Here is a 57,671-nt window from a genome sequence, read left to right as displayed (position 1 = left end):
CAGTTCGACCGGCTTCGGGGGCGCCTTGCGGCCGAGCATGCCACCCGCGCTGCCCATGCCCGCCCGGAACCGTCGGGCGAAGAAGACCCACAGCACCACCAGGAGCACGATCGGGGCGAGGGAGAGCAGCAGGTTGGAGAGGAAGCTGCGCTGCTGGACCACTGGTGAGGCGGTCACCGCGACCTGGTGTTTCTCCAGGTTCTGCCAGAGCTTGTCGTCCGCGAAGGACGGGCGCTGGGTCTGGAACTTGGTGTACTTCCCGCCGCCCTCCGGGTTGTCCTGGGCCTTCTTGAGCTGGCCCTGGATCGCGTCGCCCTTGGAGTAGATCTTGGTGATGTTGCCGTTGTCGACCTGCTTGCTGAACTCCGTGTACGAGATCGTCGGCCCGTTGCCCTCGTTGAAGAAGGACAGCCCCAGGATGGCGATGACGAACACGACCAGGGCGGCGATGGTCAGGCCTATCCAACCGCCGGGCATCCTCCTTTTCCCGGAGGGCGACCCGGTCGGCTCCGGCGGTGTGCCCTCGGTACGCCACGGCTGGTCAGGTGCCTTGCGCGGCGGCACAGAGTTGCTCATATTCGGACGTTACGCCACTAAATGCGCACCAGCACCCGCACACAACAGACTGGGGGCACCCCTCGGACGAGGGGTGCCCCCAGTGACGTACCGGCACAGAGGCCCGTACGCGAAGAACCGTCAGCCCATGAACTTCTTGAACTCGTCCGGCAGCTCGAAGTCCTGGCCACCCTGCTGCGGCAGACCGAACGCGTTGCCGCCCTGGGCGCCCGCCTCGCGGCGCTGCGCCTCCTCCAGCTCCTGCTGCTTGCGCTTCATCGGGTTGCCGGAGCGCTGCTTGCCCTTGGCCTGCTTCGCCTTCTTCTTGGTGCGGCCGGGGCCGCCACCCATGCCCGGCATCCCGGGCATCCCGGGCATGCCGCCGCCCTGAGCCATCCGGGACATCATCTTGCGGGCTTCGAAGAAGCGCTCGACCAGGCCCTTGACGGCGCTGACCTCGACGCCGGAGCCCTTGGCGATACGGGCGCGGCGCGAGCCGTTGATGATCGTCGGCTCCTGGCGCTCGGCCGGGGTCATCGACTTGATGATCGCGGCCGTGCGGTCGACGTCGCGCTCGTCGAGGTTGTTGATCTGGTCCTTGATCTGGCCCATGCCGGGGAGCATGCCGAGCAGCTTGCTGATGCTGCCCATCTTCCGGACCTGCTCCATCTGGGCCAGGAAGTCGTCCAGGGTGAAGTCCTGGCCCTTCTTGGACGCCAGCTTGGAGGCCATCTTCTCGGCCTCTTCTTGGCTGAACGTCTTCTCCGCCTGCTCGATCAGGGTGAGCAGGTCACCCATGTCGAGGATGCGGGATGCCATCCGGTCCGGGTGGAAGGCGTCGAAGTCGTCGAGCTTCTCGCCGTTCGACGCGAACATGATCGGCTTGCCGGTGATCGACGCGATGGAGAGGGCCGCGCCGCCTCGGGCGTCACCGTCGAGCTTCGACAGGACCACGCCGTCGAAGCCGACGCCGTCGCGGAAGGCCTCGGCGGTGTTGACCGCGTCCTGACCGATCATCGCGTCGACGATGAAGAGGATCTCGTCCGGCGAGACCGCGTCACGGATGTCAGCGGCCTGCTGCATCATGTCCTGGTCGATGCCGAGGCGGCCCGCGGTGTCCACGATCACGATGTCGTGGACCTTGGTCTTCGCGAACTCCATGGAGTCCCTGGCGACCTTGACCGGGTCACCGACGCCGTTGCCCGGCTCGGGCGCGTAGACCGCGACGCCGGCGCGCTCGGCGACGACGCTGAGCTGATTCACGGCGTTCGGGCGCTGGAGGTCGGCGGCGACGAGCAGCGGCGAGTGGCCCTGGTCCTTGAGGTGCTTGCCGAGCTTGCCCGCGAGGGTCGTCTTACCGGCACCCTGCAGACCAGCGAGCATGATCACGGTGGGCGGGTTCTTGGCGAACCGGAGGCGGCGGGTCTCGCCGCCGAGGATCGTGACGAGCTCATCGTTCACGATCTTGAGAACCTGCTGGGCCGGGTTCAGCGCCTTGGAGACCTCGGCACCGAGCGCGCGCTCCTTGACGTTCTTGATGAAGGTCCGCACGACCGGCAGGGCCACATCGGCCTCGAGGAGCGCGATACGGATCTCGCGTGCGGTGGCGTCGATGTCAGCTTCGGACAGCCGGCCCTTGCCCCGCAGGTTCTTGAACGTCGCTGAGAGGCGATCGGAGAGAGTATCGAACACGGCGCTCGTCGGTCCTCAGGGGTCGGGGGCGAAGGGAATCGCCCTCCAGGGTATCTGGCCGCGTGCGGTGCGGTCTCCACCGCGTTCGTACGAGACCGGGGGCACCCCCCCCGATCCCGTACGGGACAGGCCCTAACCCCGCAGCGTCTCCTCCAGGGCGCGGGCGACCGAAGCCGCCTCCTCCCCCGGCAGGGGCGCGCCCTTCGGGCCGGTCACGTAGAAGGCGTCCACGGCGTTCGCGCCGAGCGTGGAGACATGCATGCTGCGCACCCGGATGTTCGCGTCCTCCAGGGCCCGCCCGATGCGGTGCAGCAGACCGGGGGCGTCATGGGCACGGACCTCGATGACCGTGGCGTGGCGAGAGGCCGCCGAGGCGACCGTCACACGGGGCGGCGGCGCGACCGTCCCCCGGCGGCGGGGGTAGGCGGCGTCCCGTTCGGCGAGCCGGGCCGTGATGTCGAGGGAACCGTCCAGGGCGCGTACGAGATCGGCGCGCAGGCGGGCGGCCTGCGGCAGGGACCCGTACTCGGCGGCGACCCGCCAGTTGAGCAGCAGTACCGAGCCCTGCACGCCGTCGGGCAGGTCCAGGGCGCGCAGCTCGGCGGTGCGGACGGTCAGCCGGTGCATGGCGAGGACGCCCGCGACCGCGGGGAGCACGCCGGGCTGGTCCGGCACGGCGATGAGGAGCTCCACGCCCAGCGGCTCCGGGTCGCCGGCGGTCTCCTCGGCCGGTGGCTCGGTCTGCGCGCGCAGCGCGAGTACGGGCCCGCCCGTACGGAACGCCTCGATCGCGAGCCGCTCCTGCTCGGCGGTGGGCGCCGCGTCCTCGGGCTCCTCGGGGTCGTCCCCGGCGAGTACGGCCGAAACCCGCTTGACCAGGTCGGCGACGAGGGAGCCGCGCCACGAGGACCAGGCGGCGGGGCCGGTGGCCAGGGCGTCCGCCTCGGTCAGGGCGTGCAGCAGTTCGAGGGTGCCCTGCGAGCCGACCGCCTCGGCGACCGAGCGGACCGTGGCCGGGTCCTCCAGGTCGCGCCGGGTCGCGGTGTCGACGAGCAGCAGATGGTGGCGTACGAGGGCGGCGAGCACCGCCACGTCCGCGCGGTCGAAGCCGATCCGGGCGGCGACGTCCCGCGCGATGATCTCGCCCGCCACGGAGTGGTCGCCGGGCCAGCCCTTGCCGATGTCGTGCAGCAGAGAGGCCACGAGCAGGAGGTCGGGGCGGCCCACGCGGCGGGTGAGCTCGGAGGCGCGGACGGCGGTCTCGATGAGGTGGCGGTCGACGGTCCAGATGTGCACGGCGTTGCGCTGCGGCCGGCAGCGGACCCGCTCCCAGTCGGGCAGGAGCCGGGTGATCAGTCCCTCCGCCTCCAGCGCCTCCCAGACCTCGACGGTCGGGCGGCCCGAGCCGAGGAGCGTGACGAGCTGTTCGCGGGCCTCGGCGGGCCAGGGCGTGGGCAGCGGGCGCGCCGCGGCGGCCATGCGACGTACTGCGTGCAGGGACAGCGGGAGCCCCGCCTGCGCCGCCGCAGCCGCGGCGCGGAGCGGAAGTACGAGATCGCGCTCGGGGCGTGCGGCTCGCGCGAGCACCACCTCGCCGTCCATCTCGACCACACCCTCGGCGAGCGGGGAACGCTCCGCGGCGGGCTTGGAGCCGCCCAGCATGGCGCGCAGGCGCGGACGAACGGCGCGTGAACGCAGCACGCGCCCTACCTCGCGCCAGGTGACGTCACTGGCGTACGAGACGACGCGCGCGGCCTCGTACACCTGGCGCAGCAGGGTGTCGGCGTCCAGCAGCCCCAGTTCCGCGGCGACCTGGTCCTGCTCCTGGAGCGAGAGGCGGTCGGTGGCGCGTCCGGTGGTGAGATGCAGCGCGTCACGTACGTCGAGGAGCCTGCGCCGGGCGTCGGAGAGGCCCTCGCGGGGCGCGTCCGCGAGCCAGGATGCGGCGACGGCGCGCAGGGCGGTGGCGTCGCGCAACCCGCCGCGCGCCTCCTTCAGGTCCGGTTCGAGGAGGTACTGCAGCTCTCCTTGGCGCTCGGCCCGTTCGACGCACAGCTCCTGGAGTTCGGGGAGACGTTTCGGCGCCTGATTGCGCCAGTCGGCGAGGACGGCCGTACGCAATCCGGCGGTGAGGCCGAGGTCGCCCGCGACATGCCGGGCGTCCAGCAGCCCCAGCTGCACCTTGAGGTCCTCGCCCGCGGTCTTGCGTGCCTCGACGGGCGTACGGACGGAGTGGTCGAGGGCGAGACCCAGGTCCCAGACCGGGTACCAGATGCGGTCGGCGAGGGCGGCGACCGCGCCGGAGTCGCTGCCGTCGTGCAGGAGCAGCAGATCGAGGTCGCTGCGGGGCGAGAGTTCGCCGCGTCCGTAGCCGCCGACGGCGACCAGCGACACCCCGCGCGCCCCCTCGGAGCCGGCGGTGAACAGGCCGGTCAGCCAGTCGTCGGTGAGTTCCGCGAGGGCAGCACGGCGCGGCGGCCCGGACCGCGCCTCCTCCTGGAGGAGGCGCAGCCGGGCCGCCGCGTAGCCGCTGGGTCCCGAGTCCTCTGCTTCCGTACGCATGTCCGTACTCGTCACCCAGCGACTCCTGTCTTTCTTCCTCTTCGAGCGGGTCCGGTTAGAGCGCGTCCGGGCCGCGTTCGCCGGTCCGGACCCGGACGGCTGTCTCGACCGGGATGGACCAGACCTTGCCGTCACCGATCTTGCCGGTGCGGGCCGCCTTCACGACGACGTCGATGAGCTGTTCGGCGTCGTCGTCCTCGGCCAGCACCTCGATGCGGATCTTGGGGACCAGATCGACCGTGTACTCGGCGCCACGGTAGACCTCGGTGTGGCCCCTCTGCCGACCGTAGCCGCTGGCCTCGGTGACCGTCAGACCGTGTACCCCGAAGGCCTGCAGGGCCTCCTTGATCTCGTCGAGCCGGTGGGGCTTCACGACGGCGGTGATGAGCTTCATGCGTCCACCTTCTTGCTCTCCGTGCCCGCGAGGGCGGATACGGCGGCTCCGACGACGCCGCCACCCGCCCCGCTGAAGTCGTATGCGGTCTCGGCGTGCTCGGCCTGGTCGATACCGGCGATCTCCTCGTCCTCGGTGACCCGCATACCGATCGTCTTGTCGATCAGGAAGGCGAGGACCGCGGAGGCGATGAGGGAGTAGGCCAGGACGGCGAAGACACCGGCGCACTGCTTCCAGAACTGCGTCATGCCGCCGCCGTAGAAGAGACCCTCCACGGTGGACTGGCCCTTGCCGCTGGCGAAGAGACCGATCAGCAGGGAGCCGACGACACCGCCGACCAGGTGGACGCCGACGACGTCGAGCGAGTCGTCGTAGCCGAACTTGTACTTCAGGCCGACGGCCATGGCGCACAGCACACCGGCGATGACACCGACGGCGATCGCACCGAGCGGGGAGACCGCACCACCCGAGGGGGTGATGGCGACCAGACCGGCGACGGCGCCCGAGGCGGCACCCAGCGTGGTGAACGCGCCGTGGCGGATCTTCTCGTAGATGAGCCAGGCCAGCATGGCGGCGGCGGTGGCGATCTGCGTGTTGACGAACATCAGCGCGCCGACGCCGTCATCGTTGCCGAGCCACGAACCGGCGTTGAATCCGAACCAGCCGAACCACAGCAGACCGGCGCCGAGCATGACCAGCGGGAGGCTGTGCGGACGCATCGGGTCCTTCTTGAAGCCCACGCGCTTGCCGATGACCAGAATCACGCCGAGCGCCGCGGCACCCGCGTTGATGTGGACCGCCGTACCACCGGCGAAGTCGATCACGCCCAGGTCGAAGGCCCAGCCGCCGGCGCCCCAGACCCAGTGGGCGACCGGGAAGTACACGACCGTGGCCCACAGGGCGATGAACAGGGACCAGGCGGTGAACTTCACGCGATCCGCGAGCGCGCCGCTTATCAACGCCGGCGTAATGATCGCGAACATCAGCTGGAAGACCATGAAGACGAAGATCGGGATGGTGTAGCCGTCCCACAGCTGCGTCAGGCCGATGTTGCTGAGGCCGACCCAGTCGGAGGTCCAACCGATGAACGAGCCGTGGTCGGTACCGAAGGCGGCGGAGAAGCCGTACAGCACCCACAGGATGGTGATGATCCCCATGCTGATGAAGCTCATCATCAGCATGTTCAGGGTGCTCTTGACGCGGACCATGCCTCCGTAGAAGAAGGCCAGGCCGGGTGTCATGATCAGCACCAGGGCGGAACAGATGAGCATGAACCCTGTGTTGGCGGCAGACAGCTTGGGTGCTTCTGCGGCAAGGGTGATGGCTGGTGCCATCGGCGTCTCCTCGTCGTTGGTACGGCCCCGTGCGGGCGAAGCCTGAGTGGGCGTGAGGGGCGGGCCGGTTATGCGCCATGAGATTGACGCAGCGCCGTTTCCGTCGAAGCCCCTCGATGTTTCGCACCAGTGACGAAGAGGTCCTGTGTGTTACGCGTCCATGAACTGCCTGATGCCGGGCCGAGCGATCGTTATCGTGGCGCAACCTTCTTGGAAGGCGAAAAACCGGCCACGGACGGCCGTCCGATGACCTGGCATGGGGGGAGCCGAGTCGGGCAGTTCGGGACAGCCGGCCGTGGCCGGAGTACTGGGGCGGGGCCGCTCACGCGGTCCGTTCAGACCGCCTCGGCGGTCTCCGGCAGGTCGATGGCGAGCTGGTCGGTGAGATCGATGACCTCGGCGAGGTCCCCGAAGTCGCGGGCCGCCGTGTCGACCGTCTTTCGGATACGAGTGTTGACACGCTCCGAGCGCACCTTCTTGGCGACCGCCATCGCCTCCTTGGCCAGCACCGCGCTCCGCTCGGGCTCGCGCTGCAGGAGGTGCACGGTGGCCAGGCCGATGAGGTTGAGTGCGTACGAACGCTGGTGCTCCTGGTCCGTGCCGAAGCGGTCGACGGCCTGCTGCATCAGGGGCTCGGCCATGGACGCGTACGTGGGGCTGCGCCCGGCGACATAGGCGAGGTCACGGTAGGAGTGCGAGTTCTCGCCGTACAGCTCGGCCTTCGAGAAGAAGCGGATCCAGTCGGGGTCCGGGTCGTCCCACTCATGGACGTCGGCGAAGGTGTCCTCGGCCATCCGGACGGCCCGCTTGCACTTTCCGGGCTGGCCCATGTTCGCGTAGGCGCGGGCCTCCATCGCATACAGCATCGACTGGGTGCGCGGGCTCGCGCAGTCACGGCTTCCGTACTGCGCGAGATGGATGAGTTCGAGGGCGTCGTCGGGCCGGCCGAGGTGGATCATCTGGCGGCTCATGCTGGAGAGGATGTACGAGCCGAGCGGCTTGTCGCCCGCCTCCTTCGCGGCGTGCAGGGCGAGCACGAAGTACTTCTGCGCGGTCGGCTGGAGCCCCACGTCGTAGCTCATCCAGCCCGCCAGCTCGGCCAGCTCCGCGGCGACCTTGAACAGGCGTTTGTTGGTCGCGGCGGGCTGGGGCTCCTGCAGTAGGTCCGTCACCTCGTGCAGCTGGCCGACAACCGCCTTGCGGCGCAGGCCGCCGCCGCACTGGGCGTCCCACTGCCGGAACATGACGGTGGTGGACTCCAGGAGGTCCAGCTCGGGCTTGGAGAGCCGGCCACCGCGGCGGGTCGAGGCCGGGGGCTCGAACTCCTCGTGCGGCGGTGTGGGCGTGGGCACGAGCCAGCGCTGCATGGGCTCGATGAGCGCCGGGCCGGCGGAGAGCGCCAGCGAGCTGCCGAGGAAGCCGCGGCGCGCCAGCATCAGGTCGCTGCGCGAGTACTCGCCGATCAGCGCCACGGTCTGCGGGCCGGTCCAGGGCAGGTCGACTCCGGACACGGACGGTGACTGGTGGGCGGCGCGCAGACCGAGATCCTCGACGGCGACGACACAGCCGAAGCGCTCGGAGAACAGCTCGGACAGGATGCGCGGGATCGGCTCCCGCGGGTTCTCCCCGTCCAGCCAGCGGCGCACCCGCGAGGTGTCCGTGGAGATGTGATTGGCCCCCAACTGGCGGGCCCTGCGGTTCACTTGACGTGCGAGCTCGCCCTTCGACCAGCCGCTACGCACGAACCACGAGCCGAGCAGCTCATTGGGGCGCTTGTCAGCGTTCGTCCCGCTTCCGCCGTTGCCGCCCACTGGAACGCCCCCATCCCTGAGACCACTTGCACGCTGCGTGCGCCCAAGCCCTATCAGAATGCCGGTAAATACGGCCGCGCGTCCGGCAGTTCTCACCCTTCGAACGGGAAGCCGACTTGCCCTTGGCATACCCACGAGTGCATACGTCCCCAGGACTCGTGCACTCAAAGTAATCCTACGATCACCCGTCCAGCCATGGCGATCCCGGAAACGCCACCATTCGCCACCCCTTCGAATGAACTCTGGGTCGCCAGTGCGCGATTCACTTGACATAGGACGACTGAAAGTGGGCGGAGCGGTGTGCGCTGGGGCGCACGGCGCCGAGCACACCACCCGGGGCACCACAAAGCGCCGCCTGGACCGCGCGGCACGGGGAAGTTGCGAACAGAGGGTTACGTTCCGCTTCCCTGACGTAACCACCGGTGCGTCGAACCCGTTGGAGGGGGCATGGGCTTCACGATCGGCAGCAGTCGGGGGATGCGCGAAATCCGGCCCGGCTCGCGGCGCCGCGGCCGCTCGTCGGAGTGCACCGCCGTGGCCGAGTTCACCGGGCTGTGGGGCTGGGACGTGGTTCCTGGCGCCCGGGCCGCCGCCGGGGCGTGCTCGTGCGGCAAGGCCGACTGCCCCGCACCGGGCGCGCATCCGCTGGACTTCGCGCCGACCATCCCGGTCGGCGCCACCCTCGACGAGGCGACCGAGGCCTGGGCCGAGTTCCCGGGGGCCGCGGTGATGCTGCCGGTCGGCGGCGCCTTCGACGTGATCGAGGTCGCCGAACCCGCCGGGCGCCGCGCGCTCGCCCGCCTCGAACGCATGGGGCTCCCGCTCGGACCGGTCACGGCCACCCCGGACGGCCGCGCCCACTTCTTCGTCGCCCCCGGCGCGGCTGCCGAACTCCCCGAGCTGCTCTACCGGATGGGCTGGGACGACGCTTCCCTCGACCTGCACGGTCTGGGCCCCGGCACATATGTCACAGCCCCGCCCTCCGACCGAGGCGGCCTCGGCCCGGTCCGGTGGCTGCGCTCCCCCGCCCTGGACTCGGCGACGAAGCCACCGCAGGCACGGCTGCTGCTCGGCACGTTGGCGTACGTGGCGCATCGGTCGCGCGTGTAGCTCCCGGCAGACAGGTCGCGCGCCCGATGCCCGCCGGGCGACAACAGCGAAGGGCCCCGCCTCATCTGCACCATGCGGCGGGGCCCTTCTTCTTCGCGTAAGCCGGGATTACTCGCCAATGAGCGCGTCCACGAAGGCCTCCGGCTCGAACGGCGCCAAGTCGTCGGCGCCCTCGCCCAGACCCACCAGCTTGACCGGCACGCCCAGCTCGCGCTGCACCGCGATGACGATGCCGCCCTTGGCGGTGCCGTCCAGCTTGGTCAGCACGATGCCGGTGATGTCGACGACCTCGGCGAAGACGCGGGCCTGCACGAGACCGTTCTGCCCGGTCGTGGCGTCGAGCACCAGCAGCACCTCGTCCAGCGGCGCGTGCTTCTCGACGACGCGCTTGACCTTGCCGAGCTCGTCCATGAGGCCGGTCTTGGTGTGGAGCCGGCCCGCGGTGTCGATGAGCACGACGTCGTAGCCCATCTCCTTGCCTTCCTTGACCGCGTCGAAGGCGACGGAAGCGGGGTCGCCGCCGTCGGGCCCACGCACGGTGAAGGCGCCGACCCGGTCACCCCAGGTCTGCAGCTGCTCGGTGGCGGCGGCACGGAAGGTGTCGGCGGCACCCAGGACGACGGTGCGGCCGTCGGCCACCAGGACACGGGCGAGCTTGCCTGTGGTGGTGGTCTTGCCGGTGCCGTTGACGCCGACGACCATCACGATGCCGGGCTTGCTGGCCTCGGGCTCGGTCTTGACGGTGCGGTCGAAGTCGGTGCCGAGCAGATTGAGCAGCTCCTCGCGCAGCAGGCCGCGCAGCTCGTCCGGAGTACGCGTGCCGAGCACCTTGACGCGCTCGCGCAGCCGCTCGACCAGCTCCTGGGTGGGCTGCACTCCGACGTCGGCGGTGAGCAGCGTGTCCTCGATCTCCTCCCAGGTGTCCTCGTCGAGGTGCTCGCGCGAGAGCAGCGTGAGCAGCCCCTTGCCGAGCGCGTTCTGCGAACGGGAGAGACGGGCGCGCAGACGTACGAGACGTCCGGCGGTCGGCTCCGGGATCTCGATCGCGGGAGCTTCGACAAGGGACGGGGGTTCCTCGACGGCGACCGGCGCGCCCGCCGAGCCCTCGGGAAGATCCACCTCCTCGATCGTGCGGCGCGGTTCTTCGCGCGGCGTCTCGGCCTCGTCGCCGACGTGCGGTTCGGCCGGAGGGGCGGTGATGTCGGGGGCGGCGGGGGGCGGCGGGGGCAGCTGCTTCCGCTTGCGGCTGCCGACGATGAGCCCGCCGAGCGCGCCGATCACCACCAGGGCGATGACTACAACAAGGATGACGGTTTCCATAACGTCCCCCAGTATCGGCCATCCCTTCCGCGGGAGGCGGATTCCCTGCTCCGGACGAGATTCCGTAGTTTCCTCCGAAGGGCATAGGTCACAAGTGGACATACGCCGCAAGAAGGAGGCACTCATTGCAAAGTATGATGATTCGCCATGAGCACCACCGTGCCCTCCGATGGCGCCCTTGAGACTCCTGCCCTCGAAACCCGAGGCATAGAGCCCGTCCCCCACTCCGAACGCACCGCGAGAACCCGCGACCTGTTCCCCACCTGGGTTGCCGCCAACATCAGCGTCCTGCTGCTGACCATGGGCGCGACCCTGGCCGCCACATACGGACTCAACTTCTGGCAGGCCCTGGTCGTCGGCGTCGCGGCGCCGATCGTGTCGTACGGCCTGGTCGGACTGATCGGCATCGCGGGCAGACGTGGCGGCGCTCCCGGCATGGCCCTCTCACGCGCGGTCTTCGGTCAGCGCGGGAATCTCCTGCCCGGTTCGCTGATCTGGATCGCCCGCTGGGGCTGGGAGACGATCAACGCGGTGACCGGCGCCTACGCGCTGCTCACCGTCCTCGACATTCTCTTCGGCATCAAGAGCAACACGTTCCTGATCATCGTGACGCTGCTGCTCTTCGTCATCACGACGTTCGCGATCTCGGGCCTCGGCATCAACGCCGTCCAGAAATGCAACAAGTGGGCGACGTACCTCTTCGGCGGCTTCTCGGTGCTCGTCCTCGGCTATCTGATCGTGGACACGGACTGGAGCAAGGTCTTCGGACAGGCGGCGGGCCAGACGTCCCTGATGATCACGGGCGTCGGCCTCATCGCCGCGGGCGGCATCAGCTGGGTGCCCTCCTCCCCCGACTTCACGCGCTATCTGCCGCCTACGGCGTCGTCCGCGGCGATCGTGCGCAACTCCGTCGGCGGCGCCGGCATCGTCGTCCTGCCCTTGGTCCTGATGGGCGCCGTCATGGCGGTCTCCACGCCGGATCTGGCCTCGGCCGCCGATCCGGTCTCCTTCCTCGGCGCGATCCTGCCGCTGTGGATCGTGGTGCCGTATCTGCTGATCGCCCTCGTCGGCATGCTGCTGATCAACGCGATGTCGATGTACTCGGCGGGATTCACCGCGCAGACGCTCGGCTTCAAGGTGCCGCGGCACTGGGCGGTCTCGGTCAACGCCGTGATCTCGCTGGTCTTCGGCGGCATCCTGATGCTGGTCGCGACCAGCTTCATGGGCTCGTTCATCGCGTTCCTGTCACTGCTGGCCATCGCCTTCTCGGCATGGGTGGGCGTGTTCGGAGCGGACATGCTGCGCCGCAAGGAGTACGACGCCGGGGCCCTGCTCGACACCACGCGAACCAGCGCGTACTGGTACCGGGGCGGCTTCAGTCCCGCCGCGGTCGCCGCGTGGGCGGTGGGCCTGGGGAGCGGACTGCTGTTCACGGCGTCCGACTGGTTCACGGGCCCGCTGGCCTCGAACAACCCCATCGGCGAGTACGGCCTCGGCTGGGTGGCGACGATCGTGGTCTCCTTCCTCCTGTACGTCGTCCTGCCGAAGCCCGCGGTGGTCGCGCCCGAGGCCGAGCCCGTCAAAGAGCCCGCCGCTATGGCTGTCTGACGCACCGTCAGCTACTGTCCCCCTTCACACCCGAAGGGGGACTCCCCATGCCCGTAACCGTCGTACGCTTCAACCTCGTTGACCCCGACGCCGCACCCGCGTCGCTCAGTGCCCGCTACAAGGCGGCGGTCGAGATGGCCGCGTACGCCGACGACCGCGGGATCACCACCGTGCAGACCGAGGAACACCACGGCGTCGCCAACAACTGGCTGCCCTCGCCGTTCGCGTTCGCCGGCGCGGTCTTCGGCGCGACCCGGCACATCGCGGTCACCGTCTCCGCAATCATCGGTCCGCTGCACGACCCGCTGCGCCTCGCCGAGGACATCGCCGTACTCGATCTGCTCAGCGGCGGACGGCTCGTCACGGTGGCCGGTATCGGCTACCGGCCCGAGGAGTACGCCCTCTTCGACGTCGACTGGAAGCGGCGCGGCGCACTCCAGGACGAGCTGCTGGAGACGGTACTGAAGGCGTGGACCGGGGAGGAGTTCGCGTACCGGGGCCGTACGGTTCGGGTCACTCCTCGCCCCTTCTCGGATCCGCACCCCCTGCTGCTGGTCGGCGGTTCGTCCAAGGCCGCGGCCCGGCGGGCCGCCCGGCTCGGGCTGCCGTTCTTCCCCAGCGCCCACCTTCCCGAGCTGGAGGCGTACTACAAGGAGCGGCTCATCGAGTACGGCACCGAGGGCTGGACCATGATGCCCGCCGCCGAGACCCCGCTGCTGCACATCGCCGAGGACCCGGACCGGGCATGGGCCGAGTACGGCGGGCACTTCCTGCACGAGGCGCGGACGTACGCCTCCTGGCAGTCCGGCGACATCCGCTCGGCCGTGAAATCGGCGGCCACGACGGTCGACGAGCTGCGTGCCGAGGGCGTCTACCGGATCCTCACGCCCGACGCCTGCGTGGAACAGGGCCTGGACAACTTCGTGCTGCATCCGCTGTCCGGCGGGATGCCGATCGACGAGGGCTGGCGCAGTCTGCACCTGTTCTGCGAAAACGTACTGCCCCGGCTCAAGGACCTCTGAGGAATCGAGGGCGGAGCCGGGGCGGTACGTCTCTTACGAGTACGAGGAGAGGGGCAGCGGGGACTTGGCCCTTCTCCCCGAGCTTCGGGGAGCCTTTCTCAGGAGGCTCAGCCCATCTCCTCCAGGGCCTTGCCCTTCGTCTCCTTCACGAACTTGAGCACGAAGGGGATGGAGAGCGCGGCGAAGATCGTGTAGATCACGTAGGTCGCGGAGAGGTTCCAGTCGGCCAGCGACGGGAAGCTCGCGGTGATGGCCCAGTTGGCGATCCACTGTGCGGAGGCGGCGACGCCGAGCGCGGCGGCGCGGATCCGGTTCGGGAACATCTCGCCGAGGAAGACCCAGACCACGACACCCCAGGAGAGGGCGAAGAAGAGGACGAAGACGTGTGCGGCGATCAGGGCGGTCCAGCCCTGGGCGGCCGGCAGCTTGCCGTCGACGAGGTCGAAGGAGAAGGCCCAGGCCTCGAGTCCGAGGCCGATGACCATGCCCACGGAACCGATGAGCGCGAGCGGCTTACGGCCGATCCGGTCGACGAAGATCATGGCGATCACGGTGCCGACGATGTTGATGATCGACGTCGTGAACGAGTAGAAGAAGGAGTCGGCCGGGTCGACGCCGACCGACTGCCACAGCGTCGAGGAGTAGTAGAACGCGACGTTGATGCCGACGAACTGCTGGAAGACCGAGAGGCCGATGCCGACCCAGACGATCGGCTTGAAGAAGAAGGTGCCGCCCAGCAGGTCCTTGAAGGTCGACTTGTGCTCGCTCTTCATGGCGTGCTCGATCTCCAGCACACGGGCGCCCAGGTCGACGTCCTTGCCCTCGACCTCCTGCAGCACCTCACGGGCGCGGGCGTCGCGACCGACGGAGATCAGGAAGCGCGGCGACTCGGGGATCGCGAAGGAGAGCAGACCGTAGAGGACGGCCGGGACGACCATGACGCCGAGCATGACCTGCCAGGCCTCGACGCCGAGAAGCTCGCCGCGCTGGTCGCCGCCGGCGGCGTTCAGGATGCCCCAGTTGACCAGCTGCGAGATGGCGATGCCGATGACGATCGCGGCCTGCTGGAAGGAGCCGAGACGTCCGCGGTACGCGGCCGGGGCGACCTCGGCGATGTAGGCGGGGCCGATGACGGAGGCCATACCGATGGCGAAACCGCCGATGATGCGCCAGAAGGCGAGGTCCCACAGCGCGAACGGCAGCGCGGAACCGACGGCGCTGACCGTGAACAGGACGGCGGAGATCTGCATGCAGCGGATGCGGCCGATGCGGTCGGCTATGCGGCCCGCGGTCGCGGCGCCGATGGCACAGCCGATCAGCGCGATGGCGATGACCTCTGCAAGCGCCGCGGAGCCGATGTCGTAGCGGCTTCGGATGGCCTCGACGGCGCCGTTGATCACAGCACTGTCGTAGCCGAACAGGAAGCCGCCCATAGCGGCCGCCGCCGCGATGAAGATGACGTGCCCGAGATGTTCGGGGTGAGCCGTCCTGGCTCCTGATGGGGGTGCCTGCGAAGTGCTGGTCACGTGAAACTCCTCGGGCCACCGGCCTCGCTGCCGGGGGGTGGGGGCAAGCCCTCCAGGGATGGTTCCGGTGGCGCACAACGTCGCACCGCCCACCCCCTGAAGGTAAAAGCAACGTTGCAGAGACTATGCCTTCAAGTTTCGAAGTCAACAGTTCTCTTCCTGTGAATTTTGGGCACAGGAGCCTGAGGGTTGCGTTCAACACTTGAACTTACAGGGAAGCCCAGGTCATGACCCGTGCGGCCTACACGTATCTAGCGGAGCCGCTGGCTGATGACCTTCGACACACCGTCGCCCTGCATGGAGACGCCGTACAGCGCGTCGGCGACCTCCATGGTGCGCTTCTGGTGCGTGATCACGATCAGCTGTGAGGCCTCCTGCAGCTCCTGCATGATGCGGATCAGCCGCTGCAGGTTGGTGTCGTCGAGCGCCGCCTCGACCTCGTCCATCACGTAGAACGGACTGGGCCGCGCCTTGAAGATCGACACGAGCATCGCGACGGCGGTCAGCGACCGCTCACCGCCGGAGAGCAGGGACAGCCGCTTGACCTTCTTGCCCGGGGGCCGCGCCTCGACGTCCACCCCTGTGGTGAGCATGTTGTCGGGGTCGGTCAGGATCAGCCGTCCCTCCCCTCCCGGGAACAGCCGGCTGAAGACCCCCTCGAACTCCCGGGCCGTGTCCCGGTACGCCTCGGTGAAGACCTGTTCGACGCGCTCGTCGACCTCCTTCACCACCTGAAGCAGATCGGCACGCGTCTTCTTGAGGTCCTCGAGCTGCTCGCTGAGGAACTTGTGGCGTTCCTCCAGCGCGGCGAACTCCTCCAGAGCGAGCGGGTTGACCTTGCCCAGCTGCTGGTACGCCCGTTCGGCCGACTTGAGCCGCCGCTCCTGCTCGGCACGGTGGAACCGCCGGGGCTGGTTGCGCGGATGCTCCGGGTCCTCGGGCAGTTCCTCGCCCTCGGCGGGGAGCGAGGGCGGCACGAGCTGGTCGGGACCGTAGTCCGCGACCAGTCCCGCCGGTTCGACACCGAGCTCCTCCAGCGCCTTCGACTCCAGCTGCTCTATGCGCAGCCGCTTCTCGGCGCCGAGTACCTCGCCGCGGTGAACCGAATCCGTGAGCTTGTCGAGCTCCGCCTTGAGGTCGCGGCCCTCGTTGCGGGCGACGCCGAGCGCCCGCTCCCTGTACGTCTTGGCGTTCTCCGCGGCGGTCCGCTCCTCCTCGGCCCTGGTGAGCGAGACCTCCACGTGCGCGAGCAGCTGGCGCGCGCCGGAGGCGACGGCCTCGGCGACCGCCGCCTCGTGCCGCAGCCGGGCCCGCCGCTGTTCGGCACGCGCGCGTGCCTCGCGTTCGGCGCGCGCGGCCCGGTCGAGTCCGTCGGCCCGCCCGGCGAGCCCCTTGACCCGCTCCTCGTGCGTACGCACCTGGAGCCGCGCCTCCATCTCGGTCTGCCGCGCGTTGGCTCCGTCGGCGGCGAGCCGGTCGCGCACGGAGGTGTCGGGCTCCTCCTCGACAGGCATCTCCTCGGCCACGGCAAGTCGTTCGGCCAGCTCCTCGGCCTCCTCCACGGCCCGGTCGAGCGCCTCCTGCGCCCGTGCGGCGGCGGCCGTACTCCGCTCGGCCTCCCCGGCAGCTCCCCGCGCCTGTCCGGCCAGCCGCCCGAGCTGCTGCGCCACGGACGACTTCTCCCGCTCGGCGGCCCGCCGACGCTCGCCCAACTCCTCGACGAGCGCTGCCCGTTCTCTCCTCTGCTCGGTGGCGAGGTGCTGGGACTCGGTCAACTCCTCGCAGCGGACGCCGAGTTCTTCGAGCTCGGCCGCCGCCTCGTCGACCGATGCCTGCACTTCGAGCAGGCTGGGCGCCCCGGCGGAGCCGCCGTGCGCGAAGTGCGCCCCGAGCAGGTCGCCCTCCGCGGTGACGGCGGTGAGTTCGGGCCGCGCGTAGACGAGATCCTCGGCGTCCTCGAGGGTGCCCACGACAACGATCCCCCGCAGCAGTCGCCGTACGGCGGGCATGAGTTCGGCGGGGCCCCGGACGAGATCGGCGGCGTACGGGGGCCCGTCGGTCCGGTGATCGGGACGGGACACGCCATCGGGGGTGCCGTACGCATCGTCGCGCCGCTCCGTATCACGCGCGACACCCGGCGCCCGGTGCTCATTGGTCTCGGCCCTGGGCCCCGCACCGCTCCCGGCCCCGTGATGTACGTCATCGGTGACGCCGTGGGCCGCCGGCGGGACCGCGGGCCGCGCTGCCGCGGAAGCGTGCGAACCGTCTGCGGCATGCCCTGCCAGGCCGGCCGCCGCCTGCCCTGCCCCAGGAGAGCCCGGTTCCGCCGGAACGTCCCTGCGTACGCTCCCGGCCGGGCCGGAGCCGTCGCGCCACGCCGCGCCCGTTCCGGGCTCCTCCGGTGCGCCCGCCAGCAGCAACGCCGCCCGCCCGGCGTCCTGCTTGCGCAGCAGGCGGATGGCCTCCGCGGCGGAGGCGGGGGTGGTGACCGCGATCGCGTCCGCAGCCGCGCCGAAGGCCGCTGCCAGAGGAACTTCGAAGCCGGGGGTCACCGACAGCAGCTCGGCCGCGGGCCCGAGCAGGCCCATCAGACGGTCCTTCGCCCCGAGCAGTACTCCCGTGCCGTCCTTGCGGCGCAGCCCGAGGGCGAGGGCCTCGTGGCGGGCCTGGGTGGCGGCGCGCCTGCGCTCCGCCGCCGTGGCCGCCTCGCGAGCCGCCGTCAGCGCGGCCTCCGCCTCAACGAGGGCCCGCTTGGCCGCCTCGTGCCGCTCCGTCAGCTCCGCGTCGCCCGCGTCGAGGCCGTCGACCTCGGCCTTCAGCTGCTCGTACTCCTCCTGGGCCGCGACCGCGCGCTCCTGGGCCTCGTCGCGGGCGGAGGCGAGCCGGTCGATCTCGGCCTGCGCGGAGGCGGCGCGTGAACGGGCGGCGTTGACTTGGCCGTTGAGTCGGGCTAGGCCCTCGCGGCGGTCGGCGATGGCACGAGCCACGTCCTTGAGGCGGCGCTCCTCGACCGCGAGCTCGCGCTCCAGTTCGGCGCGGTGCGCGACGGTGTCCTCCAGGGCACGCTCGGCCGCCTCCAGAGCCGCTTCGAGCTCGGCCTCCTGCTCGCGGATCCGCGCGGCCTCGCGCTCCATGTCCTCGGGGTCACGGCCGCGCCGCTCCTCGGCGGGCACCGACGTGGCACTCTTCACGCGCGCGTCGGCCAGCGAGATCGTGCCGCGCACCCGCTCGGCGAGTTGCGAGAGTTCGTACCAGGTCTGCTGGGCGCGCTGGAGGCGCGGCGTGAGCTGCCGTACCTCGTCCTCCAGGAGAGCCTCGCGCTGGAGCGCCTTCTTCAGTTCCGCCTCGGCGGCTTCCTTGCGTTCCTTGAGCGCGGCCTCGTCGGCGATCTCGGTCTGCAGCGCCTGGCGGAGTCGTACGAGATCGTCGGCCAGCAGGCGCAGGCGCGCGTCCCGGAGGTCGGCCTGAATGACGGCGGCGCGGCGGGCGACGGCCGCCTGGCGGCCGAGCGGCTTCAACTGCCGCCGCAGTTCGTCCGTCAGGTCCTGCACGCGCGCGAGGTTCGCCTGCATCGCGTCCAGCTTCCGCAGCGCCTTCTCCTTGCGCTTGCGGTGCTTGAGGACGCCCGCCGCCTCCTCGATGAAGGCGCGGCGGCCCATCGGGTCGGCGTGCAGGACGGAGTCGAGCTGGCCCTGGCCGACGATGACGTGCATCTCGCGCCCGATGCCGGAGTCGGACAACAGCTCCTGAATGTCCAGCAATCGGCAGGTGTCACCGTTGATCTGGTACTCGCTGCCGCCGTTGCGGAACATGATCCGCGTGATGGTGACCTCGGCGTACTCGATGGGCAGCGCCCCGTCGGAGTTGTCGATGGTCAGCGACACCTCCGCGCGGCCGAGCGGTGGACGGCCGGTGGTGCCGGCGAAGATGACGTCCTCCATCTTGCCGCCGCGCAGCGACTTGGCCCCCTGCTCGCCCATGACCCAGCTCAGGGCGTCCACGACATTGGACTTGCCCGAACCGTTGGGCCCCACGACACAGGTGATACCCGGCTCGAACCGCAGCGTGGTCGCCGAGGCGAACGATTTGAACCCGCGCAGGGTCAGGGCCTTGAGGTGCACGCCGCCGGACTCTACCTTTCGTGCCGGTCTCACTCCATGAACGCGCGGTTTCACCCATGAACGTGCAGGGCACACCAGACGTTAAAGACAGTGGAACTATGCGCGGGGGAAAGAAAGAAGGGACGCCGCAGGGCGTCCCTTGCAAATCTGACAACTTAGCGGTTGATAGGGGCTGCCCAACCACTGCTGTCGTAGTGCGGTGCAGTGATCAGGTGAGCGCAGGCTCCGCCTGGGGTACGTCGATGCTCTCGAGAAGCGAATCGTGAGAAGCGGCAGCCGCGAGCGCGTCGTTCTCGGCCTGGATCCGTACGAGCTCGGATTCGAGGTCCTGTACGCGCTGCTGGAGCCGTCGCATCTCGGCAATGAGTCGCGGGTCGGAACCGCCGACGTAACCGAGAAGCGCCTTTGCCATGATGGATGGTCCTCCACACTGAGTGACCGACCGAAGCGGTGTGGGTCGTGAGGGAATCGCACCCGCGATGCTTGACACTGCTGATGTCCTGCTGCCGTTCCACATGCCAAACAGCTAAGGTGCGCGGGGCTTTCAGCGTCTCACCAAAAAGTTTGACGGTCAACACGATCACGCCCCGTATTGGCGGGCAACCCGCTGTCGCGCGGCCCTTGAACGGCTGCGCTGCGACTCCTGCGGGGCCCTCAGGGCGTGGAGATCATCCTTAACTGCGGAGCCTGCCACGACAAGCCGTTCTTGGCAACCACCAGGTCATTTCTGCTTCTGGCAGGTGCCGGTGGCATGCCATACCGCTTCCTCCTGGGCCGTTGCACCGGTCACCGTCAGCGGATCGCGAAGTCGTCATAGGTCCCCCGGGGCGTGTCCCAGATCTCAGTGACTCCGTCTACCCGCCCGGGCGTGTCGTCGCCCTGGAGCCAGTCGAGCAGACTCTGGCATCCGTCCCGGGAGCCCTCCGCGACCACCTGGACCCGTCCGTCGTCCAAATTGAGAGCAAAACCACGCAGCCCGCCGATCTCCAGCGCCTTGGCGCGCGTGAACCAGCGGAAACCCACGCCCTGGACCCTGCCGCGCACCCAGACGACCACCCGTGCAACCTCGTTCATGGGTGCACGCTAACCGGACAATGTCTCTCGGAGCACTTCCTCCCCTCGCGGCATGCGGTACCGTCCCGACCCAATGAGTCTCATGTGAAACTCACTCTTTCGAGTGAGGTTCGACTGAGGACCGCTGACCGCAAGACGAGGAAGGCCCAGGAGATGGGACGCCACCGACGCTCCGCCGCCGGCCGCGCCGCCACTGGCCGCGCCACCGGGGTCACGGAAACCAACGGGACGCACACGGAAAGCTACGGTCCGGAGAATCTGTACGGCTACGCCGCAGTCGCCGACCTCCCGCACACCGCCGCTGCCCGCTCGCACCGCAAGAGGAAGGCCGCGACCCCCGTCCGCACGGGTCTGCTCGGCGTCTCGGCGGCCGTGGCGCTGGGCACCGTCGCCGTCGCGACCGGTGTACTGCCCGGCAGCGACAACTACTCGCTCGGCGGCGGCAGCAACAACTCCGACAACGTGCAGGCCGCGAGCTCCCCGTCCAGTCTGGAGACCCAGCAGGGGGGCACGTCCGGCAGCGCCGACTCCCGCGAGGGCACATCGACGAGCCGTGACGCGGACCGCTCCGCTTCGCCCTCGGGCTCGGCCGCTCCCGCGACGTCGTCCGTCGCTCCGACGACGACGCCTTCGAAGAAGCCCACCGCCAAGCCCAGCAAGACGAAGACCCCGAAGCCCGCGAAGCCCACCAAGCACGCCACGAAGGCGCCGAGGACCAACGCCCCGGTGACGGTCTCCGCCGAGGCCGCGGCCGAGGCCCAGGTGCTCAAGCTCGTCAATGAGGAGCGGGCCAAGGTGGGCTGCAGCGCGGTGTCGGCGAACAGCGCCCTCACCGACCTGGCCCAGACCTTCAGCGAGGACATGGCCGCCCGCGACTTCTTCGACCACACCGACCCGGGCGGGCTCAGCCCCTGGGACCGGGCGGCCAAGGCCGGGATAACCAGCCTGGGCGGCGAGAACATAGCCCGCGGCCAGGCCACCGCCGCGGCGGTGATGGAGGCCTGGATGAACAGCCCCGGCCACCGCGCCAACATCCTCAACTGCGACTTCAAGACCCTCGGCGTCGGAGCCCACTTCGGCTCGGGCGGCCCGTGGTGGACGCAGGACTTCGGCTACTGAGATAACCGCAGGTCAGAGGCTCAAGAGCCTTCCTGGGCCGTCTCGGGGCCGTCACCCGCACCATCGTCGTCCTTGAACACCATCGTCGTCCTTGAACACGCGATCAACGGCGGCCCGGATACGGGGCTCGACGCGCCGGAAGCTTACGGGGCCGTGATCACTCGCGCCGAAGCAGCGCCACCCCAAAGCCGATCCACCGACCTCAGCTGTCAGTGGCAGTCGAAGCGCCAGTCCCATGGGAGGCCGGGGCACTGGCGACAATGGAAGAAGTAGACGCCACCGCAGTCGCCCAACTGAATGTCGCCGGTGATGGTCAGAAGGTGCTCCATGCGGTGTCCGCTCTCGCAGTTCGGCCAGTCGGCAGGCTGCGTCCAGGCGGGCCAGCCGCCGACCTTCGTCCCGATGACGTTGGAGTCGGGTGGCCACATGGAACCGCCCGTCGGCAACCGGAGACGAGGTTCCCAGGTCTCCCAGATGTCCTTGGGCAGATCGAGCCACCTCGGATAGTCCTCCGCGGTCATCGGGGACAACGTGGACGGTTCCGGCATGTGGTCCTCGTCGTACTCCCCCTCGCTCACCCCGGGGATCTCGGACAGCAGCCCTCCAGCCACGACCTCCGCCTCGCTGCGCCAGTACAGCTGCGGCATCACCGGCCCGGAATCCTGCTCATGTATCAGCGCGCACCAGACCAGCTGCAGCAGATCCTTCCCCTCCGGGAACTCCAGCCCCGGCACATCCCGGGCGAACAGCTGGAGAATCGGCACCATCGGCACCGCCCCCGGGACAATCTCGGTGCGGTTGCGCCAGTCGGACCCGAACGTCCAGTGGCCTTCCTGCGCGCAGTACGGCCACGGCTCGTCCGCGGGCCACAGCAACTCGCCCCCCAGCGAACTCTCCCGCGCGCCGGGGTCGCCGGGCTCCGGGTTGAGGAGGGTGGCTTCCCGGGCAAGGCCCGCGTACTCAGGTATCAGGGTGCGCAGGTCCTTCGCGGGCAACTCGGGTGTGCCTCCGGGCATCATGGCTCCTCGCACGTACAAAGATCGACGGGACGGTGCGGGCACGTTAGTACTTGCCACTGACAACCCCGTGCAGCAACGGCCGCCGCCTCATCACACCCCCCTTACTTCTTGCCGCACGGGACTCAGTTCTCGCCGCACGGGCCTCGCAGCATCACCACGGTGCTCTGGGCCGTCTGCAGGGCGTGAAAGGGAGCTCCCGTAGACCGACGCTGACAAGCGTCGACGGTCCGATCACAGGTCAGCACACGGGAGGATTGCAAAGCCCGAGGTCGACGCGACCGCTGGTCACTTCTTCGGCTACTGGGATAACCACAGGTCAGGGCAATTTCCGCGCCGGACCGCCCCAGGGCCGTCATCCGCGGGCTCAGCGTCCTCGAAGACTCGATCAACGAGGCTCGGGATCAGCCCCTCGTTCCGGTCAGCACGGCATGGGCAATGCCGGTGAGGTTGCCCTGCAGGACGAGGATCTCCCTCCGGTTCGATCCCTCGAGATCGGCCGCGTAGACGTTCCCGGCCAGGTCGGTCACGTACATGCGGCCGGTGTCCGGATCGAGGGCGATGCCGATGCCTTCCATCAGGTGGGTCAGCAGGATCTCGGGCGTCCGCTGCCCGCCCGAGGGGTCCATCGGCGAGCGGTTCACGCTGTTGCCCTGCGGCGGGTCCCCGCGATCCGTCCAGTACAGCATGCGCTCCACGAGGTCGAGTTCCAGGTCGATCGGCTCCGGCAGCCCCTCGAACAGCACCTCGATGTCGCCGCGTCCGGTTGCTGTCTCCCCGGCAGGCAGGCTGATTCCGGCCCGCAGGAGCTTCCCGAGTCCCGCGTCGCTCGGGCCCTTCTGTGTCCAGTAAAGGTGTCCGCCGACCGGGTCGACGGCGACTCCCACGCACCACCTGGTCTCGTCGCGGCGGTCGTCCTCTCCCTGGCCCGTCTGCACGAGGGTCTCGACGTTCGAGCCGTCGAGGTCGCAGCGCATCACACGCATACCTTCGCGATCACCCCAGTACAGCTTGCGGCCGACGGCCTCGAAGTGGAGCTGCTTCGGCGTGTGCGTGACGCCGCTGGGGACGATCGTCGTCCGGTTGCCTCCGTCCAGGTCCACGCGCTCGATCGAGCCGTCGTTCTCCGGCGGAACACCCATGTTCGTCCAGTAGATGTGCCCGGCCTCCGCGTCGACGGCGACCCCGTCGGGGATCCTGCACCCGGTGACGAGGACCTTCTTGTCGGAGCCGTCGGGATTCACGGAGAACAGGCGACCGCCGCTGCTGGCCTCGAGCACGAACAGTCTCTCCTGCCGCTGCGTCACGGTTCCTCCTTCGTCTCGGGACCGGTCGCGGCGCTCGGCGGGCCGGACGGGTCGTGCCGGGCGCGCACGGCCAGCAGGGCCGAGAGCATCGCGTCGCGCCGGGCGGCCAGATCGTTCACCGAGTGACTGCCCGCCTCCTCCAGGACGCCGTTGACGATCTGCTCCTTGAGCTCGGGCGTGAACCTCGGGGTGCCCAGTTCCTCCCAGGACGCCACCATCCGCGGCATGAGCGTGTCCATGAAGTGCTGGATGCCGCCCTCTCCTCCGCCGAGGTGCCACAGCAGATGGGGGCCCATGACGCCCCAGCGCAGCCCCGGCCCCCAGGACACCGCGTCGTCGGAGTCCGCCACGTCGAGCACCCCCTCCTGGACCAGGTACACGACCTCGCGGTACAGCGCGGCCTGGATCCGGTTGGCGACGTGCCCGGGAAGCTCTTTCTTGAGGTGAATCGGCTTCTTGCCGATCGCGGCGTAGAACGACATGACGTCCCGGATCGTCTCCGGAGCGGTCCTCGTCCCGCCGACGACCTCGACCAGCGGGACGACGTGCGGGGGGTTGAAGGGATGACCGATGACGGTCCGCTCCGGGCGCCGGCACTCGGCCTGGATGGCGCTCATCGTGATGCCCGACGAACTCGACGCGATGATCGCGTCCGGCGGTGTGGCGTCGTCGATGTCGGCGAACAGCTTGACCTTGAGCTCCGGGCGCTCAGGTGCGTTCTCCTGGACGAAATCGGCGTCCGCGACGGCCCGAGGCAGGTCCGCGGTAAAGCTCAGGCGATCGGGCGAGGCTCCGGGCGCGAGCCCGATCGAGGCAGCCGCGTCCCATGCCGCCTCCACGTACGACCGCAGGGCCGTCTCCGCGGTCGGGGAGGGGTCGGTCGCCGTCACGTCGAAGCCCCGGGCGAGATAGTGCGTCGCCCAGCTCGCACCGATCGTGCCGGTGCCGACGATCGCCACACGGTGGACGGGTGTGTGCGTATTCATGGCTGGTCAGCACTCCTGAAAGTCGGACACGGGCGGGGGGCAACGAAAACGGCCGGCATGGCCGGTATCAGCGGCCGTGCCAGACGGGGGCGCGCTTCTCGGCGAACGCCCGCGCGCCTTCCCCCGCGTCCTCGCTGGAGAACAGCCCGCTCGTGATCTCGTCCTGGCGTGTGAAGGCGTCACGCTCGTTCAGGCCCTGCGTCTCACGCAGGACTTCCTTGACGGCCGCCAGCGCCAGCGGTGCGTTCCGCGCGACGCGCTCCGCCAGCTCCTGGGCCCCGTCCAGCGCGGCACCCGGTGGGGTCAGCTCATTGACGAGCCCGTACTCCTTGCCTTCGGCGGCGGTCAGCGGCTCGCCCGTGAGCAGTACGCGCGCGGCGACGTGGTACGGAAGGCGGCGCGGCAGCCTGACCAGTCCGCCCGCCGCCGCCACGAGACCGCGCGTGACCTCGGGAAGCCCGAACCGGGCGTCTTCCGCGGCGACGATCAGGTCGCAGGCGAGCACCATCTCGAAGCCGCCGCCGAGGGCCCAGCCCTCGACCGCGGCGATCAACGGCTTGCGCACCGCCGTGTCGGTGAGCCCACCGAATCCCCGGCCGGGGATCACCGGCAGCTCGCCCTTGGCGAATGCCTTCAGGTCCATGCCGGCGCTGAACACCCCGCCCGCGCCCGTGAGTACGCCGACGGACAGCTCCGGGTCCGCGTCGAGCAGATCCACGGCCGCGGCGAGTTGTACCGCAGCCTCGTGGTCGACAGCGTTCTTCTGGGCCGGGCGGTTAATGGTGATGGTCAGCACGCTGCCGCGGCGCTCGTGGAGCACCATGCCGGACGCTTCGGACGCCGTGCTCATCGCGGCGCCTCCGCTTCCGTCGCGCCGGGGATCGCTCCCTTGGCGCGCAGCTCGGCGATCTCGGTGAGGCCGAATCCCAGCTCGGCGAGGATCTCGTCGTTGTGCTCGCCCAGATCGGGTGCTCGCTTCGCCGGCACCTTCGGCACCCCTCGGAGGTTGACCGGGCTGCTGATGGTTTCTTCCAGCCCGCTGACTCCTTCCAGCGGCACCACGATGTCGTTCGCGCGCAGCTGCGGATCCCGCGCGGCCTCCTCCGGCGTCTGAATGAGGCTGTAGGTGACGCGTTCCCGGGCCAGGGCGTCCTTCCAGTGGGCGAAAGGCTGCGAGCGGAACTCGGCGTCGAGCAGCTCGCTCAGCGCGGCGGAGTTCTTGACGAAGCCCTCGACGTCCGCGAAACGGGGATCCTCGAGCAGTTCGGGGTGCCCGATGGCCCGCGTCAGTCCCGGCCAGTGCGCGGGCGAGGCGACCAGCATGAACCACTCGTCGTCCGCGGTCCGGTAGGGGTTGATCAGCGGGTTCGCCGGAGCGTTGCGGTCGTGCAGCTCGAACGGCGTGCCGCCGGCGAGCGCGCCGGCCACGAGCGTCCCCGTGGCCCAGACGCCCGCGGCGAGCAGCGACGTCCCGACACTGGCTCCTTGTCCCGTGCGCTCACGGCGATAGAGGGCGGTCACGATCGCCGCGTAGATGGCGATCGCCGACATGTAGTCGCCGCTGCCCCATACCGGCACCGTCGGCGGGGCTCCCACGTCCCGGGTGGAGGCCAGCAGCCCACTGCGCGACCAGGCGGCGGTGAGGTCGAAGCCCGGCTGCCCGGCGTCGGGGCCGGTGTCCCCGAAGCCGGTGATGTCGGCGTAGACGACCCGCGGGTTCCAGGCCGCGACCTCGTCGTAGCCGAGGTGCAGCTTCTCGCGCGTGCCGTGCGGGAAGTTGGTGATCACCACGTCAGCCCACTCGACGAGGCGCTTGAGGACCTCGGTGGCCGCCGGTGACTTCAGGTCGATCACCATGCCGCGCTTGTTGCGGTTGGCGAGGTGCCAGCTGTAGTTGGCCTGCGCCCGGGGGCTGGGCGGCACGGAGCTCAGCCGCCGCTGGGGGTCTCCCTGTCCCGGCGGCTCGATCTTGATGACGTCCGCTCCGAAGTCGGAGAGCACGGTGGCTGCGGCCGGTGCGGCGATGAAGCTCGACGCGTCGAGGACCTTGAGGCCGGTGAAGACGGATTCGGTGGTCATCTTCGTCACCTCACGAAGGCGCTCAGGCCGTCGGTGACAGCGCGTCCGACGATGAGGGTCTGGATCTCGCGCGTGCCCTCGTACGAGTAGATGGCCTCGGCGTCGGCGACGAACCGGCCGACCTTGTAATCGAGGAGAATGCCGTTGCCGGCCAGCAGTTCCCGTGCCCACCCCACGTTCTCGCGCATCCGCGCGGTGCAGTAGCTCTTCGCCAGGGCGGACTGTTCGTCTCGGAATACCCCGGCGTCCTGCAACTGGGCCAAGCGCGTCATCATCCCGCACGAGGCCGTGGCGTTGCCGAGCATCTTCACGAGCAGGTCCTGCACGAGCTGGAAGCCCCCGATCGGGCGCCCGAACTGTTCCCGCTCCTTCGCATACTGCAGTGCGATCTCGTAGGCGGCGAACATCACGCCCACCGCCTGCCACGCCACGCCGCTGCGTGTCTGGCGAAGGATCTTGGCCGTGTCCTTGAACGAGTTCGCGTTCTGCAGCCGGTTGGCCTCCGGAACGCGGCAGCCGTCGAGCACGATGTCGGCGTTCTGCACGATCCGCAGCGCCATCTTGTTCTCGATCTTCGTCGCGGTGAACCCGGGGGTGTCCTTCTCCACGACGAAGCCCAGCACATGACGGGTCTCGACATCGCGGGCCCAGATGACGACCAGGTCGGCGAACGTCGCGTTGCCGATCCACCGCTTCGCGCCGTCAAGGATCCATGCGTCGCCGTCGCGGCGCGCGGTCGTCTGCAGACCGCCGGCCACGTCGGAGCCGCCGTGCGGCTCGGTCAACCCGAAGGCGCCGATCTTCTCGAAGCGGCTCATCGCCGGCAGCCACCGCCGCTTCTGTTCGTCGGAGCCGCAGGCGAGGATGGTGCCCATGGCCAGACCCGTGTGCACGCCGGTGAACGTGGCCACGGACGCGTCGACGTGCGCCAACTCCAGCGCGAGGAAGCCCGCGAGAAGGTTGCTCGGCCTGGATTCCGGGGAGTCCGGGTCGGCCCAGTCCATAAGACCGAGCTTCCCCATGCCCTCGACCAGCTGGAAGGGGAACTCGGCCCGGGCCCAGTAGTCGTCGACGATCGGTGCGACCTGCGTGCGGAGGAACTCACGGACGGACTCGAGCTGCTCCCGCTCCCTGTCCGACAGCAGTTCCTCGTAGGCGAAGAAGTCGGCGGGCAGCAGCCCTTTGTCCAGATAGGGACCAGACGGTGTCGGCAAGGTCGTTGCGCCGCTCATGGCAATCTCCCTCAAGAGCTGTGGGGCGTGGCTCGGAGATCCGCGCCCGTCAGCGGCTCTCCGCACCCGGCGTATCGGTTCCCCGGCGTGATTGAACGCAGACCCGGGGCCGGTCCCACGGACCCGCGCCGCGCAGGGGGTGCCGTGTCGCCGCAGACCACCCCAGTGGCCCTCGCCACCGGTGCGGGAGAGGTGAGGCGGGACTGTGAGGGCTGACAGCACGTCGTGTCAGGAGCGGTGATGGAGCAACCGGTGCCGGTGGACAGGAAGCAGGTATGCGAAGGCCGCGCCCACCTGGACATGGTGGGCGCGGCCTTCGCGCGGGCGTGCGAGCGCCGTACGCAAGCGTTTACGCAAACGCTCGCGCAAGCGATTGCGCAAACGCTTACGCACCATGCGCATCCATGGACACGTACGCGCCGTAAACGCTTACGCGGCCACTTCGGCCGCAGCCGCACGCCCCAGCGCGAACACCTGAGCCGCCTCCGTGATCCGACGCCCGAGGTGCTCGGCGGTGGCGAGGTCGGCCTTGTGCACGGCCTCGGGACCCTCGTCGACGTTGGTCTGGGCGGCGGCGCCGGCGAAGACGCCGAGGCGGTTGAGGTCGTGCTCGGAGGCGGAGCTGCTGTTCCAGCCGGGGTGCAGACCGAGGTTGATCCAGTTCATGCCGTGCTGTGCCGCCAGGACCTGGAAGAACTGCAGGGTGTGGAGCTTGTCGCCGCTCTTGGAGCCGGAGTTGGTGAAACCGGCGGCGAGCTTGTCCTTCCAGTCCTGCCCGAACCAGCGCTTCGAGGACGCCTCGGCGAAGACATGGAAGGCACCTGACGCGGTGCCCATGTAGGTCGGCGAGCCGAAGACGATCGCGTCGGAGGCATCGAGCAGCTCCCACTCCGCCTCGGTGATCTCGTCGACCTTGACCAGATGGACCTGGGCGCCGGCCTCGACGGCACCGGAGCGCACGGATTCGGCAAGGACGGCGGTGTGGCCGTAGCCGGAGTGGTAGGCGATGGAGACGACGGGGGTGCTCACGATGGGGACTCCTCTGATGGGGGTGGTGGCTAACGAAAGGAAAGCACTAACTTTTAGTTAGTGCAAGCTTCTGGTTAGCGCTGCGCCAGAGTATGGTGATCCCATGGAGCTCAGCGTGCGGACCGCCGAGAGCGGTGAATGTCAGGACCTCGCGTACAACGTGTTCGCAAGGAGCTGCCCCTCCCGGGGCACGCTGGAGCACGTCACCGGACGCTGGGGCGCGCTCACCCTCGGCGCGCTGCACGAGGGCTCTCTCCGCTTCAATGAGCTGCGCCGCCGTGTCGACGGTGTGAGCGAGAAGATGCTGTCGCAGACCCTGCACGCGCTGGAGCGCGACGGCCTCGTGCACCGTGACGCACAGCCGACGAACCCGCCCCGCGTGGACTACGAACTGACCCCGCTCGGGCGCGAGGTCGCCGAGCGTCTGATGACGCTCATCCAGTTCGTGGAAGGCCGCATGGACGACGTGCTCGAGGCGCGTGGGCGCTACGACGAGACGCGCGGCGCCCTCTGACACTTCGGGCAGAAGTAGCTGGAGCGGTTCATCCAGGCACGCCGCCGCATCAGCGTGCCGCACCGTCGGCAGGGCTCGCCCTCGCGCCCGTACGCGTCGAGCGAGCGGTCGAAGTAGCCCGACTCCCCGTTGACGTTGACGTACAGGCTGTCGAAGCTGGTGCCGCCGGCGGCCAGGGCGTCGTTCATGACGTCGCGGATGTGGCCGAGGAGTTCGGCGGTGCGCGGCCGGGTGAACGTGCCCGTGGGGCGTTCGTAGTGCAGCTTGGAACGCCAGAGCGCCTCGTCCGCGTAGATGTTGCCCACTCCGCTGATCAGCGACTGGTCGAGCAGGGCGCGCTTGATCGTGGTACGGCGCGCGCGCAGGGCCGCGTGGAACGCGGTGTCGTCGAAGAGGGGGTCGAGCGGGTCGCGGGCGATGTGCGCGATGACGTCCGGCAGGCCCTCCGGGGTGGTCTCGTGCAGGGAGAGCCCGCCGAAGGTGCGCTGGTCGACGAAGCGCAGCTCGGTGCCCTGGCCGTCCTCGAAGCGGATCCGGATGCGCAGATGCTTCTCGTCCGGGACGTCCTCCGGCTGCACCAGGAGCTGGCCGCTCATGCCGAGGTGCGCGAGCACGGAGTACGGGGAGTCGTCGAGGGGCAGCCACAGATACTTGCCACGTCGCATGGCCTCGCCCACGCGCTGCCCGGCGAGCGCCTTCGCGAAGCCCTCGGGCCCCGCCAGATGCCGCCGCACGGCCCGCGGATGCCGCACCTCGACCGTCTTCACGATCCGCCCGCTGACCCAGCGCTCCAGGCCCCGCCGCACGACTTCGACCTCGGGCAACTCGGGCACGGGACTCCTCCGGAGGGCACGGGACACAGGGCGATGCCCGCAGCGTACCTCGCGGTCAACAGGGGGCGGCCGGGCGGCCTTTGAAGGGGGGTGATGCCGTGGGTCTTGAGGGCGCGGGCCCCGGCTTGCTCTCCCTTGTCTTCAGGAGGTCGAGATGCCGCACGGTCTTCAGGAGGTCGAGAAGCCGCGGGCGGCGTCCGTTTCCCCCTGTCGATCAACGTGCGCACTCGCCCGCCCCGCCGTGCGCCTTGAGCAGCTCCGCGAGCCGGGGGCCCAGAACGACTGCCGCGGGGACCTTCTCCGTACACGAGCCCCGCCGCAGCGCGATTGCGCTGCGGCGGGGCTCGTGTACTGCGCTACTTCAGTTGTGAAGGAATCAGGCCGTGGCCGGGTCGCTCGTCGGGTCCGATGGGGTGTCGGCGGACCCCTCGGCGTCCTGGGCCGCCTGCTGAGCGGCCTGGGCCGCCTTCGCTGCGGCCTTGGCCGTCTTCGCGCGTTCGTCCGCGTCGGAGCGGATCGCACGCCACGCAGACTCCGCGGCCTGCTGCTCCGCCTCCTTCTTGCTGCGGCCGGTGCCGGTGCCGTACGAGACGCCTCCGACGCGGGCGGCAGCAGTAAAGGTCTTCTCGTGGTCCGGGCCGGTCTCCGAGACCAGGTACTCGGGCACGCCGAGCCCCTCGGTCGCGGTGAGTTCCTGGAGGCTGGTCTTCCAGTCCAGGCCCGCGCCCAGATTCGAGGACTTCTCGATCAGCGGGTCAAAGAGCCGGTGGACCAGCTCACCTGCCGCGTCCAGACCCTGGTCGAGATAGACCGCGCCGATCACCGCTTCAAGGGTGTCGGCGAGGATGGATGCCTTGTCCCGGCCTCCCGTGCCTTCCTCGCCCCGGCCGAGCCGGATGAAGGAGCCGAGTTCGAGGCCGCGGCCCACCTCCGCCAGCGCACGCGAGTTGACCACCGCGGCCCGCAGCTTGGCCAGCTGGCCTTCGGGCAGGTCGGGGTGGGTGCGGTACAGCGTGTCCGTGACGACCAGGCCGAGCACGGAGTCCCCGAGGAACTCCAGGCGCTCATTGGTCGGCAGACCGCCGTTCTCGTACGCGTAGGAACGGTGGGTCAGCGCACGCACCAGAAGGGCGGACTCGAGCTTGTAGCCGAGCCGCCCTTCCAGAAGCGTGTGGGACGAGGCTGTGTTTTCCGCCTTTTTCTTGGCGTTCGAGTCCGCCTTGGCGTCAGACATCAGACCTCTCACCAGCCGCTCAGACCTCGAGGACCTGGCGCTTGTTGTAGGTGCCGCAAGCGGGGCAGGCAATGTGCTGCTGCTTGGGCTCGTGGCAGCGCTCGCACGCAACCAGGGTGGGGACCGCAGCCTTCCACTGCGACCGGCGGTGGCGCGTGTTGCTGCGCGACATCTTCCGCTTCGGAACAGCCACGGCTACTTCTCCTGCTTCTCGTCGACGCCCGCTTCGGCGCCGCTCATCTCGTCCTTCTCGCCATCTTCGAGTGAACCGGCGAGTCCCTGCAGTGCCGCCCAACGGATGTCGACGGCGTCATGGTGGTGGTCCGGGTCGTCCGCGAGCCGGGCTCCGCACTCGGAGCACAGGCCGGGGCAGTCGTCCTGGCACACCGGCTGCATCGGCAGTGCGAGCACCACCGCATCACGCAGCACGGATTCGAGGTCGAACAGGCCGTCCTCGAGGAAGAGCCTGTCCTCGTCTTCCTCGGCGTCGTCGGCCGGTTCCGCTTTGGGGCGGCCCCGGTCATCGGCGTCAGGGTACGAGAACATCTCCTGGAAGTCCGCTTCGAGCTCCTGCTCGAGCGGCTCCAGACACCTTACGCACTCCCCCTTGGCCTGCGCACGGGCGGTGCCTGTGACAAGCACCCCCTCCATGACCGACTCAAGGCGGAGTTCGAGCTCCACCGGGGCGCCTTCCGGCACTCCGATGACTCCCTGGATCCCGAGATCCCTGGGGGCGTCGATCGTGCGGGTCAAGCGCTGCAGCGCGCCAGGACGCCGCCCCAGCTCGTGTGTGTCGAACACGAGAGGGTTGCGGTGGTCGAGGCGGGTGTTCAGAGCCATTCCTGCTTTCGATCTTCGAAGCTCTAGGGGATGCCACCCGTGGTGTTCCGTGGGCAGCGTTGATCGCGGACGTACGCGCGACCGAAGAGCCAGGATACTGGACCTTTCGCTCTCGGCCCAATCCGGTGGGCGCTCCCGGTCCCGTGCACCGGCCTGCGCCCCGGCCGAAGCCCGGCCGCGCCCCGTACTCAGGCCCGACGAGCCGCGCGCTCAAGGCCCGACGAGCCGCGCTCAGTGCCCGCCCGAGCCGCGCACTCAGTGGCCGCCGCGCCCCTGCTCGTACGCCCGCAACTGCTCGGCGCTGATCATGCTGGTGTCGAAGAGGCTGGTCTCGTCCAGGTCGTGCGCCTGAGAATCCTGCCCGTGCGTCTGCGGCTGGGCGTAGGCCTGCTGCCGGCTCTGGTCGTACGCCTGCTGCTGGTCGTAGCCCTGCTGCTGCGGGTAGGCAGCGTACGGATCGGCCTGCTGATACCCGTACGCGTCCTGCTGGGCGTACTGCTGTTGATAGCCGTACGGATCGGCCTGCTGCTGGTACGCGTAGGAGTCCTGCTGCCCGTAGGAGGGCTGAGCCGGTACCTCGGGCGTCTGGACGGGCTGCTCGGGGGCGTCGGAGAGCTCCGCGAGGCCGGCCAGGTAGTCGGCGTCGCTGGTGTGCTGGGCGGTCGCCCCGTCGTCCGTGAGCAGGCCCAGGTCGTCGCTGGCGATCCGGCCGTGCAGCTTCTGCCGACCGCGGCCGACGGCCTCCAAGGTCTTGGCCAGGACGGCCTCGAAGGCACCGAGCTTCACGTCGACGTACTCGTCGGCGTTGCGGCGCAGGGTCTCCGGGTCGTGGCTGCGCTCCGGGGCGTCCTCGTCCTCGTACCCCTGCTCGTCGACGCCGGGGCCTGTGCCGAGGAGCTTCTCGCGGCCGCGGCCCACGGAGCCGAGGGTCTTGGTGAGGACGACCTCGAAGTTGGCGAGCTTGGAGTCGACGTAGTCGTCGGCCTCCACGCGGATCTCCTCGGCCTCCTTGCGGGCCTCGGAGAGGATGCGGTCCGCCTCGTTCTGGGAGCGGCGGGCGACCTCGGTGTCGGAGATCAGGGAGCCGCGCTCGGCGTGCGCGGACTGGATGATCCGCTCGGCCTCCTGACGGGCCTGCTCCACCATTTCCTCGCGGCCGCCGATCAGTTCCTCGGCCTGGGCGAGGGAGCCGGGCAGGGCCTGGCGCACCTCTTCGAGCATCGAGAGCAGCTCGGCGCGGTTGACCACGCACGAGGCCGACATGGGCAGGGAACGGGCGCTGCCGACCGTCGACACGATCTCATCGAGCTTCTTCTGCACGTCCACCGTGTGCTCGCCACTCTCTACAGCTGTGATGGAGACGGACGGGTCGACTGTACGACCACTCCTGCCCCGCCCGACACCGGGTGACGGACTGTCAGGGTCTCAGCCCTTGCCGAGCCGCTCCTTGAGCGCCTCGAGGACCACCGGCGGCACCAGGTGGGAAATGTCGCCGCCCCAGGTCGCGACCTCCTTGACCAACGAGGACGAGAGGAAGCTGTAGGTGGGGCTGGTCGGGATGAACAGCGTTTCGACGCCCGAGAGGCCGTTGTTCATCTGGGCCATCTGGAGTTCGTAGTCGAAATCGCTGACCGCGCGCAGGCCCTTGACGATCGCGGGGATGTCGCGCTGCTTGCAGTAGTCGACGAGCAGGCCGTGGTAGGCCTCGACCTGGACATTGCCGTACTCGGCGGTGACCTGGCGGATCAGCTCGATCCGCTCGTCGACGGTGAACAGGCCCTGCTTCGCCTGATTGATCATCACCACGACGTGCACGACGTCGTACAGGCTGGAGGCGCGGGCGATGATGTCGAGGTGTCCATTGGTGATGGGGTCGAATGACCCCGGACAGACGGCGCGGCGCAACTGTGGTCCCTCGCTCTCCGGTCCGGTCATCGTGCGTCTTCGCACGTAGAGGCGGCGCGACCGTACCAAAACGTCCCCTCGCCGTAGCGACGGGCCCGGAGCCCTGCAAAGCCGTCCGGCCACCCGAATTCGCCACCTCTGGTGCTGCGCTCCACGGTGACGAGGGCTTCGGCCGCTAGCCAGCCCTGCGCCCGGAGTGTGAGCAGAATCTCGCGAAGATCGTCGTCCGTGACAGCGTACGGCGGGTCCAGAAAGACCAGGTCGTACGGGTCCGCCGGCGCCGACCCCTGGATGATCTGCTCCGCTTTGCCCGATCTGACCTCGGCGCCCGGAAGGCCCAGTGACTTCACGTTCTCGCGGATGACCTTGGCCGCGCGGGCGTCCGCCTCGACGAGCAGGGTGTGTCCGGCGCCGCGGCTGAGCGCCTCCAGGCCGACGGCACCGGAACCGGCGTACAGATCGAGCACGCGCTCCCCCTCCAGCGGGCCGCCGAGCAGGGACTGCCAGGTGGAGAAGAGGCCTTCGCGCGCCCTGTCGGAGGTGGGCCGGGTGCCGGTGCCCGGCGGGACGGCTAGGCGGCGTCCGCCGGCTGCGCCGGCGATCACGCGGGTCATCTCGGGTCCTTGTTCGACGGGATGGTTACGGATCCAGTCTGGCAGGCGGGGGTGGGGGACGCTTTACGTCGGGGGTGGCCGCGGGTTCGTTCCGGTTGCTCGTGCAGTTCCCCCGCCCCCTTCAGATTCAGAGGCGCTGTCATCAACCCTTGTCCAGGTACTGCTCCCTCTCCTCGTCCAGCAGAGCCTGGAGAGCCGTGCGCAGTCCCGGGAGCCGCTCGAGCTCCGGGTCGGCGGCCACCACCGCTGCGGCCTCCTCGCGGGCCTCGGCGATGATCTCCTCGTCGTCGATGACGGCGAGCATGCGCAGCGAGGAGCGGACGCCGGACTGGGCCTGGCCGAGGACGTCGCCCTCGCGACGCTGTTCCAGGTCGATGCGGGAGAGCTCGAAGCCGTCGAGCGTGGACGCCACCGCGTTCAGCCGCTGACGGGCCGCGCTGGCCTCGGGCATCTCGCTGACCAGGAGGCAGAGTCCGGCGGCCGAGCCTCGGCCGACCCGTCCGCGCAGCTGGTGGAGCTGAGAGACACCGAACCGGTCGGCATCCATGATCACCATCGCTGTGGCATTCGGCACATTCACCCCGACCTCGATGACGGTGGTCGCCACCAGCACGTCGGTCTCACCCGCGGCGAAGCGGCGCATGACGGCGTCCTTGTCGTCGGGCTGCATACGGCCGTGCAGGACCTCGACCTTGAGTCCCTGGAGGGGGCCCTTGGCGAGCTGGTCGGCGACATCGAGGACGGCGAGCGGCGGGCGCTTCTCCGCCTCGTCCTCGGGGGACTTCTTCTTGGTCTTCTTGGGGTCGTCCTCCTCGTCCCCGATACGGGGGCAGACCACATACGCCTGATGGCTGTTGTCCACTTCCTCACGGACGCGCTCCCACGCGCGCGTCAGGAAGTGGGGCTTGTCCGCGGCTGGGACGACATGGCTGGCGATCGGCGAGCGGCCGGCGGGCAGCTGGTCGAGGACGGAGGTCTCCAGGTCGCCGAAGACGGTCATCGCCACGGTGCGCGGGATGGGTGTGGCGGTCATGACCAGCAGGTGTGGGGGCTGCTTGCCCTTGCCACGCAAGGCGTCGCGCTGCTCGACACCGAACCGGTGCTGCTCGTCGACCACGACCAGGCCCAGGTCGTGGAACTGCACCTTGTCCTCGATCAGCGCATGCGTGCCGATCACGATCCCGGCCTCTCCGGTGACCAGATCGAGCAGCGCCTGCCTCCGGGCGGCCGCGCCCATGGAGCCCGTGAGCAGCACGACCTTGGTGGAGTGCTCGGCCCCTCCGAGCATGCCGCCCTCAGCCAACTCCCCCATCATTTCCGTGATCGACCGGTGGTGCTGCTGGGCGAGCACCTCGGTGGGGGCGAGCATCGCGGCCTGCCCGCCCGCGTCGACGACGGCGAGCATGGCGCGCAGGGCCACCATCGTCTTGCCGCTGCCCACTTCTCCTTGGAGCAGCCGGTGCATCGGGTGCTCGGTCGCGAGGTCGTCGAAGATCTCCTTGGAGACCTTCTGCTGGCCCTCGGTGAGGGTGAAGGGCAGCTTGCCGTCGAAGGCGCTGAGCAGGCCGTCCGCCTTGGGGGTGCGGGCCACTGCCGGGAGCTGCGCGTCGGCGTGGCGGCGGCGGGCCAGGGCGACCTGGAGGACGAAGGCCTCGTCCCACTTCAGGCGGGCACGGGCGTCATGGATGTCCGCCTTGGTCTGCGGGCGGTGGATCTTCAGGAGGGCCTCGGGGAGGGCGACCATGCCGCGGCCGTCCCGGAGGGAGTCCGGCAGGGGGTCGACGGCCTCCTGGGCGCTCGGCAGCACCGTCTGCACCGACTTGGCGATCTTCCAGGACTCCAGCTTGGCGGTGGCCGGGTAGATCGGGATGAGCGCGCCCGCCCAGGAGTCGACGGTCTCGGCCGCGTCGTCGCCGTCGCCGCGCAGCAGCTCGTACGCCGGATGGGCCAGCTGGAGGCGGTGGTTGAAGACGGAGACCTTGCCGGAGAACATCGCGCGCGTGCCGGGCAGAAGGTCCTTGTGGGGCTTGTGCACGCCGTTGCCGAAGAAGACCAACTGGAGGCGGCCGCTGCCGTCGGTGATGGTCACTTCGAGGCGCTGGCCCTTGCCGCGGGGGGCCCTGGACGAGGCGAAGGTGTGCAGGCGCGCGTCGGCGACCTGGGCGACCACCGTCACATGCTCGTCCATGGGCAGGTCGGCGAGGTGGGTGAGCTGACCGCGCTCCTCGTATCTGCGCGGATAGTGGTGCAGCAGATCGCCGACGGTGTGCAGGTCGAGGTGCTCGGCCATCACCTTGGCGGTGGCGGGACCGAGTACCTTCTTCAGTGGTTCTTCGAGCACGGGCACGAGATCCATTGCACACCACTGCACCGACAATGCCGTATACGTCCCGGAAATCCGCTGGTCAGGCGGGTCGTTCCGGGCCTAGGATGGCGCGCTCCGGCCCTCTTCGCGGTCACCGTCCGCCGGGACCGCCCGACCCCGCGCCGTCGCCCGTCCCCCCACCCACCGGCGCAGCGACGATGGACTCCCAGACTTCACAGCCATCACAGGCACCTCAGTCACCTCATACGTTCCAGGTCGACCTGCGCGGTTTGGTGGACCTGCTCTCCCATCACCTCTATTCCAGTCCCAAGGTCTATCTGCGCGAGCTGCTGCAGAACGCGGTGGACGCGATCACCGCGCGACGCGCCGAACAGCCGGACGCGCCCGCCACCGTGCGCCTGTACGCCGAGGGCGGCGCCCTGCGAGTGGAGGACTCCGGTGTGGGGCTCACCGAGTCCGACGTGCACAACCTCCTCGCGACCATCGGCCGCAGCTCCAAGCGGAACGACGGTCTGGAATCGGCCCGTTCCGACTTCCTCGGGCAGTTCGGCATCGGGTTGCTGGCGTGTTTCGTCGTCGCCGAGCGCATCCGGGTCGTCAGCCGCAGCGCACGCACGCCCGAGGCGGCGCCCGTGGAGTGGACGGCGGCCGACGACGGCTCGTACACCGTGCGCACGCTGCCGCACGAGGCGCGCACCGAACCGGGCACCACCGTGCACCTGGTGGCGCGCGCCGGGGCGGGCGAGTGGCTGAGCGAGGAGCGGGTGCGTTCGCTGGCGCGGGACTTCGGGTCGCTGCTGCCGTACGACGTGCGGGTCGGCGACGAGGTGATCGCGGACCTTCCGGCGCCCTGGGACCGTGCGTACCCGAGCCCCGCCACCCGAAGGGTGGCCCTGGCCCGGCACTGCCACGACCTGTTCGGTTTCACGCCGCTGGACTCGATCGACCTGGACGTGCCGCTCGCCGGGATCCGGGGCGTGGCGTACGTCCTGCCGTCCGCGGTCAGCCCGGCCCAGCGTGCCGGCCACCGCGTGCACCTGAAGGGCATGCTGCTCACCGAGCGGGCCGAACAGCTGCTGCCCGACTGGGCGTTCTTCGTGCGCTGCGTCCTCGACACGGACAGCCTGCGGCCCACCGCGTCACGGGAGTCGCTGTACGAGGACGAGACGCTCGCGGCCGTACGGGAGGCGCTGGGCGAAAGGATTCGCGCCTGGCTGACCGGGCTCGCGGCGGGCGATCCGGAGCGACTGGCCGCCTTCCTGTCGGTCCACTACCTGGGCGTGAAATCCCTTGCGCGGCACGACAAGGAGATGCTGCGCACGATGCTCCCGTGGCTGCCCTTCGAGACGACCGACGGGCGGCTGTCCCTGGAGGAGTTCGCGCAACGGCACCCCGTAGTGCACTTCACGCGGACCGTGGAGGAGTACCGGCAGGTCGCGCCGATCGCCTCCGCGCAGGGCATCGGGGTGATCAACGGCGGCTACACGTACGACAGCGAGCTGATCGAGGCACTGCCGTCCGTGCGCCCGGGCACGGCGGTGTCGGAGCTCGACGCCGACACCGTGACGGCCCACCTGGACGCGGTCGACCCGGCCGAGGAGCTGGCCCTGTCGGCCTTCCTGGCGGCCGCGCGGGCCAGACTCGACCCCCTGGGCTGCGATGTGGCCCTGCGCGCCTTCCACCCGCTGTCGGTCCCGGCGCTGCACCTGGACGACCGGGCGGCCCGCCACGAGCAGGCCCGCGCGGAGGCCGAGGAGCAGGCCGACGACCTCTGGGCGGGCATCCTCGGCTCGCTGCGCGGCAGCGCCCCACGCGCGCGTCTGGTGCTCAACCACCTCAACCCGCTGATCCGAAGGATCAGTTCACTCAGCGACCCGGAGCTGATAGGCACCGCCACGGAGTCCCTCTACGGGCAAGCGCTGCTGATGGCCCAGCGCCCGCTGCGCCCCGCGGACTCCGCGCTCCTCAACCGCGCGTTCATCGGCCTCCTGGAGTGGGCCACGCACACCGACCCCGGGAAGGACGACCGCCGATGAGCAGCCAGGCCATGGACTTCGACACCCTGCGCCAGGCGATGGCGGACAACTACGAGCAACCGGAGGGTCCCGCCCGCAACGCGCGCGCGGAGCAACTGCTCGTCGAGGCCGAGAAACTGAACATCCCGCTCGCCGTCATCGAGGCGCTCGGACACCAGCTGAAGGTCTACAACTACAGCTCCGAGAAGGACAAGATGTTCGTCCCCTTCGCGCGCCTGCTGCGCATGTGGGACGAGCGCCCCGAGGACTTCGACGAGTACGAGATCCACTCCCTGCACTGGGTCTTCAAGTGGATGTCCGCCGGAATGCTCGACCAGCCGCACATTCCGCTCGCCTCCATAGAGAAGTGGCTCGGCGAGATGGAGCACCGCTACCGGCTGGCCGGTCACTCCGAACGGGCCGTGCGCGGCGCCGAGTTCAGCGTCGCGGCCCACCTGGGCGACCTGGAGCGCGCCGAGCGGGCCTACGCCGCCTGGCTGGCCGCCGACCGGGACACCATGGCCGACTGCCACGCGTGCGAACTGCACAGCCAGGGCTGGTGGCGCGCGGAGCGCGACGCGGACGCGGAGGCGCTGGAGCTGTGGACCCCGGTCCTGGAGGGCGAGTACACCTGCGCCCACGAGCCGCACACCGTCCTCGCCTCCTCCCTGCTCCCCCTGCTGCGGCTGGGGCGCGTCGACGAGGCACGCGCCCATCACCTGCGGGGCTTCCGACTGGTGCGTGCCATGGAGAGCATGCGCGGGGCTTACGCGGACCACGTGGAGTTCTGCGCGCTCTCCGGCAACGAGGCGCGCGCCCTGGAGCTGCTCGCGGAGCGGCCCGCGTACTTCACGGACACCGGTGACCCGCGCAGCAAGCTGGACTTCATGGCCGTGGTGGCCCTCCTGATGGGCCGCCTGACGTCGCTCGGGCTCGGCGAACAGACAGTGCCCGGACCTGCCGGACAGGCGTGGACCGCGGGTGAACTCGCCGTCCACGCGCGCGGGGAGGCACTTTCGCTGGCGGCGCGCTTCGATGCACGCAACGGCACCTCGCACGTCAGTGAGCGCGCCCGTGCGCGGATGGATCAGCCGCCGCTCGTGGACCGGCTGCCTCTGGGCGTGCGCTCAGCACGAACCGCGCGCACCCCCGTGCCGGCGCCGCCCACGAGCGCTGTCACGCGACCGGCCGCCGAGCCGGACCTGTCCGCGCTGCTCGCCGAGGCCCGGCGGCTCTCGGCCCTGCGGAGCCCCGACGCCGTCGAGGCGTGGGCCACGGTCTCGCGGGCCGCCGAGGGCCATGAACTGGATGTCCGCGACCGCGCGGAGATGGCCGACCACGCGGCGATGGGCCGCGGTCCGGAGGGCATCGAACTCTTCCACCGCGCGGCCGAGTTGTACGCCGAGGCGGGCGACCCCGGCGAGGCGCTGGCCGCCCGCGCCCGCGCCACGTACGTCCACGCCCTGTCCGGCGCGACCGAGGAGGCCCTCACGGCCGTCTCCGAGCCGTACGAGAAGGTGCTCGCCCTCTTCGCGGGGGGCGGAACGGGGGTGTCTCAGACAGCGTCCGTGCTGGTGGGGCGGGCGCGGATATTGATGCACCGCCTGGATGAGGCCGGGGGCGCAGCGCAGGCCGGGGGCGCAGCGCAGGCCGGGGGCGCTCTGGTGACCGACGCCGAGGAGGCCGCACGGGAGTTGCTGGCGCTTGCCGAGCCGCATGTCGCGGACGACGTGGCAGTGGCCTCACGGGCGGCGGAGGCGCAGGCGATGCTCGGGGAGCTCGCGGCGCGTTCCGGGGACGCCGAGGCGGCCGCGGAGCTGCTCTCGCGGGCCGTGCAGACGTTCGTGGCGGCCGGGCTGCCGTGGTTCGCCGTCGAGTACGACTCCCGGCTGGCCGGGATCGCCCTGCACCGCGGCGACACCGAGGGCGCGGAACGGGCGGCGCGCGCGGCGCTGGACCACGGAGGGATGTACCTGGAGCCCATGGGCCAGGCGCAGCTGCACCTGCAGCTCGCCGAGATCCTCGGCACCACGGGGCAGCTCCGGCCCGCCGCGGAGCATGCCCTGGAGTCCGCGCACTGGGCCGACGAGGCGGGCGAGGCCGCCACGCTCGGCGCCTGGGCCCGGCACCAGCTCGGCGGTTTCCTGCTCCGTCAGGGGCGGTGGGCGGAGGCCGCCGAGGTGCTCGAGTCGGCACTGCCCGATCTGACCGCCGAGATGCACGGCGACGGAGCGATCGTGCAGACGCGGTGGTGGCTCGGTGACTGTCTCACCGAGCTCGGCGAACACCGTGAGGCCGCCGAACACTGGTTGCGGGCCGCGGACATCGCCCGGCACTGGCCCGAACAGCGAGACCACGCGATGCTCGCGCATCTCGCCGCCGAGGCCCTCGGGCACGCTGGGCTGCCCGCCCAGGCGGACCAGGCGTACGCCCGAGCCGGCGACCTCTGGCGCGCCCTCGGCAACGTCCACGGGCTCGTCCGGTCGCTGCGGGCGCGTGCGTGGGCCGTGGCTCGTACGGATGCGGGGCTCGACGGGGCGCGGGAGTTGATGTCGACGGCTGTGCGGGAGTGCGAGTCGGCGGTCGAGGGGGCGTCGGCCGTCGCCGGTTCGCCGTCGGACTCGCTGTCCGACTCGCCTGCCGGCTCGCCGGAGGACGAGGATGTGCGTGGTCGCCTCGTCGCCGAACTCGGCCACACCTGTCGCCAGTTCGGGGACCTCCTGGCCCGTTCCGTGCCCGACGCGACGGACGAGGCCGCCGCCCGGGTCGCGTTCGAAGAGGCCTTGGCCCACATGACTCGGGCGATCTCGGTGTTCGGCTCCCTCGGCGAGGATGCCCTTGACGCCCGCACCGGTGCCGAGCTCGCCGCCGGGTGGCTGGAGGCCGACCTACGGCGCCCCGCCGCGGCCTGCGCACGCGCGCGTGCGGTGCTTTCCGCGTATGCGGGAGTGGAAGGGGAGACCGCGGAGGCTCGGCGAGGCGAGGCGGAGAACATGCTCGGGCTGGTGGAGGCGGGTACGGAGCGCTGACTGGGGGGTTCGGGTGGGCGGGGGGGGCGCCCCCGTCGCCGTTGCCCGTCCCGTCCCGTCCCGTCCTGGGGGCTCCGCCCTCAAACGCCCGCTCCTCAAACGCTCGCTCCTCGAACGCCGGAAGGGCTGAACTTTTGCCGGCCGGGGCTTGAGACTTCTGGCCCGTCCGGCGTCCGAGGACGAGGCCGTCAAGGCCGAAGCGAGGGTAGGGGCGGAGGGGGCGAAGAAATCTGACCAGCCCGCCCCCACCAGCAGCCGCTACTCCACCCCGATCAACAACAACGCCCCCTGCCGCCCGCCCCGATACACCACCGTGTCCACCGCCAGGTACGACTCCCGCACCCGGGATTCGAGATGCGCGGCGATGGCGTCGGGAGCCTCGTCGCCGAGGACGAGGGTGACCATTTCGCCGCCGGCGGCGAGCATGCGGTCGAGGACGGCCTCGGCGGTGTCGGTTATGTTGGAGCCGATCACGGCGACATCGCCGTCGATGAGGCCGAGGACATCGCCGGCCTGGCAGATGCCGGCCATGGTCCAGGACTGCCGCTCGGCGACGGCGACCTCGGCGTAGCGCGTGGCCCCGGCGGCCGAGGTCATGGCGACGACATCCTCGTCGAAGCGACGCTCCGGCTCGTGCACGGCGAGCGCGGCGATGCCCTGCACGGCGGACCGGGTCGGGATCAGGGCGACCCGGACGCCCTCCGCGCGCGCCTGCTCGGCAGCCGCGGCCGCCGTGTGGCGCAGGTCCGCGTCATTCGGCAGGAGCACCACCTCGCGGGCGTGGGCGCGCCGTACCGCCTCGACCAGCTCCCCGCTGGCGGGCGGCTCCCCGGGCCGCGCGAGCACCGTGGTCGCCCCGGCCTCGGTGTACAGCCCGGCCAGACCCTCACCGGGCACGACGGCCACGACGGCGCGTTGGGCCCGCTCCCGGGGCGGCCGCCCGGCCGCGCCCGCGGTGTGGACGTCCTCGAGGCCGAAGTGCGTGATCCTGATCCGGTACGGCCGCCCGGCCTCGACGCCCGCCTCCACTGCGGCACCCGCGTCGTCCACGTGCACATGGACGTTCCACAGCCCGTCACCGCCGACCACGACGAGCGAGTCCCCCAGGCCGTCGAGCCGGTCCCGCAACCGGGCCACCGCCGCGTCCTCCGCCTCCAACAGGTAGATCACCTCGAAGGCGGGCCCCCCGTCATCCGGTGGCCCGTCCCCGCACACCTCGGGATGCGCGTCGGCGACATGGGGCACGGACGCGTCCACGCGCGCGTGGACCTCCACAGGGGCCATGAGCGGCGCCCCCGGAGCCTCGCCCGTGAACGTCTCCACCAGCGCCGCCAGCACGGCCACCAGTCCCCGTCCGCCCGCGTCGACCACACCGGCGCGTTCCAGGACGGCCAGCTGCCCGGGGGTCGCCGCGAGGGCCGCCCGCGCACCCTCGTACGCCGCGCGCGCGACCGTTCCGCAGTCGCCCTCGGCACCGGTGACCGCGTCGGCGGCGGCCGAGGCGACCGTGAGGACCGTTCCCTCGACGGGGTGTGCGACGGCCTGGCGCGCTGAGTCCGCCGCCTGCCGGAGGGCGAGCCGCAGTCCCTGGCCGTCGGCATGAGCGGTCTCACTGTCGGCGGCGAGCACCTGTGCCATGCCGCGCAGCAGCTGCGCGAGGATGGTCCCGGAGTTGCCTCGGGCCCCGATCAACGCGCCGTGCGCCATCGCCCGCACGGCGTCGGCGAGGGTGGGCCACCCGGCCCGCGTGAAGGCGGCGTCATGGCCCGCACCGGCCTCGCTCGGGCCGGCGACGGTCTCGTAGCCCGCGAAGACCGCCTCGACCGCCGCGGCAGCCGATTCCACTGTCAGATACAGATTCGTCCCGGTGTCTCCGTCGGCCACCGGGTAGACATTGATCGCGTCGATCTCCTCGCGGGCCCGTCCCAGCGCCTCCAGCGCGAGCCCGCACCAGGTGCGCACCGCGAGAGCATCCAATGTCTGCGGCACCTGCGGCACCTGCGCCTCCTTGAGCTGCTGGACGTGGGACGCAGCGTAGACCCCGGACGGGTTACTGCCGGTAGGGGCCCTGAGGAGGGCTGGAGCGGGGTCCGGGGCAGCCATGGTAGTTTCGTTCTCCGGACGCAGTCGTTGTATGCTGCTCCAGTTGCCCGATCTGATCGGGCCTTCCCCCTGGCACCGCCACTCAGATCCTAGATCTTGATCCCGGCATGCCGGGATCAACCGTAAGTGCATCTGAAGTCTTTGGAGTGACCCGTGGCTGCCAACTGCGACGTCTGCGGCAAGGGGCCGGGCTTCGGCAACAACATCTCGCACTCGCACCGCCGTACGTCCCGTCGCTGGAACCCCAACATCCAGCGCGTCCGTACCGTGGTCGGCGGGACGCCGAAGCGCGTGAACGCTTGCACCTCGTGCATCAAGGCCGGCAAGGTCTCGCGCTGACAACCGCTAGCGCGCGGCCACTGCTGGTTCGCTTGCACTGAGCCGGTCCACCTCACGGTGGGCCGGTTTTTTGCTGCCCGGCCCATTTCCGCCCTGGGTTCTCTTCCGCCCTGGGTTTCTTCCGCCCCGGGTTCCCTTCCGCCCCGGGTTCTTTTCCGCCCCCGTGTTTTGCCGCCCCGAGCGGTCCTCACGCGCGCGCAGACCCCGTTTTCCCGCCCCCATCTCCGCGGGACCTGCCAGAATCTGCCCAATGCGCTTCGGCATCCTGGGCCCCCTCGACATCCGCACCGAAGACGGCAGTCCCCTGGACCCCGGCGGCCCCCGCCCACGCGCCCTTCTCACCCTGCTCCTCCTGGACGCGGGGCGCACGGTCTCCACGGAGCGGCTGACGGACGGCCTGTACGGGGCCGAGCCACCGGCCGGGGCCGCCAACGCCCTCCAGTCCCAGGTCTCCCGGCTGCGCAAGCGGCTCGGCCCCCACGCGGAGATCGAGGCGACCCCCACCGGCTATCGCATCGGCGTCTCCCCCGACACCGTCGACGCCCATCGCTTCGAGCGCCTGGCCGGTGAGGGCCGCACGGCCCTCATCCGAGGCGACCACACAGGCGCGGCGGCCACGCTCCGGGAGGCGCTCGCCCTGTGGCGCGGCCCCGCCCTGACCGATCTCCCCGACGCGCACGCCCAGGTCACGCGGCTCCACGAGCTGAGGCTCGCCGCCGTCCAGGACCGCGTCGACGCCGAACTCGCACTCGGCGGCGGCCCCGAACTCGTACCGGAGTTGCGCGAGCTGATCACCGCGCACCCACTGAGCGAGCGGCTGTACGGGCAGCTGATGCGGGCCCTGCACGCGAGCGGGCGGCCCGCCGAGGCGCTCACGGTGTACGAGGAGGTACGACGCACACTCGCGGAAGAACTGGGCGCCGATCCCTCACCCGAGCTGTCCGCCCTCCACCTGGAACTGCTCAAGGGCGCGGCTCCCGCCCAGCGGCGCGTCCCCGCCCAACTGACGCGCTTCATCGGCCGCGGCCCGGAGCTCCGGCGGATCGGGGCACTGCTCCCGGATGCTCGCCTGGTGACCCTCACGGGGCCGGGCGGCGCGGGCAAGACCCGCCTGGCGACAGAGGTCGCGAGCGCCCGCACAAGCGCTGCCCCGAACACCCACGGAAACGCTGTCGACAGCGAGCGGGCAAACGCTTACGCAGACGTCTGCTTCATCGAGCTGACCGGCCTCACCGACGGCTCCCAGATCCCGTACGCCATCCTCACCGCACTCGGCGTGCGCGAAGGTTTCCGCACGCCCACGACCGACACCACGCAGCGGCTCCTCGCCGCTCTGGAGGACCGCGAGCTGCTCCTGGTGCTGGACAACTGCGAGCACCTGGTCGAGGACGCGGCCCGGATCGCCGCGCTGCTTCTGGGGACCTGCCGCGGTGTACGCATCCTCGCCACCAGCCGCGAGTCGCTGGGGATCACGGGTGAGGTGCTGTGCCCGGTACCGCCGCTGCCGCCGGAGCCCGCCGCCCGGCTGTTCGTGGACCGGGCGGCCGCCGTGAAGCCGGGTTTCGAGGGGCACGCGCGGGTGGCCGACATCTGTGCCGCGCTCGACGGACTGCCGCTGGCCATCGAACTGGCCGCGGCCCGGCTGCGCACCCTCACCCCCGACGAGCTCGCCGACCGCCTCGACGACCGTCTCGCCGACCGCTTTCGGCTGCTCTCCCGGGGCGACCGCACCAAGGCCGCACGCCACCGCACCCTGCGCGCCGTCGTGGAGTGGAGCTGGGACCTCCTGGTCGACGAGGAGCGAGAGTTGGCGCGGCGGCTGACGGTGTTCTCGGGGGGCGCGACTCTCGATGCGGTCGAGGCTGTCTGCGAGGTGCCGTATCCGGAGGATCTGCTGGCCTCGCTGGCGGAGAAGTCGCTGCTGGAGGTCTCCGACGGGCGCTATCGCATGCTGGAGACCGTCCGCGCGTACGCCGCCGAGCATCTCGCCGAGCAGGGCGAGGAGGAGCGCCTACAAGCTGCCCACGCCGCGTACTTCCTGCGCCTGGCCGAGGAGGCGGAACCGCATCTCCGAAGCGGTGGCCAACTCCCTTGGCTGGCCCGGTTGGACGCCGAGCACGGCAATCTGGACGCGGCCCTGCGCCACCTCGTGCGCACGGACACCGGACGCGCGCTGCTCCTCATGGCCGCCCTCTCCTGGTTCTGGCGGCTGCGCGGCCTGCACGGCGAGCAGGTGCCGCTCGCCCACGAACTGCTGGCGGCCGTGGGCGACGCTCCCCCGGAGGGCCTGGCGGAGGAGTACGTCCTCTGCCTGATCAACACCGTCTCCGGCGGTGCCGATGGCGACGACCCCGCTGCCCGGGAACACCTGGACCGCGCGGCAGTCCTGCTCGGCTCCCTGCACCATCAACTGCGGCTGCCGTTCACGTTCGTGATGTGGTCGGTCGCGGACGGGCCGCGCCGAGTCACCGACGAGCAGGTGCGCACGCAGGTCGGCGACGCCCCCTGGGGACTGGCCCTGATGGAGTTGGGCGACGGCTTCCAGCAGCTGTTCGCCGGACGGCCCGACGCGGCCGAAGCGGCGCTCACCCGTGGTCTGGCCGGCTTCCGGGCCACCGGCGACCGCTGGGGCCTGGCCAACTGCCTCGACCCACTGGCCATGCTCGCCGACCTGCGCGGGGACCACGAGCGGGCCCTGGAGCTGATCGACGAGGCCCTGAGGTACGTACGGGAGCTGGCGGCCCCCGAGGAGACCGGTGATCTGGTGCAGCGCCGCGCCACCGTCCTGCTGCACCTCGGGGACCACGATGCGGCGGCGGAGCACTACACACACGCCGCCTCCCTGGCCCGTACCGCAGGTGCCCCCGACAAGGTGGCGGCGGCCCGGCGCGGTCTGGGCGACACCGCCCGGCTGTCCGGGGACACGGCACGCGCGCGCGTGCACTACGAAGACGCCCTGGAGGCCTGTGCCGGGAACTGGTTCAGCCTCGGCGAGTCCGTACGGATCTTCATCGGCCTGGGCCGCACCGCCCTCGCCGAGCAACGCGCCGACGAGGCCCGTGACTGGTTCGTCCAGGCCCATACCCTCGCCCGCGAGGTGCACGGCGGTCTCGAACTCGCCGACGCCACCGAGGCGCTGGCATCCGTCGCCGAGAGCCCCGAGCGCGCCGCCGTCCTGCTCGGCGCGGCCGTCGCCCTGCGGGGCGCCGCGGCCGAGGGCGACCCCGAGATCGTCGGTATCAGGGAGCGGATACACGAAGCGCTCTCTCCTGAGGCGTACGAAAAGGCCTTCCAGCAGGGGCGGAGCCTCGGGTCAGCGGCGGTCAGCGAACGGTAAGAGCGTGGTCAGTGCCTCCGGCGAAGCTCCTGGCCATGACGAACAAGGACACCGCCAAGCCGGCCGACCACACCGCCGCACTCGCCCACCTCGACGTCCTGATCTCCGGCGCCAGCATCGCCGGCCCCGCTCTCGCCCTCGGCCTCGCCCGGTACGGCGCCCGCGTCACCGTGGTCGAGAAGGCCGCCGACCTGCGCGAGGGCGGGTTCGCGGTCGACTTCCGGGGACACGTTCACCGGACCGTCCTGACCGCCATGGGCATCTGGGACGAGATCCACGCCCGACAGACCCACATGGGCCGCCAGACGGTCGTCGACGCCGACGGCAGCCCGCGCGTCGACCTGCCGGCCGAGATGATGAGCGGAGACGTGGAGATCTTCCGCGGCGAGCTGGCTCAGATCATGTACGAGCGCACCAGGGACAGCGTGGAGTATGTCTTCGGCGACTCGGTCGCCACGCTCACCGAGTCCCCCGAAGGCGTCGACGTCACCTTCGAACGCGGCGCGCCCCGCCGCTTCGACCTCGTCGTGGGCGCCGACGGACTGCACTCCCTCACCCGCCGCCTGGCCTTCGGGGACGAGTCCCGATATCTGCGCTTCCTCGACCACTATGTGGCGGGCTTCGACATCCCCAACCACCTGGGCCTGGACCGCACCGGCCAGATCTACAGCGAGCCGGGCCGGGCGGTCTCCGTCAGCAACTACGACGGCGATCCGGACCGGGCGGGCGCGCTGCTCGTCTTCCGCTCCGAGAAGCTGGAGTACGACCGCCGGGACGTCTCCGCGCAGAAGCGGATCCTCGCCGAGCGGTTCGCCGGGATGGGCTGGGACACGCCGCATGTCCTCAAGGCCCTGGAGCAGGCCGACAACCTGTACTTCGACGCGATCGCCCAGATCCACGTGGACAGGCTCACCAAGGGCCGCGTGGCGCTGCTCGGGGACGCCGGATACGGCGCGACCATGGGCGGCATGGGCACCGGTGTCGCGATCGTCGGCGCGTACGTCCTGGCCGGGGAGCTGGCGCTGGTGGGCGGCGACCATCGCACCGCGTTCGCCGAGTACGAGACGCAGATACGGGACTTCGCCAAGGGCTGCCAGAAGATCTCCGGCAACGCCGGCCCGTTCTTCGCCCCGCCGACCGAGCGACGGATCCGCAGCCGCGACCGGATGTACCGGATCCTCAGCTCCCGCCCCCTGGCCCGCTTCTTCAAGAAGCTCACCGAGAAGGCGGCCACCGACATCAAGCTGCGGGAGTATCCGCGCCCGTAAACGTGCCGTGCGTGTGCCGGTTGTCGTGGCGCGGGGCCCGCAGCCAGTGTTCCTCGGAGCCGTCGGTCAGCAAGTCCTCGGCGTCACCGGGCAGATGACCGCCCTTGATCAGAACCCACTTCGGCCCGTACGCCGGCACGGCCGCCGCGGCTCGCCCGAGATCCTCCTCCGACTCGACCCGCACGCCGGAGAGTTGGGCCACCTGGTCGAGGTTCGGGACGGTCGCGACCGGCAGCAGCTCGGTGCGGACGGAGTCGAGGGCCGACTCGGCGAGCAGCGAATCCCCGTGCTGGGAGATGCCGACCGGGTCGACGGCCGGCGCGTCCGTGGCGCCGATCAACTCGGCTACGGCCTCGACGCGTTCGGCCGAGGCGAGCAGACCGGTCTTGACCGCCTGGACGCCGATGTCGTCGACGACGCTGCGGTACTGGGCGCGCACGGCGTCCACGGCAACTCCCAAGCACCCTGTACGCCGAGGGAGTTCTGCGCGGTGACGGCGGTGATCACACGCATGCCGTGCGCCCCGAGCGCGAGCATCGTCTTCAGGTCGGCCCGGATCCCGGCCCCGCCACCGGAGTCAGGACCCGCGACCGCCAAACCCTGGGCGGTGCGCTCACGACTCGATGTCCCCGAAGTGGTCCCACCCGCCCTTGCTCGTCCAGGGCGCCCCGTCCACCGTGACCTGCGGCAACGCCGACGGGTTGAGCACCTCGCCGATCACCTTCCAGCGGGCGGGCAGCTTCACGTCCGGCGGGAACGTCGCGACGATCGCGTGGTCCTCGCCGCCGGTGAGCACCCACTGGAGGGGGTCGACGCCGACGGCCTGCCCGATGTCGTTCATCTGGGAGGGGACGTCGATGTCGCCGGAGCGGACGTCGATGCGCACCTTGCTGGCCTCGGCAATGTGCCCGAGGTCGGCGATCAGCCCGTCGCTGACGTCCGTCATCGAGGTCGCGCCGAGCCCGGCCGCCGCGGGACCCGCGTGATACGGCGGTTCGGGACGCCGGTGGGCCTCCACGAAGGCGCGCGGCGAGCGGAAGCCCCGTGAGAGCACCGCGTACCCGGCCGCCGACCAGCCCAGCCAGCCCGTCACGGCGACGACGTCACCGGGCTGGGCGCCGGCCCGGGTGACCGGCTCGTGGTTGCGCAGATCGCCGAGCGCGGTGATCGCGATGGTGATCGTGTCACCGCGTACGACATCGCCGCCGACCACGGCCGCACCGGCGACCTGGCATTCGTCGCGCAGCCCGTCCATCAGCTCGGAGGGCCAGGTGGCCGGGAGTTCGGCCGGGACGACCAGGCCGAGCAGCAGCGCGGTCGGTACGGCGCCCATCGCCGCGATGTCCGCGAGGTTCTGCGCGGCCGCCTTGCGCCCCACGTCGTACGCGGTGGACCAGTCGCGGCGGAAGTGCCGTCCCTCCAGGAGGATGTCGGTGCTCGCCACGACCCTGCGGTCGGGCGCGGCCACCACCGCGGCGTCGTCGCCGGGGCCGACCCGGACCGCCGGGGTGGTGGTGAGGCGCGAGGTGAGCTCTCGGATGAGCCCGAACTCCCCCAACTCGCCCACGGTGCCCTTCATGATCGTCGTGCTCCCTCTGTCGCTGCTCGTGCCCGGTCGCGAGCCGTCTCCGTAGTCGGTACGGTCGAGTTGACCGTCAACTTGTGCAGTCCGTGCACCCCGGCGCGCAAGCCCCAGTCACCGCGGGTCTCCCCGCGGCGAGCGGCAACGCGATACCGTGGCGTTCCTTTTCCCCACATGATCCTCGTGGCCGCCCTGGAGGTTCCGTGGTACAGGCGTACATCCTGATCCAGACGGAGGTCGGCAAAGCGTCGACCGTCGCCGAGACGATCAGCAAGATCCCGGGGGTGATCCAGGCCGAGGACGTGACAGGACCGTACGACGTCATCGTGCGCGCCCAGGCTGACACAGTCGATGACCTCGGTCGCATGGTGGTCGCGAAGGTCCAGCAAGTGGACGGCATCACCCGCACCCTGACCTGCCCGGTCGTGCACCTGTAGCCCCCGTCTACCCTTGGCCGGTGAACTTCTTCCGTCACCGGCTCCTCGGCCTGCCCGCCCTCGCGATGCTGATCACGATTGCGGGCTGCTCCTCAGCAGACGACAACGCCTCGGTCTCGGTTCCGAGCCCGAACGCGAAGGTCACCAAGCTGTGCCAGAACCTGGACAAGGTGCTGCCGCGGAAGGTGGACGGCCTCGGCCGCAAGGATCCCGAGCCCCGGTCCGCGCTGACCGCGGGCTGGGGAAGCCCGGCGATCATACTGCGCTGCGGTGTCGAGCGGCCTCCGAAGATGACTGATCCGAAGGTGGCGCTCGGCGACGACAGGAAGGCGATCGGTGGCACCGTGAACGGCGTCGACTGGCTGATGGAGAAGCGGGACGACGGGTCGAACCGCTTCACCACCGCGAACCGCAGCGCGTACGTCGAGGTGACCGTACCCAAGGGGCGGGACACCTCCGGCATGCTGGTCGACATGGCCGCCTCCATCAAGAAGGCGATCCCCAAGGGGATCGCCAACTGACACGAGGGCGGTGCGGGGCGCTCAGCGCAGCCCGGTCGACCGTCGCAGCGCCGCCTGGACCAGGCGGTCCACCAACTCCGGGTAACTGACGCCCGTCTCCTGCCACATGCGCGGGTACATGGAGATCGGCGTGAAGCCCGGCATCGTGTTGATCTCGTTGATCACGAACTCGCCGTCCTCGGTGAGGAAGAAGTCCGCGCGGACGAGCCCCTCGCAGGACGCAGCGTCGAAGGCCTCGACGGCCAGCCGCCGCACCTCGGCCGTCTGCTCCTCGGTGAGCGGCGCGGGCACGATCCCGGACGCCGAGTCGATGTACTTCGCCTCGAAGTCGTAGAAGTCGTGGGACTGCACGGGCGGAATCTCCGCGGGGACGGAGGCGCGCGGCCCGTCCTCGAACTCCAGCACCCCGCACTCGATCTCGCGGCCGCGCAGCAGCGCCTCCACGATGATCTTCGGGTCGTGCCGCTGGGCCTCCTCGATCGCCTCGTCGAGGCCTTCGAAGGAGTCGACCTTGGTGATGCCGAAGGACGACCCCGCACGCGCGGGCTTCACGAACAGCGGCCAGCCGTGGTCGCCCGCGAAGTCGATGATCTTCTTGCGGGCCACGGCCGGGTCGAGCTCCCACTCGCGGGGCCGGATCACCACGTACGGGCCGACCTTCAGCCCGAAGGAGGTGAACACCCGCTTCATGTACTCCTTGTCCTGGCCGACGGCCGAGGCGAGCACGCCCGAACCCACGTACGGGACCCCGGAGAGCTCCAGGAGGCCCTGGAGGGTGCCGTCCTCGCCGTACGGGCCGTGCAGCATGGGGAAGACGACGTCGACCTCGCCCAGGGCCTTGGGGACCGATCCGGGCTCGCTGTAGACCACTTCGCGGTCGGCCGGGTCGAGGGGGAGCACCACGCCGCCCTCGCTCGACTCGGCGAGCTGCTCGACGTTCGGCTGCTGCCGGTCGATGATGGCCATTCGTTCCGGCTCGTCGGCGGTGAGTGCCCAACGGCCGTCCCGGGTGATGCCGATCGGCAGGACGTCGTACTTCGTACGGTCGATGGCGCGCAGCACCGCGCCGGCCGTCACCACGGAGATCCCGTGTTCGGAGCTGCGGCCGCCGAAGACGACGGCCACACGCGGCTTGCGAGGCGGCTGCTCAGGGCTCTGGGGGAGGTTCTCGGTGCTCATATCGCGTTGAGAGTACCCGTTGGTACGGCGGTGAGTCAGCGCCCCACCGGGGCCATTGCTCAGCGTCGTACGAGTGGTCGCACAGCGTTGATTCCCGACGTCGTACGAGCCGTCGCAGGGCGTCGCGCGGCTGATGGTTCAGCGGCGCTCGGACTTCGCGCTGCGCCCCATCAGCTCCTTGAGAGCGACGACCGGCGGCTTGCCCTCGTGGACGATGCCGACGACGGTCTCCGTGATGGGCATGTCGACACCGTGCCTGCGGGCCAGATCCAGCACGGACTCACAGGACTTGACGCCCTCGGCGGTCTGCTTGGTGACCGAGATGGTCTCCTGGAGGGTCATGCCCTTGCCGAGGTTGATGCCGAACGTGTGGTTGCGCGACAGCGGCGAGGAGCAGGTGGCCACCAGGTCGCCGAGGCCGGCGAGTCCGGAGAACGTCATCGGGTCGGCGCCCATGGCGAGCCCGAGCCGGGTGGTCTCCGCGAGCCCGCGTGTGATGAGCGAGCCCTTGGCGTTGTCGCCGAGACCCATGCCGTCCGCGATGCCGACGGCGAGACCGATCACGTTCTTGACGGCGCCGCCGAGTTCGCAGCCCACCACGTCGGTGTTGGTGTACGGGCGGAAGTACGGCGTGTGGCAGGCGGACTGGAGGCGCTGCGCTACCGCTTCGGAGCGGCAGGCGACCACGGCGGCGGCCGGCATCCGCGCGGCGATCTCCCGGGCGAGGTTGGGCCCGGTGACCACGGCGATACGGTCCGCGCCGACCTTGGCGACGTCCTCGATCACCTCGCTCATCCGCATGGTGGAGCCGAGTTCGACGCCCTTCATGAGGGAGACGAGGACAGTCTCGGGGGCGAGCAGCGGCACCCATTCCGCGAGATTTCCGCGCAGCGTCTGCGACGGCACCGCGAGGACCGTGAAGTCGGCGTCCGCGGCGGCCTCGGCAGGATCGGAGGTGGCCCGCAGATTCTCGGGAAGTTCGACACCGGGCAGGTAGTCCGGGTTCGTCCGGGTGGAGTTGACCGCCGCGGCGAGTTCGCCACGGCGCCCCCACAGGGTGACGTCGCACCCCGCGTCGGCGAGCACCATGCCGAACGCCGTGCCCCACGATCCGGTCCCGAAGACGGCCGCCTTGACCGGCTTGCTCACGCGCCCTGCCCCTCTTCCTGCTGTGCCTGTGCTTTTTCCTTCGCCGCCGCCCTGCGGCGCTGTGCGATGCGCACCTCGCGGGGGTCGTACGCCTTCTCGGGCGCCCTCTCGCCGCGGATCTGCTCCAGTTGCGCGGTGATGGCGGCCATGATGACCTCGGTGGCCTCCTTCAGGAGGTCCGGGCTCATCTCCTTGTCGTAGAAGCGCGAGAGGTCCACCGGCGGACCGGCGAGCACGTGGTGGGTCTTGCGCGGAAGGAGGTTGGGCTTCTTGGCATACGGGGGCAGCAGTTCGTTGGCGCCCCACTGGGCAACCGGAATCACCGGGCACTTGGTCTGCAGCGCGACCCGCGCGGCACCCGTCTTGCCGGTCATCGGCCAGCCGTCGGGGTCGCGGGTGAGGGTGCCCTCGGGGTAGAACGCGACGCACTCGCCGCGCTCCACGGCGTCGATCGCGGCCCGGAAGGCGCTCAGCGCGTCGGTGCTCTCGCGGTAGACGGGGATCTGTCCGGTGCCGCGCATCGCGGCCCCCACGAATCCCTTCTTGAAAAGGCCCGCCTTCGCCAGGAATCGCGGAACACGCCCCGTGTTGTACTGATAGTGCGCATACGCGAAGGGGTCCACATGCGAATTGTGGTTCACCGCGGTGATAAATCCGCCCTCAGTCGGAATGTTCTCCATTCCGCGCCAGTCCCGCTTGATCAGAACCACCAGCGGCGGTTTGCAGAGGACCGCTGCGAAGCGGTACCAGAAGCCGATTCTGCGGCGGGGCACGCGGACACCTTCCTCTAGGGCCTGGGGGGCCGCACAAGTGTCGCCCCAGGCCGCCTGTCTGTCGAGGACACGGTACGCCCCGGCGTCCGGAGCGCCAGGGCGTCCGGGTCACAATGGGGCGCGACAAGGGAGGGCGGAACGCTGGTGCGGTGGACTGTGGTCGTACCCCTCAAACCCCTGGCGCGGGCCAAGAGCAGGCTGGCCGACACGGCCGCCGACGGACTGCGCCCCGGGCTCGCCCTCGCCTTCGCACAGGACACCGTGGCGGCCGCGCTGGCCTGCGCGGCGGTCCGCGATGTGGCGGTAGTCACGGACGACGCCCTCGCCGGACGGGAGCTGGCCGCGCTCGGCGCCCGGATCCTCCCGGACGAGCCGGGCGGCGGCCTGAACGCCGCGTTGGCGCACGGAGCGGAGGTCGTACGGTCCTGGCGCCCCGACGATGCCGTCGCGGCCCTCAACGCCGATCTTCCCGCCCTGCGGTCCGCGGAATTGGGGCGGGTACTCGACGCGGCCGCGGAATTCCCTCGCGCATTTCTGCCGGATGCCGCCGCAATCGGCACAACTCTGCTGGCCGCCGGACCGGGCCGGGAATTGCTTCCGATCTTCGGTACGGATTCCCGGGCCCGCCACCGCGCCTCGGGCGCCATGGAACTCAGGCTGGACGCCGTGGATTCCGTACGGCAGGACGTGGACACCGGGGGCGATCTGCGGGTGGCGCTGGCGCTGGGGGTGGGGCCGCGTACGGCGGAAGCGGCGGCGCGGTTGCTGATTCCCGGGCAGTAGGCGGGTTCGCACGCCGCGGGCCGTCCGTGGTGTGCCCTCGCGGCGGAGCGTCCCGGGTCAGAGCCCCGCGCCCGTTGGGGGCCCGTAGGCTGCCCCCTATGCAGGCGACCGCGTACACGTACGACCCCGAGACCCGTAGCGGCCAGGTGCTGCTCGACGACGGCACCCCGGTGCCCTTCGACGGCCCGGCGTTCGACGCCGGCGGGCTGCGGCTGCTGCGCCCGGGTCAGCGGGTGCGTATCGAGACCGAGGGCGAGGGCGAGGCCCTCCGGATCACCCTCGTCACCCTGCAGACGCTCTAGGCGGCGCGCACACGCCGCGGGCCGGGCTCCCGAGGGAAACCCGGCCCGGCGCGTGAGTCGCCCCTGCGCCCCTGCCGATTAGCGGGCGGTGGCCTTCTTGGCGGTGGTCTTGCGAGCCGTCGACTTCTTGGCGGGGGCCTTCTTGGCCGTCGCCTTCTTCGCCGGGGCCTTCTTGGCCGTCGCCTTCTTGGCGGTCGTCTTCTTCGCCGCGGTCTTCTTGGCGGCCGCGGTGGTCTTCTTGGCGGTCGTCTTCTTCGCCGTGACCTTCTTCGCGGCCGCGGTGGTCTTCTTGGCGGTGACCTTCTTCGCCGTGACCTTCTTCGCCGTGACCTTCTTCGCGGCGGCCTTCTTGGCCGCGGCCTTCTTGACCGTGGCGGCGGCTCCGCCGGTCAGGCTGCCCTTGGGCGCCTTCTTGACGGCGACCTCGCCGCCACGCGGGAGCTTCTTCGAGCCGCTCACCAGGTCCTTGAAGCCCTGACCCGCGCGGAAGCGCGGCACAGAGGTCTTCTTGACCCGAACGCGCTCCCCGGTCTGCGGGTTGCGGGCGTAACGGGCCGGACGGTCGACCTTCTCGAAGGAACCGAAGCCGGTGACCGAGACCCGGTCCCCGCCGACAACTGCACGGACGATGGCGTCCAGTACTGCGTCGACCGCGTCGGCGGCCTGCTGACGCCCGCCGACCTTGTCGGCAATCGCTTCTACGAGCTGCGCCTTGTTCACGTCTTCCCCTTCGGAGACATTGCCCGAACGAATGCGTTCAAGCTTTTTCGCACGTTAGGCAGATATATACCGCAAATCAAACACGAAACGGGCTAATCACCCTTGTGCCGCAACGAACTCGGGCTGTAGCGGAGATTCCTCAGCGTTCCTCTTCGAGGAATCGACCCTCGTCGAGGTCGTTGATGAACCGCTCCAGCCGCCTTGTCGCATCGGCGAGATCGTGCTTGGCCACGGCCGTAATGACCAGCAGCTTCCGGGTCAGCGCCATCCGTACGCCCTCCGGGACTTGCAGTGCACGCACTCTTGTGTGCGCTTCCTTGAGTTGGGCCGCGACTGCCACGTAGAGCTCGAGTTGGCCGTCGTGTTCCATGCACAGATTGTGCCATCTGGGGCGAGTTGTCGCCTGCGCAGGGGGTAACTGCCGTCCCCCGAGGGGGTTCCGGGCACCTCGGCACGTCGCCGGACCAAAGTGCGCGTACCCAGGCAACGGCCGTTGTAACTAGGGGAGTTGGAGCCCTCCAAAGCGGCGCGCCGGGGCCGTCCGAGGGCAGACACAGCTGTACCCCCAACCGTCCACGATTGGGGGTACAGAGGGGTGTTGCAGTGGCCGAAATCAGCCTTGCGTCTCCGCGGATCAGGTGATCGACCGGAGGTGAATCCGGCCCGCGCGTCAGACGTGCAGCGTCTTCGGCTTGTACGACGGCCGCTTGCTCTCGTACGCCGCGATGTCGGCCTCGTTCTGGAGGGTGATGGAGATGTCGTCCAGGCCGTTCAGCAGCCGCCAGCGGGCGTTCTCGTCGAGTTCGAAGGCGGCGGTGATGCCCTCGGCGCGCACCTCACGGGCTTCCAGGTCGACCGTGACCTCGGCCTCGGGGTCCTGCTCGACGAGCTCCCACAGCGCGTCCACGATCTTCTGCTCCAGAACCACCGTGAGCAGGCCGTTCTTGAGCGAGTTGCCGCGGAAGATGTCC

48 protein-coding genes and 1 pseudogene (2 of these 49 running past the window's edge) are annotated in these 57,671 nt (G+C 70.2%); 14 read left to right on the top strand and 35 right to left on the bottom strand.

All coding sequences use genetic code 11. From position 1 onward, the window contains the following. From ftsH to nsdA, 6 genes are all read right to left on the bottom strand, one after another. Positions 1-576 carry the 5' end (the start) of an ATP-dependent zinc metalloprotease FtsH gene (ftsH, locus tag IEY95_RS28310; protein WP_189188983.1) on the bottom strand. 1,350 nt of this gene lie to the left of the window's left edge, so the window shows 576 of its 1,926 coding nt (coding positions 1-576); it begins with the start codon at positions 574-576; its stop codon lies off the left edge, out of view. Positions 577-696: 120 nt separating this feature from the next. Further along, positions 697-2,247: a signal recognition particle protein gene (gene ffh, locus IEY95_RS28305; RefSeq protein ID WP_189188982.1), complete on the bottom strand. Its 1,551-nt coding sequence runs from the start codon at positions 2,245-2,247 to the stop codon at positions 697-699. A gap of 132 nt (positions 2,248-2,379) precedes the next feature. Next, positions 2,380-4,824, bottom strand: coding sequence for a [protein-PII] uridylyltransferase (locus IEY95_RS28300; protein ID WP_189188981.1), 2,445 nt, complete (start codon positions 4,822-4,824; stop codon positions 2,380-2,382). A gap of 40 nt (positions 4,825-4,864) precedes the next feature. Further along, positions 4,865-5,203 carry a P-II family nitrogen regulator gene (locus tag IEY95_RS28295; RefSeq protein WP_054235369.1) on the bottom strand — a complete coding sequence of 113 codons (339 nt, stop codon included), beginning with the start codon at positions 5,201-5,203 and terminating at the stop codon, positions 4,865-4,867. Then, positions 5,200-6,537 (bottom strand): ammonium transporter, encoded by a 1,338-nt coding sequence (locus tag IEY95_RS28290; RefSeq protein WP_189188980.1) that lies wholly within the window; start codon positions 6,535-6,537, stop codon positions 5,200-5,202. The genes IEY95_RS28295 and IEY95_RS28290 overlap by 4 nt, the downstream gene beginning before the upstream one ends. A gap of 335 nt (positions 6,538-6,872) precedes the next feature. Further along, positions 6,873-8,348, bottom strand: a complete 1,476-nt coding sequence (gene nsdA, locus IEY95_RS28285) for a transcriptional repressor NsdA (RefSeq protein ID WP_189188979.1) — start codon at positions 8,346-8,348, stop codon at positions 6,873-6,875. A 447-nt stretch (positions 8,349-8,795) separates the two neighbouring features. On the opposite strand from nsdA, the gene IEY95_RS28280 reads away from it, so the two are divergent. Next, positions 8,796-9,458 (top strand): bifunctional DNA primase/polymerase, encoded by a 663-nt coding sequence (locus IEY95_RS28280; RefSeq protein WP_189188978.1) that lies wholly within the window; start codon positions 8,796-8,798, stop codon positions 9,456-9,458. Between the two features lie 108 nt (positions 9,459-9,566). On the opposite strand, the gene ftsY is transcribed toward IEY95_RS28280, so the two are convergent. Next, positions 9,567-10,778, bottom strand: coding sequence for a signal recognition particle-docking protein FtsY (gene ftsY, locus IEY95_RS28275; RefSeq protein WP_189188977.1), 1,212 nt, complete (start codon positions 10,776-10,778; stop codon positions 9,567-9,569). Positions 10,779-10,925: 147 nt separating this feature from the next. Between ftsY and IEY95_RS28270 the strand changes: the two genes are divergently transcribed. Then, positions 10,926-12,386: a cytosine permease gene (locus IEY95_RS28270; RefSeq protein WP_189188976.1), complete on the top strand. Its 1,461-nt coding sequence runs from the start codon at positions 10,926-10,928 to the stop codon at positions 12,384-12,386. Positions 12,387-12,433: 47 nt separating this feature from the next. Continuing rightward, positions 12,434-13,408: an LLM class flavin-dependent oxidoreductase gene (locus IEY95_RS28265; RefSeq protein WP_189188975.1), complete on the top strand. Its 975-nt coding sequence runs from the start codon at positions 12,434-12,436 to the stop codon at positions 13,406-13,408. A gap of 107 nt (positions 13,409-13,515) precedes the next feature. On the opposite strand, the gene IEY95_RS28260 is transcribed toward IEY95_RS28265, so the two are convergent. From IEY95_RS28260 to IEY95_RS28245, 4 genes are all read right to left on the bottom strand, one after another. Further along, on the bottom strand, positions 13,516-14,934 hold the full coding sequence (locus IEY95_RS28260) for a sugar porter family MFS transporter (protein WP_189188974.1): 1,419 nt from the start codon (positions 14,932-14,934) through the stop codon (positions 13,516-13,518). A gap of 251 nt (positions 14,935-15,185) precedes the next feature. After that, positions 15,186-19,055, bottom strand: a complete 3,870-nt coding sequence (locus IEY95_RS28255) for an SMC hinge domain-related protein (protein WP_189188973.1) — start codon at positions 19,053-19,055, stop codon at positions 15,186-15,188. Positions 19,056-19,263: 208 nt separating this feature from the next. Continuing rightward, positions 19,264-19,467 carry a hypothetical protein gene (locus IEY95_RS28250; RefSeq protein WP_028802434.1) on the bottom strand — a complete coding sequence of 68 codons (204 nt, stop codon included), beginning with the start codon at positions 19,465-19,467 and terminating at the stop codon, positions 19,264-19,266. 380 nt (positions 19,468-19,847) lie between these two features. Then, positions 19,848-20,129, bottom strand: a complete 282-nt coding sequence (locus IEY95_RS28245) for an acylphosphatase (protein ID WP_189188972.1) — start codon at positions 20,127-20,129, stop codon at positions 19,848-19,850. 153 nt (positions 20,130-20,282) lie between these two features. Between IEY95_RS28245 and IEY95_RS28240 the strand changes: the two genes are divergently transcribed. Continuing rightward, on the top strand, positions 20,283-21,248 hold the full coding sequence (locus IEY95_RS28240) for a CAP domain-containing protein (protein WP_189188971.1): 966 nt from the start codon (positions 20,283-20,285) through the stop codon (positions 21,246-21,248). A gap of 209 nt (positions 21,249-21,457) precedes the next feature. On the opposite strand, the gene IEY95_RS28235 is transcribed toward IEY95_RS28240, so the two are convergent. The 7 genes from IEY95_RS28235 to IEY95_RS28205 form a co-directional block, all read right to left on the bottom strand. After that, positions 21,458-22,267, bottom strand: coding sequence for a DUF1963 domain-containing protein (locus IEY95_RS28235; protein WP_229703432.1), 810 nt, complete (start codon positions 22,265-22,267; stop codon positions 21,458-21,460). Between the two features lie 401 nt (positions 22,268-22,668). Then, positions 22,669-23,571 carry an SMP-30/gluconolactonase/LRE family protein gene (locus IEY95_RS28230; protein WP_189188969.1) on the bottom strand — a complete coding sequence of 301 codons (903 nt, stop codon included), beginning with the start codon at positions 23,569-23,571 and terminating at the stop codon, positions 22,669-22,671. Further along, on the bottom strand, positions 23,568-24,557 hold the full coding sequence (locus IEY95_RS28225) for a 3-hydroxyacyl-CoA dehydrogenase NAD-binding domain-containing protein (protein ID WP_189188968.1): 990 nt from the start codon (positions 24,555-24,557) through the stop codon (positions 23,568-23,570). The genes IEY95_RS28230 and IEY95_RS28225 overlap by 4 nt, the downstream gene beginning before the upstream one ends. Positions 24,558-24,624: 67 nt before the next feature. After that, positions 24,625-25,407 (bottom strand): crotonase/enoyl-CoA hydratase family protein, encoded by a 783-nt coding sequence (locus IEY95_RS28220; protein WP_189188967.1) that lies wholly within the window; start codon positions 25,405-25,407, stop codon positions 24,625-24,627. Next, on the bottom strand, positions 25,404-26,636 hold the full coding sequence (locus IEY95_RS28215) for a CaiB/BaiF CoA transferase family protein (RefSeq protein ID WP_189188966.1): 1,233 nt from the start codon (positions 26,634-26,636) through the stop codon (positions 25,404-25,406). Before IEY95_RS28215 ends, IEY95_RS28220 begins: the two co-directional genes overlap by 4 nt. Positions 26,637-26,641: 5 nt before the next feature. After that, positions 26,642-27,868: an acyl-CoA dehydrogenase family protein gene (locus IEY95_RS28210; protein ID WP_189188965.1), complete on the bottom strand. Its 1,227-nt coding sequence runs from the start codon at positions 27,866-27,868 to the stop codon at positions 26,642-26,644. Positions 27,869-28,297: 429 nt separating this feature from the next. Next, positions 28,298-28,897, bottom strand: a complete 600-nt coding sequence (locus tag IEY95_RS28205; protein ID WP_189188964.1) for a flavodoxin family protein — start codon at positions 28,895-28,897, stop codon at positions 28,298-28,300. Between the two features lie 103 nt (positions 28,898-29,000). Here IEY95_RS28205 and IEY95_RS28200 point away from each other — a divergent pair, with 103 nt between their 5' ends. Further along, positions 29,001-29,411 (top strand): winged helix-turn-helix transcriptional regulator, encoded by a 411-nt coding sequence (locus IEY95_RS28200; RefSeq protein WP_189188963.1) that lies wholly within the window; start codon positions 29,001-29,003, stop codon positions 29,409-29,411. Here IEY95_RS28200 and mutM read toward each other — a convergent pair. The 8 genes from mutM to recG form a co-directional block, all read right to left on the bottom strand. Continuing rightward, the gene (gene mutM, locus IEY95_RS28195; protein ID WP_189188962.1) at positions 29,384-30,244 is read right to left on the bottom strand and encodes a bifunctional DNA-formamidopyrimidine glycosylase/DNA-(apurinic or apyrimidinic site) lyase; all 861 of its coding nucleotides are present in this window, start codon (positions 30,242-30,244) and stop codon (positions 29,384-29,386) included. The two genes, IEY95_RS28200 and mutM, sit on opposite strands and share 28 nt — an antisense overlap. Before the next feature lie 376 nt (positions 30,245-30,620). Continuing rightward, positions 30,621-31,478 (bottom strand): ribonuclease III, encoded by an 858-nt coding sequence (gene rnc / locus IEY95_RS28190; protein WP_189188961.1) that lies wholly within the window; start codon positions 31,476-31,478, stop codon positions 30,621-30,623. A 19-nt stretch (positions 31,479-31,497) separates the two neighbouring features. Beyond that, positions 31,498-31,671, bottom strand: coding sequence for a 50S ribosomal protein L32 (gene rpmF, locus IEY95_RS28185; RefSeq protein WP_028802425.1), 174 nt, complete (start codon positions 31,669-31,671; stop codon positions 31,498-31,500). A gap of 2 nt (positions 31,672-31,673) precedes the next feature. Next, complete coding sequence (locus IEY95_RS28180) at positions 31,674-32,318, bottom strand: YceD family protein (RefSeq protein WP_189188960.1); 645 nt, start codon at positions 32,316-32,318, stop codon at positions 31,674-31,676. Positions 32,319-32,573: 255 nt separating this feature from the next. Next, positions 32,574-33,644 carry a F0F1 ATP synthase subunit B gene (locus tag IEY95_RS28175; protein WP_189188959.1) on the bottom strand — a complete coding sequence of 357 codons (1,071 nt, stop codon included), beginning with the start codon at positions 33,642-33,644 and terminating at the stop codon, positions 32,574-32,576. A gap of 99 nt (positions 33,645-33,743) precedes the next feature. After that, on the bottom strand, positions 33,744-34,253 hold the full coding sequence (gene coaD, locus IEY95_RS28170; RefSeq protein WP_189188958.1) for a pantetheine-phosphate adenylyltransferase: 510 nt from the start codon (positions 34,251-34,253) through the stop codon (positions 33,744-33,746). Further along, entirely contained in the window at positions 34,250-34,870 is a 621-nt protein-coding gene (gene rsmD / locus IEY95_RS28165) for a 16S rRNA (guanine(966)-N(2))-methyltransferase RsmD (protein ID WP_268240524.1), read from the bottom strand. The genes coaD and rsmD overlap by 4 nt, the downstream gene beginning before the upstream one ends. 109 nt (positions 34,871-34,979) lie before the next feature. Continuing rightward, the gene (gene recG, locus IEY95_RS28160) at positions 34,980-37,193 is read right to left on the bottom strand and encodes an ATP-dependent DNA helicase RecG (protein ID WP_189188956.1); all 2,214 of its coding nucleotides are present in this window, start codon (positions 37,191-37,193) and stop codon (positions 34,980-34,982) included. Positions 37,194-37,360: 167 nt separating this feature from the next. Between recG and IEY95_RS28155 the strand changes: the two genes are divergently transcribed. Next, positions 37,361-39,199 (top strand): HSP90 family protein, encoded by a 1,839-nt coding sequence (locus tag IEY95_RS28155; protein ID WP_189188955.1) that lies wholly within the window; start codon positions 37,361-37,363, stop codon positions 39,197-39,199. Beyond that, positions 39,196-42,207 carry a tetratricopeptide repeat protein gene (locus IEY95_RS28150; RefSeq protein ID WP_189188954.1) on the top strand — a complete coding sequence of 1,004 codons (3,012 nt, stop codon included), beginning with the start codon at positions 39,196-39,198 and terminating at the stop codon, positions 42,205-42,207. The genes IEY95_RS28155 and IEY95_RS28150 overlap by 4 nt, the downstream gene beginning before the upstream one ends. 258 nt (positions 42,208-42,465) lie before the next feature. Here IEY95_RS28150 and fakA read toward each other — a convergent pair whose 3' ends face one another. Then, complete coding sequence (gene fakA / locus IEY95_RS28145) at positions 42,466-44,205, bottom strand: DAK2 domain-containing protein (protein ID WP_189189102.1); 1,740 nt, start codon at positions 44,203-44,205, stop codon at positions 42,466-42,468. A 258-nt stretch (positions 44,206-44,463) separates the two neighbouring features. On the opposite strand from fakA, the gene rpmB reads away from it, so the two are divergent. The 3 genes from rpmB to IEY95_RS28130 all read left to right on the top strand — a co-directional run bounded on the left by rpmB (position 44,464) and on the right by IEY95_RS28130 (position 49,254). Then, positions 44,464-44,649 (top strand): 50S ribosomal protein L28, encoded by a 186-nt coding sequence (gene rpmB, locus IEY95_RS28140; RefSeq protein ID WP_003993230.1) that lies wholly within the window; start codon positions 44,464-44,466, stop codon positions 44,647-44,649. 250 nt (positions 44,650-44,899) lie between these two features. Further along, positions 44,900-47,986 carry an AfsR/SARP family transcriptional regulator gene (locus tag IEY95_RS28135; protein WP_189188953.1) on the top strand — a complete coding sequence of 1,029 codons (3,087 nt, stop codon included), beginning with the start codon at positions 44,900-44,902 and terminating at the stop codon, positions 47,984-47,986. A 35-nt stretch (positions 47,987-48,021) separates the two neighbouring features. After that, positions 48,022-49,254, top strand: coding sequence for an FAD-dependent monooxygenase (locus IEY95_RS28130; RefSeq protein ID WP_189188952.1), 1,233 nt, complete (start codon positions 48,022-48,024; stop codon positions 49,252-49,254). Position 49,255: 1 nt separating this feature from the next. On the opposite strand, the pseudogene thiD reads toward IEY95_RS28130, so the two are convergent. Together thiD and IEY95_RS28120 are read right to left on the bottom strand one after the other, a co-directional pair. Next, a pseudogene (gene thiD, locus IEY95_RS28125) lies at positions 49,256-49,851 on the bottom strand (bifunctional hydroxymethylpyrimidine kinase/phosphomethylpyrimidine kinase); the annotation flags it as partial. Positions 49,852-49,867: 16 nt separating this feature from the next. Further along, positions 49,868-50,833: a thiamine-phosphate kinase gene (locus IEY95_RS28120; RefSeq protein WP_189188951.1), complete on the bottom strand. Its 966-nt coding sequence runs from the start codon at positions 50,831-50,833 to the stop codon at positions 49,868-49,870. A 206-nt stretch (positions 50,834-51,039) separates the two neighbouring features. Between IEY95_RS28120 and IEY95_RS28115 the strand changes: the two genes are divergently transcribed. Both IEY95_RS28115 and IEY95_RS28110 read left to right on the top strand, forming a co-directional pair. Further along, positions 51,040-51,273: an Lrp/AsnC family transcriptional regulator gene (locus tag IEY95_RS28115; protein WP_003997603.1), complete on the top strand. Its 234-nt coding sequence runs from the start codon at positions 51,040-51,042 to the stop codon at positions 51,271-51,273. A 20-nt stretch (positions 51,274-51,293) separates the two neighbouring features. Then, a complete protein-coding gene (locus tag IEY95_RS28110; protein WP_189188950.1) occupies positions 51,294-51,794 on the top strand; it encodes a DUF3515 domain-containing protein in 501 nt (166 codons plus the stop codon). 21 nt (positions 51,795-51,815) lie between these two features. On the opposite strand, the gene IEY95_RS28105 is transcribed toward IEY95_RS28110, so the two are convergent. The 3 genes from IEY95_RS28105 to IEY95_RS28095 form a co-directional block, all read right to left on the bottom strand. Continuing rightward, positions 51,816-52,973 (bottom strand): D-alanine--D-alanine ligase family protein, encoded by a 1,158-nt coding sequence (locus tag IEY95_RS28105; protein ID WP_189188949.1) that lies wholly within the window; start codon positions 52,971-52,973, stop codon positions 51,816-51,818. 138 nt (positions 52,974-53,111) lie between these two features. After that, positions 53,112-54,122, bottom strand: coding sequence for an NAD(P)H-dependent glycerol-3-phosphate dehydrogenase (locus tag IEY95_RS28100; RefSeq protein ID WP_189188948.1), 1,011 nt, complete (start codon positions 54,120-54,122; stop codon positions 53,112-53,114). Next, positions 54,119-54,895, bottom strand: coding sequence for a lysophospholipid acyltransferase family protein (locus IEY95_RS28095; protein ID WP_189188947.1), 777 nt, complete (start codon positions 54,893-54,895; stop codon positions 54,119-54,121). Before IEY95_RS28095 ends, IEY95_RS28100 begins: the two co-directional genes overlap by 4 nt. 144 nt (positions 54,896-55,039) lie before the next feature. On the opposite strand from IEY95_RS28095, the gene cofC reads away from it, so the two are divergent. Together cofC and IEY95_RS28085 are read left to right on the top strand one after the other, a co-directional pair. Then, positions 55,040-55,678: a 2-phospho-L-lactate guanylyltransferase gene (gene cofC, locus IEY95_RS28090; RefSeq protein WP_189188946.1), complete on the top strand. Its 639-nt coding sequence runs from the start codon at positions 55,040-55,042 to the stop codon at positions 55,676-55,678. A 98-nt stretch (positions 55,679-55,776) separates the two neighbouring features. Beyond that, positions 55,777-55,980 (top strand): hypothetical protein, encoded by a 204-nt coding sequence (locus tag IEY95_RS28085; protein ID WP_189188945.1) that lies wholly within the window; start codon positions 55,777-55,779, stop codon positions 55,978-55,980. Between the two features lie 78 nt (positions 55,981-56,058). On the opposite strand, the gene IEY95_RS28080 is transcribed toward IEY95_RS28085, so the two are convergent. The 3 genes from IEY95_RS28080 to leuD all read right to left on the bottom strand — a co-directional run. Continuing rightward, entirely contained in the window at positions 56,059-56,700 is a 642-nt protein-coding gene (locus tag IEY95_RS28080) for an HU family DNA-binding protein (RefSeq protein WP_189188944.1), read from the bottom strand. Between the two features lie 139 nt (positions 56,701-56,839). Then, positions 56,840-57,070: an SCO5555 family protein gene (locus tag IEY95_RS28075; protein WP_189188943.1), complete on the bottom strand. Its 231-nt coding sequence runs from the start codon at positions 57,068-57,070 to the stop codon at positions 56,840-56,842. A 300-nt stretch (positions 57,071-57,370) separates the two neighbouring features. After that, positions 57,371-57,671: the 3' portion of a 3-isopropylmalate dehydratase small subunit gene (gene leuD, locus IEY95_RS28070; protein WP_189188942.1), read on the bottom strand. The gene runs 293 nt beyond the window's last position; only the last 301 of its 594 coding nucleotides appear in the window; the start codon falls outside the window, past its right edge — the gene reads right to left on this strand; the stop codon is at positions 57,371-57,373.

Origin of the sequence: Streptomyces albiflavescens, from assembly GCF_014645835.1 — a bacterium.
Taxonomy (GTDB): domain Bacteria; phylum Actinomycetota; class Actinomycetes; order Streptomycetales; family Streptomycetaceae; genus Streptomyces; species Streptomyces albiflavescens.
This window is presented reverse-complemented; position numbering and strand designations above follow the sequence as displayed.

Bases quoted from the DNA above. Each gene is read 5' to 3' on its own strand.
- IEY95_RS28295 (WP_054235369.1), bottom strand. From the start codon at position 5,203: ATGAAGCTCATCACCGCCGTCGTGAAGCCCCACCGGCTCGACGAGATC.
- IEY95_RS28290 (WP_189188980.1), bottom strand. From the start codon at position 6,537: ATGGCACCAGCCATCACCCTTGCCGCAGAAGCACCCAAGCTGTCTGCC.
- IEY95_RS28280 (WP_189188978.1), top strand. From the start codon at position 8,796: ATGGGCTTCACGATCGGCAGCAGTCGGGGGATGCGCGAAATCCGGCCC.
- ftsY (WP_189188977.1), bottom strand. From the start codon at position 10,778: ATGGAAACCGTCATCCTTGTTGTAGTCATCGCCCTGGTGGTGATCGGC.
- IEY95_RS28270 (WP_189188976.1), top strand. From the start codon at position 10,926: ATGAGCACCACCGTGCCCTCCGATGGCGCCCTTGAGACTCCTGCCCTC.
- IEY95_RS28265 (WP_189188975.1), top strand. From the start codon at position 12,434: ATGCCCGTAACCGTCGTACGCTTCAACCTCGTTGACCCCGACGCCGCA.
- IEY95_RS28250 (WP_028802434.1), bottom strand. From the start codon at position 19,467: ATGGCAAAGGCGCTTCTCGGTTACGTCGGCGGTTCCGACCCGCGACTC.
- IEY95_RS28245 (WP_189188972.1), bottom strand. From the start codon at position 20,129: ATGAACGAGGTTGCACGGGTGGTCGTCTGGGTGCGCGGCAGGGTCCAG.
- IEY95_RS28240 (WP_189188971.1), top strand. From the start codon at position 20,283: ATGGGACGCCACCGACGCTCCGCCGCCGGCCGCGCCGCCACTGGCCGC.
- IEY95_RS28235 (WP_229703432.1), bottom strand. From the start codon at position 22,267: ATGATGCCCGGAGGCACACCCGAGTTGCCCGCGAAGGACCTGCGCACC.
- IEY95_RS28225 (WP_189188968.1), bottom strand. From the start codon at position 24,557: ATGAATACGCACACACCCGTCCACCGTGTGGCGATCGTCGGCACCGGC.
- IEY95_RS28220 (WP_189188967.1), bottom strand. From the start codon at position 25,407: ATGAGCACGGCGTCCGAAGCGTCCGGCATGGTGCTCCACGAGCGCCGC.
- IEY95_RS28215 (WP_189188966.1), bottom strand. From the start codon at position 26,636: ATGACCACCGAATCCGTCTTCACCGGCCTCAAGGTCCTCGACGCGTCG.
- IEY95_RS28210 (WP_189188965.1), bottom strand. From the start codon at position 27,868: ATGAGCGGCGCAACGACCTTGCCGACACCGTCTGGTCCCTATCTGGAC.
- IEY95_RS28200 (WP_189188963.1), top strand. From the start codon at position 29,001: ATGGAGCTCAGCGTGCGGACCGCCGAGAGCGGTGAATGTCAGGACCTC.
- rnc (WP_189188961.1), bottom strand. From the start codon at position 31,478: ATGTCTGACGCCAAGGCGGACTCGAACGCCAAGAAAAAGGCGGAAAAC.
- IEY95_RS28180 (WP_189188960.1), bottom strand. From the start codon at position 32,318: ATGGCTCTGAACACCCGCCTCGACCACCGCAACCCTCTCGTGTTCGAC.
- coaD (WP_189188958.1), bottom strand. From the start codon at position 34,253: ATGACCGGACCGGAGAGCGAGGGACCACAGTTGCGCCGCGCCGTCTGT.
- recG (WP_189188956.1), bottom strand. From the start codon at position 37,193: ATGGATCTCGTGCCCGTGCTCGAAGAACCACTGAAGAAGGTACTCGGT.
- IEY95_RS28155 (WP_189188955.1), top strand. From the start codon at position 37,361: ATGGACTCCCAGACTTCACAGCCATCACAGGCACCTCAGTCACCTCAT.
- IEY95_RS28150 (WP_189188954.1), top strand. From the start codon at position 39,196: ATGAGCAGCCAGGCCATGGACTTCGACACCCTGCGCCAGGCGATGGCG.
- IEY95_RS28135 (WP_189188953.1), top strand. From the start codon at position 44,900: ATGCGCTTCGGCATCCTGGGCCCCCTCGACATCCGCACCGAAGACGGC.
- IEY95_RS28130 (WP_189188952.1), top strand. From the start codon at position 48,022: ATGACGAACAAGGACACCGCCAAGCCGGCCGACCACACCGCCGCACTC.
- IEY95_RS28120 (WP_189188951.1), bottom strand. From the start codon at position 50,833: ATGAAGGGCACCGTGGGCGAGTTGGGGGAGTTCGGGCTCATCCGAGAG.
- IEY95_RS28105 (WP_189188949.1), bottom strand. From the start codon at position 52,973: ATGAGCACCGAGAACCTCCCCCAGAGCCCTGAGCAGCCGCCTCGCAAG.
- IEY95_RS28085 (WP_189188945.1), top strand. From the start codon at position 55,777: ATGCAGGCGACCGCGTACACGTACGACCCCGAGACCCGTAGCGGCCAG.
- IEY95_RS28075 (WP_189188943.1), bottom strand. From the start codon at position 57,070: ATGGAACACGACGGCCAACTCGAGCTCTACGTGGCAGTCGCGGCCCAA.